The 56,695-nt window shown below is 45.7% G+C and carries 63 protein-coding genes and 1 pseudogene (1 of these 64 cut by a window edge); 13 read left to right on the top strand and 51 right to left on the bottom strand.

Going from position 1 to position 56,695, the window contains the following annotated elements; all coding sequences use genetic code 11:
• On the bottom strand, positions 1-508 hold the 5' portion of the coding sequence (locus tag I579_RS05235; RefSeq protein WP_010754645.1) for a MurR/RpiR family transcriptional regulator. It extends 230 nt beyond the left edge of the window; 508 of the gene's 738 nt are visible here — the first part of the coding sequence; its start codon is at positions 506-508; its stop codon lies off the left edge, out of view.
• Between the two features lie 290 nt (positions 509-798).
• Between I579_RS05235 and I579_RS05230 the strand changes: the two genes are divergently transcribed.
• Positions 799-1,449 carry a FusB/FusC family EF-G-binding protein gene (locus I579_RS05230; RefSeq protein WP_010754646.1) on the top strand — a complete coding sequence of 217 codons (651 nt, stop codon included), beginning with the start codon at positions 799-801 and terminating at the stop codon, positions 1,447-1,449.
• 305 nt (positions 1,450-1,754) lie between these two features.
• Positions 1,755-2,912 (top strand): CapA family protein, encoded by a 1,158-nt coding sequence (locus I579_RS05225; RefSeq protein WP_371168781.1) that lies wholly within the window; start codon positions 1,755-1,757, stop codon positions 2,910-2,912.
• A gap of 98 nt (positions 2,913-3,010) precedes the next feature.
• Here I579_RS05225 and I579_RS05220 read toward each other — a convergent pair whose 3' ends face one another.
• From I579_RS05220 to I579_RS05105, 24 genes and pseudogenes are all read right to left on the bottom strand, one after another.
• Positions 3,011-4,336 carry a dihydrolipoyl dehydrogenase family protein gene (locus I579_RS05220; protein ID WP_010754649.1) on the bottom strand — a complete coding sequence of 442 codons (1,326 nt, stop codon included), beginning with the start codon at positions 4,334-4,336 and terminating at the stop codon, positions 3,011-3,013.
• A 2-nt stretch (positions 4,337-4,338) separates the two neighbouring features.
• On the bottom strand, positions 4,339-5,289 hold the full coding sequence (locus I579_RS05215; RefSeq protein ID WP_010754650.1) for an ABC transporter ATP-binding protein: 951 nt from the start codon (positions 5,287-5,289) through the stop codon (positions 4,339-4,341).
• Positions 5,290-6,780: an ABC transporter permease/substrate-binding protein gene (locus I579_RS05210; protein WP_010754651.1), complete on the bottom strand. Its 1,491-nt coding sequence runs from the start codon at positions 6,778-6,780 to the stop codon at positions 5,290-5,292.
• Between the two features lie 206 nt (positions 6,781-6,986).
• Positions 6,987-7,724 (bottom strand): annotated as a pseudogene (locus I579_RS05205) (class I SAM-dependent methyltransferase).
• Positions 7,725-7,940: 216 nt separating this feature from the next.
• Positions 7,941-9,146, bottom strand: coding sequence for an acetate/propionate family kinase (locus I579_RS05200; protein WP_010754655.1), 1,206 nt, complete (start codon positions 9,144-9,146; stop codon positions 7,941-7,943).
• 39 nt (positions 9,147-9,185) lie between these two features.
• Positions 9,186-10,190, bottom strand: coding sequence for a class I SAM-dependent methyltransferase (locus I579_RS05195; protein WP_010754656.1), 1,005 nt, complete (start codon positions 10,188-10,190; stop codon positions 9,186-9,188).
• A 206-nt stretch (positions 10,191-10,396) separates the two neighbouring features.
• Positions 10,397-10,768, bottom strand: coding sequence for a competence type IV pilus minor pilin ComGG (gene comGG / locus I579_RS05190; RefSeq protein WP_010754657.1), 372 nt, complete (start codon positions 10,766-10,768; stop codon positions 10,397-10,399).
• Positions 10,740-11,171 (bottom strand): competence type IV pilus minor pilin ComGF, encoded by a 432-nt coding sequence (comGF, locus tag I579_RS05185; RefSeq protein WP_010754658.1) that lies wholly within the window; start codon positions 11,169-11,171, stop codon positions 10,740-10,742. Before comGF ends, comGG begins: the two co-directional genes overlap by 29 nt.
• Positions 11,128-11,460, bottom strand: coding sequence for a hypothetical protein (locus I579_RS12790; RefSeq protein WP_010754659.1), 333 nt, complete (start codon positions 11,458-11,460; stop codon positions 11,128-11,130). The genes comGF and I579_RS12790 overlap by 44 nt, the downstream gene beginning before the upstream one ends.
• Entirely contained in the window at positions 11,447-11,929 is a 483-nt protein-coding gene (gene comGD / locus I579_RS05175; RefSeq protein ID WP_010754660.1) for a competence type IV pilus minor pilin ComGD, read from the bottom strand. Before comGD ends, I579_RS12790 begins: the two co-directional genes overlap by 14 nt.
• Positions 11,910-12,212: a competence type IV pilus major pilin ComGC gene (gene comGC, locus I579_RS05170; RefSeq protein ID WP_010754661.1), complete on the bottom strand. Its 303-nt coding sequence runs from the start codon at positions 12,210-12,212 to the stop codon at positions 11,910-11,912. The genes comGD and comGC overlap by 20 nt, the downstream gene beginning before the upstream one ends.
• Before the next feature lie 12 nt (positions 12,213-12,224).
• Positions 12,225-13,298 carry a competence type IV pilus assembly protein ComGB gene (gene comGB / locus I579_RS05165; protein ID WP_051091757.1) on the bottom strand — a complete coding sequence of 358 codons (1,074 nt, stop codon included), beginning with the start codon at positions 13,296-13,298 and terminating at the stop codon, positions 12,225-12,227.
• Positions 13,219-14,160 carry a competence type IV pilus ATPase ComGA gene (comGA, locus tag I579_RS05160; RefSeq protein WP_010754663.1) on the bottom strand — a complete coding sequence of 314 codons (942 nt, stop codon included), beginning with the start codon at positions 14,158-14,160 and terminating at the stop codon, positions 13,219-13,221. The genes comGB and comGA overlap by 80 nt, the downstream gene beginning before the upstream one ends.
• 181 nt (positions 14,161-14,341) lie before the next feature.
• Complete coding sequence (locus I579_RS05155; protein WP_010754664.1) at positions 14,342-14,722, bottom strand: hypothetical protein; 381 nt, start codon at positions 14,720-14,722, stop codon at positions 14,342-14,344.
• Between the two features lie 93 nt (positions 14,723-14,815).
• Entirely contained in the window at positions 14,816-15,277 is a 462-nt protein-coding gene (locus I579_RS05150; protein ID WP_010754665.1) for a low molecular weight protein-tyrosine-phosphatase, read from the bottom strand.
• On the bottom strand, positions 15,274-15,852 hold the full coding sequence (locus I579_RS05145; RefSeq protein WP_010754666.1) for a TetR/AcrR family transcriptional regulator C-terminal domain-containing protein: 579 nt from the start codon (positions 15,850-15,852) through the stop codon (positions 15,274-15,276). Before I579_RS05145 ends, I579_RS05150 begins: the two co-directional genes overlap by 4 nt.
• A gap of 33 nt (positions 15,853-15,885) precedes the next feature.
• Complete coding sequence (gene ruvB, locus I579_RS05140; RefSeq protein ID WP_010754667.1) at positions 15,886-16,890, bottom strand: Holliday junction branch migration DNA helicase RuvB; 1,005 nt, start codon at positions 16,888-16,890, stop codon at positions 15,886-15,888.
• A gap of 30 nt (positions 16,891-16,920) precedes the next feature.
• On the bottom strand, positions 16,921-17,520 hold the full coding sequence (gene ruvA, locus I579_RS05135) for a Holliday junction branch migration protein RuvA (protein ID WP_010754668.1): 600 nt from the start codon (positions 17,518-17,520) through the stop codon (positions 16,921-16,923).
• Between the two features lie 191 nt (positions 17,521-17,711).
• On the bottom strand, positions 17,712-18,143 hold the full coding sequence (gene msrB, locus I579_RS05130; protein ID WP_010754669.1) for a peptide-methionine (R)-S-oxide reductase MsrB: 432 nt from the start codon (positions 18,141-18,143) through the stop codon (positions 17,712-17,714).
• Positions 18,144-18,222: 79 nt separating this feature from the next.
• Positions 18,223-18,777 carry a Maf family protein gene (locus I579_RS05125; RefSeq protein ID WP_010754670.1) on the bottom strand — a complete coding sequence of 185 codons (555 nt, stop codon included), beginning with the start codon at positions 18,775-18,777 and terminating at the stop codon, positions 18,223-18,225.
• On the bottom strand, positions 18,777-20,852 hold the full coding sequence (gene mutL, locus I579_RS05120) for a DNA mismatch repair endonuclease MutL (protein ID WP_010754671.1): 2,076 nt from the start codon (positions 20,850-20,852) through the stop codon (positions 18,777-18,779). The genes I579_RS05125 and mutL overlap by 1 nt, the downstream gene beginning before the upstream one ends.
• A gap of 33 nt (positions 20,853-20,885) precedes the next feature.
• Complete coding sequence (gene mutS / locus I579_RS05115) at positions 20,886-23,447, bottom strand: DNA mismatch repair protein MutS (protein ID WP_010754672.1); 2,562 nt, start codon at positions 23,445-23,447, stop codon at positions 20,886-20,888.
• A gap of 20 nt (positions 23,448-23,467) precedes the next feature.
• The gene (locus I579_RS05110) at positions 23,468-23,827 is read right to left on the bottom strand and encodes a YlbF family regulator (protein WP_010754673.1); all 360 of its coding nucleotides are present in this window, start codon (positions 23,825-23,827) and stop codon (positions 23,468-23,470) included.
• Between the two features lie 4 nt (positions 23,828-23,831).
• The gene (locus tag I579_RS05105; protein WP_010754674.1) at positions 23,832-24,629 is read right to left on the bottom strand and encodes a TIGR00282 family metallophosphoesterase; all 798 of its coding nucleotides are present in this window, start codon (positions 24,627-24,629) and stop codon (positions 23,832-23,834) included.
• A 197-nt stretch (positions 24,630-24,826) separates the two neighbouring features.
• Here I579_RS05105 and I579_RS05100 point away from each other — a divergent pair, with 197 nt between their 5' ends.
• Positions 24,827-25,522 (top strand): hypothetical protein, encoded by a 696-nt coding sequence (locus I579_RS05100; protein ID WP_010754675.1) that lies wholly within the window; start codon positions 24,827-24,829, stop codon positions 25,520-25,522.
• Between the two features lie 21 nt (positions 25,523-25,543).
• Positions 25,544-26,023, top strand: coding sequence for a hypothetical protein (locus I579_RS05095; protein ID WP_010754676.1), 480 nt, complete (start codon positions 25,544-25,546; stop codon positions 26,021-26,023).
• Positions 26,024-26,067: 44 nt separating this feature from the next.
• Here the strand turns inward: I579_RS05095 and mgsA are convergent, their stop codons facing one another.
• From mgsA to I579_RS05075, 4 genes are all read right to left on the bottom strand, one after another.
• Positions 26,068-26,490 carry a methylglyoxal synthase gene (gene mgsA, locus I579_RS05090; RefSeq protein ID WP_010754677.1) on the bottom strand — a complete coding sequence of 141 codons (423 nt, stop codon included), beginning with the start codon at positions 26,488-26,490 and terminating at the stop codon, positions 26,068-26,070.
• A gap of 119 nt (positions 26,491-26,609) precedes the next feature.
• Positions 26,610-27,386 (bottom strand): HAD family hydrolase, encoded by a 777-nt coding sequence (locus I579_RS05085; RefSeq protein WP_010754678.1) that lies wholly within the window; start codon positions 27,384-27,386, stop codon positions 26,610-26,612.
• Between the two features lie 89 nt (positions 27,387-27,475).
• The gene (locus I579_RS05080) at positions 27,476-28,132 is read right to left on the bottom strand and encodes a DNA alkylation repair protein (RefSeq protein WP_010754679.1); all 657 of its coding nucleotides are present in this window, start codon (positions 28,130-28,132) and stop codon (positions 27,476-27,478) included.
• A gap of 75 nt (positions 28,133-28,207) precedes the next feature.
• Positions 28,208-29,005, bottom strand: a complete 798-nt coding sequence (locus tag I579_RS05075) for a formate/nitrite transporter family protein (protein ID WP_010754680.1) — start codon at positions 29,003-29,005, stop codon at positions 28,208-28,210.
• A 216-nt stretch (positions 29,006-29,221) separates the two neighbouring features.
• Here I579_RS05075 and I579_RS05070 point away from each other — a divergent pair, with 216 nt between their 5' ends.
• Both I579_RS05070 and rpsD read left to right on the top strand, forming a co-directional pair.
• Positions 29,222-29,719, top strand: coding sequence for an NB-ARC domain-containing protein (locus I579_RS05070; protein ID WP_010754681.1), 498 nt, complete (start codon positions 29,222-29,224; stop codon positions 29,717-29,719).
• Between the two features lie 259 nt (positions 29,720-29,978).
• Positions 29,979-30,590, top strand: coding sequence for a 30S ribosomal protein S4 (rpsD, locus tag I579_RS05065; RefSeq protein ID WP_010754682.1), 612 nt, complete (start codon positions 29,979-29,981; stop codon positions 30,588-30,590).
• Positions 30,591-30,733: 143 nt separating this feature from the next.
• On the opposite strand, the gene trxA is transcribed toward rpsD, so the two are convergent.
• Both trxA and I579_RS05055 read right to left on the bottom strand, forming a co-directional pair.
• Positions 30,734-31,045 (bottom strand): thioredoxin, encoded by a 312-nt coding sequence (trxA, locus tag I579_RS05060; RefSeq protein ID WP_010754683.1) that lies wholly within the window; start codon positions 31,043-31,045, stop codon positions 30,734-30,736.
• 23 nt (positions 31,046-31,068) lie between these two features.
• A complete protein-coding gene (locus tag I579_RS05055; protein WP_010754684.1) occupies positions 31,069-31,329 on the bottom strand; it encodes a metal-sensitive transcriptional regulator in 261 nt (86 codons plus the stop codon).
• Positions 31,330-31,681: 352 nt separating this feature from the next.
• Between I579_RS05055 and I579_RS05050 the strand changes: the two genes are divergently transcribed.
• A complete protein-coding gene (locus tag I579_RS05050) occupies positions 31,682-34,147 on the top strand; it encodes an FAD-dependent oxidoreductase (RefSeq protein ID WP_010754685.1) in 2,466 nt (821 codons plus the stop codon).
• Positions 34,148-34,377: 230 nt separating this feature from the next.
• Entirely contained in the window at positions 34,378-34,707 is a 330-nt protein-coding gene (locus I579_RS05045; RefSeq protein ID WP_010754686.1) for an SdpI family protein, read from the top strand.
• Between the two features lie 71 nt (positions 34,708-34,778).
• On the opposite strand, the gene I579_RS05040 is transcribed toward I579_RS05045, so the two are convergent.
• The 3 genes from I579_RS05040 to I579_RS05030 all read right to left on the bottom strand — a co-directional run bounded on the left by I579_RS05040 (position 34,779) and on the right by I579_RS05030 (position 36,521).
• Positions 34,779-35,078: a DUF1648 domain-containing protein gene (locus I579_RS05040; RefSeq protein ID WP_010754687.1), complete on the bottom strand. Its 300-nt coding sequence runs from the start codon at positions 35,076-35,078 to the stop codon at positions 34,779-34,781.
• A 73-nt stretch (positions 35,079-35,151) separates the two neighbouring features.
• Positions 35,152-35,988 carry a PH domain-containing protein gene (locus tag I579_RS12495; RefSeq protein ID WP_010754688.1) on the bottom strand — a complete coding sequence of 279 codons (837 nt, stop codon included), beginning with the start codon at positions 35,986-35,988 and terminating at the stop codon, positions 35,152-35,154.
• Positions 35,985-36,521, bottom strand: coding sequence for a sigma-70 family RNA polymerase sigma factor (locus tag I579_RS05030; protein WP_010754689.1), 537 nt, complete (start codon positions 36,519-36,521; stop codon positions 35,985-35,987). Before I579_RS05030 ends, I579_RS12495 begins: the two co-directional genes overlap by 4 nt.
• A gap of 117 nt (positions 36,522-36,638) precedes the next feature.
• Between I579_RS05030 and I579_RS05025 the strand changes: the two genes are divergently transcribed.
• Positions 36,639-36,830, top strand: coding sequence for a hypothetical protein (locus tag I579_RS05025; RefSeq protein ID WP_010754690.1), 192 nt, complete (start codon positions 36,639-36,641; stop codon positions 36,828-36,830).
• Between the two features lie 19 nt (positions 36,831-36,849).
• On the opposite strand, the gene I579_RS05020 is transcribed toward I579_RS05025, so the two are convergent.
• Together I579_RS05020 and I579_RS05015 are read right to left on the bottom strand one after the other, a co-directional pair.
• On the bottom strand, positions 36,850-37,323 hold the full coding sequence (locus I579_RS05020) for a glutathione peroxidase (RefSeq protein ID WP_010754691.1): 474 nt from the start codon (positions 37,321-37,323) through the stop codon (positions 36,850-36,852).
• A 120-nt stretch (positions 37,324-37,443) separates the two neighbouring features.
• Positions 37,444-38,817 (bottom strand): citrate/2-methylcitrate synthase, encoded by a 1,374-nt coding sequence (locus I579_RS05015; RefSeq protein ID WP_371168783.1) that lies wholly within the window; start codon positions 38,815-38,817, stop codon positions 37,444-37,446.
• 199 nt (positions 38,818-39,016) lie between these two features.
• On the opposite strand from I579_RS05015, the gene acnA reads away from it, so the two are divergent.
• Together acnA and icd are read left to right on the top strand one after the other, a co-directional pair.
• Positions 39,017-41,701, top strand: coding sequence for an aconitate hydratase AcnA (gene acnA / locus I579_RS05010; protein WP_010754693.1), 2,685 nt, complete (start codon positions 39,017-39,019; stop codon positions 41,699-41,701).
• A gap of 62 nt (positions 41,702-41,763) precedes the next feature.
• The gene (icd, locus tag I579_RS05005; protein ID WP_010754694.1) at positions 41,764-43,035 is read left to right on the top strand and encodes an NADP-dependent isocitrate dehydrogenase; all 1,272 of its coding nucleotides are present in this window, start codon (positions 41,764-41,766) and stop codon (positions 43,033-43,035) included.
• Positions 43,036-43,134: 99 nt separating this feature from the next.
• On the opposite strand, the gene I579_RS05000 is transcribed toward icd, so the two are convergent.
• Positions 43,135-43,557: a hypothetical protein gene (locus I579_RS05000; RefSeq protein ID WP_010754695.1), complete on the bottom strand. Its 423-nt coding sequence runs from the start codon at positions 43,555-43,557 to the stop codon at positions 43,135-43,137.
• A 240-nt stretch (positions 43,558-43,797) separates the two neighbouring features.
• Here I579_RS05000 and I579_RS04995 point away from each other — a divergent pair, with 240 nt between their 5' ends.
• Positions 43,798-44,349 carry a biotin transporter BioY gene (locus I579_RS04995; protein WP_010754696.1) on the top strand — a complete coding sequence of 184 codons (552 nt, stop codon included), beginning with the start codon at positions 43,798-43,800 and terminating at the stop codon, positions 44,347-44,349.
• 47 nt (positions 44,350-44,396) lie between these two features.
• On the opposite strand, the gene I579_RS04990 is transcribed toward I579_RS04995, so the two are convergent.
• The 14 genes from I579_RS04990 to I579_RS04925 form a co-directional block, all read right to left on the bottom strand.
• On the bottom strand, positions 44,397-45,401 hold the full coding sequence (locus I579_RS04990; protein WP_010754697.1) for a sugar kinase: 1,005 nt from the start codon (positions 45,399-45,401) through the stop codon (positions 44,397-44,399).
• An 11-nt stretch (positions 45,402-45,412) separates the two neighbouring features.
• Complete coding sequence (dagF, locus tag I579_RS04985; RefSeq protein WP_010754698.1) at positions 45,413-46,153, bottom strand: 2-dehydro-3-deoxy-phosphogluconate aldolase; 741 nt, start codon at positions 46,151-46,153, stop codon at positions 45,413-45,415.
• 37 nt (positions 46,154-46,190) lie between these two features.
• Complete coding sequence (locus tag I579_RS04980) at positions 46,191-47,285, bottom strand: DgaE family pyridoxal phosphate-dependent ammonia lyase (protein WP_010754699.1); 1,095 nt, start codon at positions 47,283-47,285, stop codon at positions 46,191-46,193.
• Positions 47,275-48,381 (bottom strand): amidohydrolase/deacetylase family metallohydrolase, encoded by a 1,107-nt coding sequence (locus I579_RS04975; RefSeq protein WP_010754700.1) that lies wholly within the window; start codon positions 48,379-48,381, stop codon positions 47,275-47,277. Before I579_RS04975 ends, I579_RS04980 begins: the two co-directional genes overlap by 11 nt.
• 22 nt (positions 48,382-48,403) lie before the next feature.
• Positions 48,404-49,495, bottom strand: a complete 1,092-nt coding sequence (locus I579_RS04970) for a DUF871 domain-containing protein (RefSeq protein ID WP_010754701.1) — start codon at positions 49,493-49,495, stop codon at positions 48,404-48,406.
• On the bottom strand, positions 49,492-49,752 hold the full coding sequence (locus I579_RS04965; RefSeq protein WP_010754702.1) for a hypothetical protein: 261 nt from the start codon (positions 49,750-49,752) through the stop codon (positions 49,492-49,494). The genes I579_RS04970 and I579_RS04965 overlap by 4 nt, the downstream gene beginning before the upstream one ends.
• A 66-nt stretch (positions 49,753-49,818) precedes the next feature.
• A complete protein-coding gene (locus I579_RS04960; protein WP_010754703.1) occupies positions 49,819-51,159 on the bottom strand; it encodes a PTS sugar transporter subunit IIC in 1,341 nt (446 codons plus the stop codon).
• A gap of 150 nt (positions 51,160-51,309) precedes the next feature.
• Positions 51,310-52,011 carry a GntR family transcriptional regulator gene (locus I579_RS04955; RefSeq protein WP_010754704.1) on the bottom strand — a complete coding sequence of 234 codons (702 nt, stop codon included), beginning with the start codon at positions 52,009-52,011 and terminating at the stop codon, positions 51,310-51,312.
• Between the two features lie 122 nt (positions 52,012-52,133).
• Positions 52,134-52,406 carry an HU family DNA-binding protein gene (locus I579_RS04950; protein WP_010754705.1) on the bottom strand — a complete coding sequence of 91 codons (273 nt, stop codon included), beginning with the start codon at positions 52,404-52,406 and terminating at the stop codon, positions 52,134-52,136.
• Between the two features lie 312 nt (positions 52,407-52,718).
• Positions 52,719-53,144 (bottom strand): DUF4809 family protein, encoded by a 426-nt coding sequence (locus tag I579_RS04945; RefSeq protein WP_010754706.1) that lies wholly within the window; start codon positions 53,142-53,144, stop codon positions 52,719-52,721.
• 132 nt (positions 53,145-53,276) lie between these two features.
• Entirely contained in the window at positions 53,277-53,840 is a 564-nt protein-coding gene (locus I579_RS04940) for a nucleotidyltransferase family protein (RefSeq protein ID WP_010754707.1), read from the bottom strand.
• A gap of 121 nt (positions 53,841-53,961) precedes the next feature.
• On the bottom strand, positions 53,962-54,864 hold the full coding sequence (locus I579_RS04935) for a metallophosphoesterase (RefSeq protein WP_010754708.1): 903 nt from the start codon (positions 54,862-54,864) through the stop codon (positions 53,962-53,964).
• Positions 54,861-55,241, bottom strand: a complete 381-nt coding sequence (locus tag I579_RS04930; protein WP_010754709.1) for an iron-sulfur cluster biosynthesis family protein — start codon at positions 55,239-55,241, stop codon at positions 54,861-54,863. Before I579_RS04930 ends, I579_RS04935 begins: the two co-directional genes overlap by 4 nt.
• 17 nt (positions 55,242-55,258) lie before the next feature.
• Positions 55,259-55,828, bottom strand: a complete 570-nt coding sequence (locus tag I579_RS04925; RefSeq protein ID WP_010754710.1) for a GNAT family N-acetyltransferase — start codon at positions 55,826-55,828, stop codon at positions 55,259-55,261.
• Between the two features lie 382 nt (positions 55,829-56,210).
• On the opposite strand from I579_RS04925, the gene I579_RS04920 reads away from it, so the two are divergent.
• Positions 56,211-56,663, top strand: coding sequence for a YueI family protein (locus I579_RS04920; protein ID WP_010754711.1), 453 nt, complete (start codon positions 56,211-56,213; stop codon positions 56,661-56,663).
• Positions 56,664-56,695 lie beyond the last annotated feature (32 nt).

The raw sequence follows: 56,695 nt of genomic DNA, 5'->3' as shown, positions 1-56,695 counted from the left end.
CCCCGGAGACCGAAAGCAAAATCACCAGCGTATTTTCCAAGCCTCGAGGCGGAATCGGTGCAAAAGGATCCGACAAGGAATAAGCATTTAATTCCAGATTGGTAAAATAACGACTCCCGTAAGCACCTAACATGCCACTTGTGCCGATTCCCGTAAAAAGGATATGCCGACTGTTTAAAATCATCTCCACAGCCGGGGCCAAAAGAGTTTGGTAACTCTCGTCATTGAGCTTCTTTAAAAACAGATTGACCTGAACTGTGGCGTCGTAAAAGTAATCGATGGACTGCTGTTTTCGCAGACGTTCTTCTTTGAGAAAGTACTTAAAATCCGAAAAACCATCGAAGCCCAGCTTACTTAGAGTGCGCAAGATAGTCGAGGTGGAAACATGGGCGGCTTCCGCCAGTTCACGAATGGTTAGGTGGCCTAAAGTTTCAAAGTGCTCAATAATATAGCGATAGACAACCATTTCCAACTCGTTTAACGACTGAACCTTTTCTACATCAAACATCTCTGCCTCACTCCTTCACCTTAAAGCATACCTTCTTCTGTAAAAGAATACCAGTCGAAATTTTCTGATTCGATAGGATAAAAAAACAAAATCAATCTTGAAAAAAATTGTAAATTTTCAAAACGAGGCCTGAACTTCTTGCATCCCCTGTCAAACGTGATATGATACCTACAGAATATAAGGAGGTGATTGAAGGTGAACTACCTATCTTCTAAAGCGGTGGCTGTTGTCTGTTAGTCTGATACGGATTCTTCTTCGTATCAGTGGTTTGAAGAAAGGAATCCAACAACATGCTAAAACCAACGATCCACCCAGATCAATACATGGCCTTGCGCCAAATCGTCCATGATTTGATCAATACCTATCAATCCGTTAACGATAAAACGACGGTCCAAACAATGCAGGCTCTGGCCACCGATAAAATCCGCAGTACCGTCCCCATTGACGATCCTGCCATGGATGACTTACTGGACTTCGCCATGGACGTGCGATTGACACGGGCCAAAGCAGAAAGCTACTTTGAATCCTTTAAGGACTTTGTCATCCCTTTTGAAAAGCCTAGTACCAAACAAGTGGAAAAGGCCTTTCGCAAGGTGAAGAAGCTCAAACAACCGAATTTCGACGAGCTTGATCTCCGGGAACACACCTACATCGGCTGGAATGATCCCGGTAGCCAGAAGAAATACCTTTTGTTTTACAGTGAAGGGCGCTTGACTGGTCTTTCCGGCAATATCCCTAGTGAAGTTAAGAAAAACATCTGCACGATTTGTCATAAAGAAGACAACGTGGCGCTCTTCATGGCCACCACGAAAACCGGCAGTGAAGGAACTTACACAAAACGGGGTAATTACATCTGCATCGATAGTGACAAGTGCAATCGGCAACTAACCGATCGCCAAAACTTGGATCAGTTTGTGGACCATTTGCGTCCCACGAAATAACGCAAAAAGACAAAGCTCGGAGCGAACCGGGCTTTGTCTTTTTTTCCGCTCTGGCCTAAGTGTGCCAAGTTATAGAGAACGATTTTCAACGCGCTCCTTTGAAAAAATGTGAAATTCCCTATCTTTTCTAAGTCATTTGCCCTAGAATAAGAAAAACGCTTACTACAGCATAACAGTTATTCGGGGGAATAAAATGAATCGCAAAGAACGCAGTCTAAAAAAACGCAGTCTCACTTTTTTTGCCATGGTCGTACTCGTCCCAACCTTTTTCGCATTGGTCTGTTGTGGGGCCTTTTATCTACGGTCTGGAGGCCATTCGAAAGCTAGCACCACGGCTACTACCAGTCAAGCAAAAAAAAACAAAGTCCGAAAAAAAGCAGTCTAAAAAAACACCCACAAAAGAACAGAAAGCCACCATTACCGCCAGTGGCGATATGCTGTATCATTACGTGGTTTACGGCAGTGCCTTTGATGGGAAAAAGTATGATTTAGCCAATGACTTTGCCCAGATAAAACCACTTTTGGACAAGGCAGACCTTTCCTTAGGCGACTTTGAAGGCACGATTAATCCCAACCGGGCTTTAAGCGGATATCCTTCCTTCAACGCTCCTCCTGCTGTGGTAGACAGTATCAAAGATGCCGGCTTTGACGTGATTGACCTAGCCCATAACCATATTTTGGACACGGGCATTGAAGGGCTTTGCTCCACAGCCAAAACGTTTCATGATCAAGGCTTAGATACGATTGGGGTCAATACCCCAGATCAAAAGGATCAAGGCATCCTGATTAAAGAAGTCAATGGAATCAAAATCGCCCTTTTGGCCTATGCCTATGGCTTCAACGGTTTGGAAAACACCATTAGCCAAGCCGATTACGATACGTATTTGAAAGACTTAAACATGGACAAAGTCGCCGCTGAGATCCAAGCGGCAGAAGAAATAGCGGACATTACCGTGGTTATGCCTCAAGACGGGGTGGAGTACGCCTTGGAGCCGACAGAACAGCAACAGGCCAACTACCGGAAAATGATCGATCTAGGAGCGGACATCATCTTCGGCGGACACCCCCACGTGGCGGAACCTACGGAAATCATCGAAAAAGATGGCCAAAAGAAATTCATCCTTTACTCCATGGGCAATCTCTTGTCCAACCAGCGTTATGAAACCCTGGAAAACTACTGGACCGAGCGAGGCGTCATCATGGAAGTCGAAGTGACGAAAAAAGGAGACACTACCAGTATCTCCAATATCCAACCTCACCCTACTTGGGTTTCTCGGGAACCCATTGAAGGTGCCACCTACACCAGAGACGGCATCCAAAACCAAGCCTATGACTATCAAGTCTTCTTAGCCGAAGATTACTGTGCCGGTGGGCAATACGCAGAAAAAGTTCCGCAAGAAAAACAACAACGCATCGAAACCGCCTATCACGAGATGATGGAGCTATTGGATTTGAAGTGGTAACTAAAAACGGCGTACCAAGGCTGACTTGGTATGCCGTTTTTTTAGTTTGATTTTTTGTGAGCTTGCGCCAGTGTTCCTGTTAAAATAGCCAACACTTTTCACAACAAATAATTCAAGTCATTAGCCAATCCTGGATAAGCGAAGATGTAATCGCTAAGTTCAGCGGGGCTAATTTTTTTGTTTAAAACCAGCACGAAATAATTAATCAATTCATCGGCTAGGCTACTAAAACAAGTCACGGCTACTAAGTGGTCGGCTTCATCATAGACCAACTTGATTTTGGCCTTTTGATCTTGAATCCGAAAATAAGTGTACCAGTCATGCAAATCTAGCAGCTGACTGTGATACTTCGTGGGCTCAGCGGCCAGTTCTTTTTCGCTTACCCCGATACGAGCCAAGCGATAGTCCCCAAAAACCACCGTGGGCAAAAGAGGATAGGTTAAAGGCTGATGGGTAGCCTTCGTCATGGCGGTGACAGCATACTTCGCCTCATAGCTAGCCACCGGTGTTAGTTTCGGCGCCTCTTTTGCCAAGACATCCCCACAAGCATAAATATGGGGCTGTGTGGTTTGCAAGTACTCATTGACTAAGATGCCGTTTTTCCCATAGTCCACATGGGCTCGTTCCAAATGCAATGCCCCTAAATTTGGCGTCCGTCCAGTGGCACCGATCACTAAGTCCGTCTCTAATTCAAAGTCAGGAGCAACTAAGCGATAACCCACCCGCTCTTTTTGCACTTCACTTAAAGAGACATCGAAATGAAAGACGATGCCTGCTTCTTGTAAATGGGCGACCAGTTCTTGGACCAACTCTTCATCAAAGCCTTTTAGCGGTCGGTCATTGTGATGAATCACATGGACTTCCGCTCCCGCCGCTCGGGCAATCGTCGCCAGCTCAAAAGCGATGTAGCCGGCTCCCACAAAAGCCACGCGGGGAGGCAAATGGGGTAACGCCATAAAATCCGTGCTGTTTTTCAAGTATTCCTGACCGGGTATGTCTAACTGCCGTGCTTGTTGTCCTGTAGCAATCAAAAATTGATGGGCGGAAAGAATCTGTTCCCCTACTTGTAGCGCATGGGGTGAAACAAAACTGGCCGTACCAGCGTACGTGGCGATGTTTGCTTCTTCCAGACCACCTTTTTGTCTTGTGGGAATCTGGTCCGTATAGCTTTTCTTAAAGGCCAACAACGCCTCCCAATTAATGTGCGTCTCTCCGACCAAGCCTTTTTGCGCCAGCGCTTTGCCCCGGGCTTGGGCTTCCACTACGCTCATCAAGATTTTCTTGGGATCACAGCCATAGTTGGGGCAAGTGCCACCCCAGAGATAGGACTCCACTACCGCCACTTTTTGTCCGGCTTCCTTTAGTCCGTAAGCCGCCGCCATACCGGCAGGGCCGCTGCCTAATACAATCACATCGTAATCCATGTTCATTCCTCCCGACTTAAAAAGCGAAACACATCTGCTGAAGTGACCTTCCCGACTACTTTGCCTGCCTCATCTTCTAGGGCCACTTCGGCATGGGTCGTCATCAAAGCAAACAACTCCGGCAACCCTGCATTTAGCCTTACACGGGGCAGCTCTTCTGCCACCGCTTTTTGGAAAAAGCCCCCGGCATAGAGTTGTGCTACCGTTTGGGTTTCGTAACCTTCTTTGGCCTCGTCAAAAAAGGCTCGGACAAAGCTGTCTTTTGGTTGCGTTTGAATCACTTCCGGAGTATCACATTGCAAAATTCGCCCCTCTTGCATCACCGCAATGCGATCTCCTAGTTTAAGGGCTTCTTTCATATTATGGGTGACAAAAATGATGGTGTTGCCTAATTTTTCATGTAAGGTCAAGACCAAATCTTGCAGACTCGTCCGAGAAAGGGGGTCTAAAGCGCTAAAGGGTTCGTCCATTAGCATGATGTCCGGTTCTGCCGCCAGTGCCCGAACGATGCCGATGCGTTGCTGTTGCCCTCCGGAGAGTTCCCCTGGCATCCGATCCCGGTATTGCTCCGGATCCAAGTCTACCTCCCGTAACAGTTCATCCACCCGAGCTTCTCGGCGTTCTTTCTTCCACCCGAGCATCTCCGGAATCACTTCGATATTTTCCTTCACCGACATGGTGGGAAACAAGGCGATTTGCTGGAGCACATAGCCCATTTGCCAACGCAATTTTTGTAAATTGTAATCTTTAATCCGCTTGTCTTTGAAGTAGATATTGCCTTCCGTCGGCTCGATTAAGCCATTGATCATCTTCAGCGAAGTGGTCTTGCCACTGCCGGATGGACCCACAATGACGAAAATCTCCCCTTCTTCAATCCTGAGGTTTAACTCCTGTAAGACGGTTTGCGTCTCAAAGCGTTTGGTGACTTGCTTGAATTCAATAATTGCCGTCATTTAGTTTCCCTCCTGGATGATTTTTTCCTTGACCAAGAAATCATGAGCCACGTCTGCCGGTTGTTGTTTCTCCACATTGACCAAGTAATTCATCTCGATCATTTGCTCTTCGATGATTTTTCCCGCCAAAAGATTCAAAGCCTCCACAACCCGAGGATGCTCTTTAGCAAAGTCCCCTCGCAACAAAGGCGCTCCTTGATAAGGTGGGAAGAGCTGTCGGTCATCTTCCAACGTTACCAAGTCGTATTGTTTAATCTCACTGTCCGTGGAATACGCATCGATCACATCTACATCCCCGTTTTGAATCGCTTGGTAGCGCAGTGCCGGTTCCATACTTTGCACCGAGCCAAGCTTTAAGCCGTATTTTTTCTGCATCCCCTTGTAGCCATCTTCCCGGTCGATAAATTCCAAAGTGAAGCCCGCCCGTAACTCTCCTTGATGGGCCACTAAATCCGAAATCTTGGTAATGCCCTTTTCCTCGGCAACGCTGCGCTTCATGGCTACAGCGTACGTATTTTGATAACTCATCGGTTCCAAAAGTTCCATATCAAATTGTTCCCCTAGTAGTTCATTGGCCAGCTGATACGTCTTCTCCGGGGAGTGAATCTGATCTTCGGCTGCAGGCACCTTCACGAGGCTTTCCAAAACTGTCCCAGTAAATTCCGGATAGAGATCGATTTGCTGGCTCTTCAAAGCGCTAAACAAAAAGCTCGTCTTGCCGAAATTCGGTTTTAAAGTCACGGTCACTTGCTCGTCATTGGCCTCGATGACTTCCTTGCACATATTGATCAAAATATCCGGCTCCGATCCTAATTTCCCGGCAATCGTAATGGTTTCTTTGGTCAAAGTAGTCTGCTGGGCGGCATACACTCCGCCGATCCCCAGAAAAATGATTCCTAAAGCCGCCAGACTGACCTTCCAACTGCGCTTTTGCAAGAACCGAATCAAGCCACTGAAAATCAAGGCCAATAACGCCGAGCAAATCGCCCCAATCAAAGTCAGGCTGGGGTCATTGCGATCAATCCCCAGTAGGATAAAAGTCCCTAAGCCCCCGGCCCCAATCAAAGCCGCCAAAGTCGCCGTACCGATGATTAAGACCAAAGCCGTGCGAATCCCTGAGACAATCATGGGCATAGCCATGGGCACTTCCACCTTCAAAAGCTTGCGCATGCGAGACATGCCAAAAGCCTCCGCCGCTTCTTCGATGGAGGGATCGATTTCCGATAAACCGATGTAGGTATTTTGAAAAATCGGCAAGAGGGCATAAATCACCAGAGCAATCAACGCCGGTGTAGTGCCGATTCCCACAAAAGGAATCAAGAGCCCTAGCAGCGCCAAGGACGGGATAGTCTGCAAAACACTGGTAAACTGCAAGACCACTTCTGCGATTTTCTGGCGTTTGCTCAACAAAATAGCACAAGGAACTGCAATCAAAATAGCAATCAATAAAGCACTTAATGAAATGGCCAAATGTTCAAATATCGCTTGCAATAAATCTGCTTTCCGCTCATTTAAAAGTCGCTACGATCTCTTTCATGGAATCCCCTCGATTTTCACTAGATAATACTTTTAGTATAGCGAAAGCCCAGAAACCCGGCAAATAATTGAGAAATCCCGACGTTTTCAGACACATTTTTGACAAAAAAGCCCAAGGAAAATTCCTTGGGCTTTGCATCTTTCATAACTATAAAACTCCGTTATACTGCTTTAACCGCCTTAACTAACAGCATCATCGGCCGGCGGAGTTCGTCAGCCATACCCGGCACTTCCGCTAAAAGCCGCGGTTCCGGCTGGGGCTCTACCACCGCTTCTAGCGTAAAGCCAACAGTCAATAACGTATTGAGATACGTGGTCAGAGTGCGATGATACTTGGTCACTTGTGACCCAAGGAAATTCGCCTGACGTTTCCCTTCCGTAAAATAATGATCCACCGGCCACAGCTCAGGTTTCCCCGCTTCGTCATAAAGCCAATCTTGGCGTCCTTCCGCCGTAAATACCGGATGCTCCACGGAAAAGACAAAACTTCCTTTGGCACTCAAACTTTTGAAAACCTGTTCGCAAACCTCTTGGAAATTCGGCGTGTAATGAAAGGCCAAAGAACTCAACACCACATCAAATGAATCTGGAGCAAAGTCCATATCCTCCATGGCCAACTGGCGATAGCTCACATTCTCAAAAGAAGTCTGTTCTTGCGCCACGGCCAGCATCTTTTTAGAAATGTCGATGCCTAAGACTTGTCGCGCCCCTTCTTCTGCGGCGTACCGGCAATGCTAGCCAAAGCCACAGCCGATATCCAAAACTCGCTTATCAGTAAAGTCCGGCAATAGTTTGCGCAATTCATGCCACTCCCCGGCCGCTTGCAAACCTGCCACCGACCGAGGAAACTGGCGGTATTTTTCAAAAAACTCTGTTTGATCGTATTGATTTTCTTTCATGGTTACTCCTTTTAGTCCCCTTTAGTTCCCCGTGCTTTTTTATTTTCGCCCCAAGCGTGATGTCCCTTACTAAAAGAGCCAGCCTCACACTTTCTCCCATTACTCTCGACAATCGTTCCTTGGCCTTATTGTAAAGCCCGGACTTGACGCTGTCCACTTCCTTAAGTAAAAAGAGAGTGAGGAACGGTTTTGTTCCCCACTCTCTAAGATTTTCTTTTAGTTCAATTTTTGGCCCAAACGTTGAACGTCCCGGGCAATAACCAATTCTTCATCAGTCGGAATAACGAAGACTTTCACTTTAGAATCTGGTGCTGTGATTTCGGCTTCTTCCCCATGAATCAAGTTGTTCACAGTTTTGTTCAATTTAATACCGAACCAAGACATTGGTTCCAAAACAGCTTCCCGGATGTAAGCCGCATTTTCCCCAACACCGGCAGTGAAGACGATGGCATCTACGCCGTTCATCACAGAGATGTATTGGGCGATGTATTTACGGATGCGGTCTGCATAAATTTGGATTGTCAACAAAGCATCCTCATTGTGGCTAGCCGCAGCTTTTTGGATGTCCCGCATGTCGCTAGAAATCCCAGTCAAACCAAGAATCCCAGATTTTTTGTTCAAGATGTCGATGAAATCATTCACATCTTCAATGCCTTCTTTACGCATTAAGTAAGGAATCAAAGAAGCATCGATATCCCCAGAACGAGTTCCCATGGTAACCCCAGCAAGTGGTGTGAAGCCCATGGAAGTATCAACGGATTGACCACCTTTGACCGCGGTAATAGAAGCACCATTCCCGATATGGCAAGTGATGATTTTTGTTTCTTCGGCTGGTTTGCCTAAGAATTCAATGGCCCGTTCCGAAACGAAACGATGGCTAGTACCGTGAGCGCCGTATTTCCGTGCCCCGTGTTTTTGATAGTATTCTTTTGGAATGCTGTACATGTAGTTTACCGCTGGCATCGTTGTGTGGAAGGAAGTATCAAAAACTGCCACAGAGATGATGTTTGGCAAAATGTGTTTGAACGCTTTAATCCCCATCGCATTTGCTGGGTTGTGAAGTGGTGCTAGTTCTGCTAGTTCTTCGATTTTTGCCAACACATCGTCGGTGATAATCGTGGAATCCTTGAAGTATTCCCCACCGGCTACAACCCGGTGCCCAACTCCTGTGATTTCATCGTAGCTTTGAATGATTTGCAATTCAATCAAATCGTCCAACAACATTTGAACAGCCACTTCATGATCTGGAATGTCGAGGATTTTTTCTTCTTTTTGGTCCACACCATATTTGATCGTAAAGATGGAATCAGCCAAACCGATTCGTTCCACGATTCCTTTAGCGATTACGGTTTCGGAGGGCATTTGGTATAATTGCCATTTTAAGCTAGAGCTTCCGGCGTTGATTGCGATTGTCTTACTCATGTTCAGTCTCCTTCAAAAATAGTTTGGGTAACAGTAGCATTAAAGGTTCGAAGCTTTCCAGTCTTCGAATTGGGTAAAGAATTCAGTGATTTTCACTGGATCTTTTAAGGTGGCCAGTTTAGCCACTAGGACTTCCGGTACTTGCTGGCTTTTTTCGCCATGATTTTGCACGAGGATGATGCTCTTTTGCGAAGCTTTGCTTAAGAATAGTTCATCGGGCAATTGGATAATTCCTTGTAAATACATTTTTTCGGTAAAGAGTTTTTTCAGCTGTGGGCCTTGTTCACTCTCCAAGAAATTAGCCGGTAAAAGAAAGAGGCCAAAGCCGTTTTCCTTCGTGTACTTCATTCCTTGTTCAATCAACAAGTGATGGGCGTAACTGTGCCCTTCTGCAACTCCAGTTAGGAAGTTTTGGGCTTGTTCATCTTGAGGATAATAGCCCACTGGCAAATCACTCAAAACGGCGTCCACGGGATCAAGCAATAAATCTTGCAATGCATCCTGATGGAACAAGGTCACGTCACTTTGCGTCCATTGGGTGTCCGCTGCCGCCACCGCCAAAAGGGTTTCGTCGATATCCACACCAAAGCCTTTGGCACTGCGTTTTGCCAGACGTAAATTCGTCAAGGCGGTCAAGAGCAAATTGCCCATGCCCACTGCAGGATCAAAAAGCGTCAATGCTTTATCAGCTGGAAAAAATTGTTCCAACAAGTATACAAACAAAAAGCCGATACCATCAGGGGTCAGCTGGTGATTGGGTTGTAACGGTTCGGACTTACTCCCTTTTAAAAGCAATAATTGGGATAATTTCCGAATCTCTTCCGGCGCTAAGGAAATCTCCTGAAGCGCTTCATACAAGCCCTCAATTCGTTTGGTGGTGACTTCGTCTGGTTGTCCATCCATCACTCGCACCTGATACTCATCCAAAACATTTTCCACGTTTTCAATATACGCTTCAATAAAAGAGGTCTTCAAGGCATTTTGTAGCAACTGAATCGCTTCCAGATGCAAACCAAACGCTTTCTCGATCTTTTCTGGGAACACGGTGCCACCTCGATTTCTATGATTGTAACAACTTACATACCTGTCTTATTCTAGCGGATTATCCTTGATTTATCAACGGATATCCCGGTTTTTCTTTGTGAATTAACGAACAGTCTTTCAGCGTTTTTGCGCCAAAAAAAGAGAGCACGATTTAAAATCATGCTCTTGCCAACTGTTCTAGTCCAATTTTTTCCCTGTTGCTTTTTTTAAGGAATTTCACCCTCGCTTTTTTCTTGGTGTTCCTCGGTAAAATTAGGATATTGATACAGGTACGCACGCTCTTCACAAAGCACCCGCACTTTAAAAGTCGACTCTTCCCAGAAAAAGGTTACCTGTCCTTGGTCAAAAGAAACCTCTCCGGATTCCGGTCGCACTTCTTTGGGTATTTGCAAGTAATTGTACCAAAACATTTCCCGCATCACTTTAACCCGGTGCAAGCGCTGGGTACGAGTGGCTAGGTTTGCCGTTAACTGGCGATTTTCCAACGCTTGGTAAAAAATCAAAGAAACGATCAGCAACAGTCCTAAAGCCGTCAGCATAATGCCGGCTTTAGGTGCTTGGCAGCTGGATTTTGCCACAGCGAACCCCCCCATCTAAAAAAGTAAAGGTCAAAAGAATGCTTGATTCCTGTTTTTCTACCACCATTTTTTTCACTTTCGTTAAAAGAGGATGGTAGCCGCTGTTCAGTCGTTTGATAAATGTCTGATTCACCACTTTAAACTCCGCTTTTCGACCAGTTTCATCGTAAAAAATCACCGTATTTCCCTGTACTTCTGCAAAGTCCAGCTCGGATAATTCATATTCCAACTGAATCAAAGCGACTTCTAGTTCTTGATCACCATATTGGGCTAGCTTGGTGGATAAAGTCTGGCTCGTCTCCATAATTGGAGAAATCAAAACCACGCTTAGAGCCAAAACGCCTAGGGCTACCAGACATTCAATCAAGGTGAAAGCTTTGGGACAGCCAGTTGATGGCCACATTATAGTCGGCGCCACTGACTTGCACTTGGCGCAAATCTTGCGTAAAAGCCACATGGTAACGCTCCTCTCCATAGGCTAATTGCCGCTCTAAATCACCCCCGTGGAGCCGATATTCCCGGACTTCCTCGTACAAAACCCGAGTGCCTCGAAGCTTTTCGTATTGTTGGTGTTCTTGTTGCAACAAGTCGATGGTTGCCTTTTGATAGATTAACAAGCACAAGGTCAACATCCCCAAGGCTACCAAGGCTACCAAGCTTTCCAACACCAAAGAAGCTCTATTCTTTTTCAAACCGCCCACCTCCTAATTGAAACTGATAGGTATAGGTGATTCCCCGCTTTGGCCAGCCAAATCTTATCGTGGTCAAGCGGCTGGGGTGCCCCGACTCCGCCAAAAATTTAATCTCCTTGATGGAGTTACCCCCGGTTAATACTCCCGGAATCACCAAAGCCTCAAACCTATCTTCTGGATAGGGTTGCGGTCGATTATTGGCAACACTTCCCGTATAAAACAGAAACATCCGCTCTGGCTGAGCAACATTTTTGATTGAGGTATTTCTACCCTCTACTACGGCGATTTGTTGGCAGACAAAAACCATCTTCTCAAAGCGATTCAAAAATCGGCGCACCGTAAGTTCTTCTTGCCATGCGGCCACCATTAAAACGGGCAACAGACAAAAAGATCCCATGACAAATAAAACCGCTATGCTTTCCACTAAAGTGAAGCCAGTAAAAGGTCGTCTAAGGAAGAGTTGCTTCATAGCGCGTCCTCTGTTCTTTTGTGATATACCCTAATGTTTCCATCTGCGACAGTTTCAGGGTAACGGCACTCCCTTTTTCCTCGGGAAATTCCAGTTCATAGATTTTGATTTGATTCTCCACCAAAGTTGTCAATGCCTCATTACTTTTTTTATCCGCTAATTCCTTTTGTTTTCCCACATTTGGAACAAATAAAATTACTAAAACACAAATGATAACTAAAACTACGAGAACCTCCACAAGTGTAAAAGCTGGATATTTCTTTTTCTTTGCTTGCTTTTTCATGGACTTCACCCCTTACATCAATTCCCCCATACTGTCATACAAAGGTAAAAACATCGCCGCATACAAACTGACAATCAAGCCCGCAATCAACAAAAATACGACCGGCTGAATCCAATTGAGCATTTTTTCCGTGCGCTGAAAGAAAGTCGAACGTGTTAACTGACTGTACATAACTAACTCTTCCCCCAAACGTCCCTTGCTTTCCCCTTGAAAAACAATCTGAGCAAACTCTCTAGTCAAGAAGGGATACTTACCTAACTGATTGTGTAATGTCTGTCCCTGAAGCAAGCCCTGGTGAAGTTCCTGAGCCAAAGCATACATCAAAGACCGGGAGTCCGTGATCAACATGGAGGTGATGATTTGTTGCAACTCCAATCCCTCTTTAAAAAGCTTGCCCCATTCCAAAGCAAAATAACTAGTCACAAATAAGCGATACAACGATCCTACTCCAGGTATTTTTCCCCAAAACTGCCCTCGACGTAACGCATCCCACTTTCCTAATTGCCAAAAACAAAACCCGAATAGCCCTGTAGTGACCACCATAAGGAATAATAAAATCAAGGGACCCTTTTGCAAGAAGCGCACTCCCCAGTGATCTGCGGCCATCATGCCGGAAGCTAATAGTTGGGGGACTAAAAACTGCCGCAACCCAATCAATAAGGACAAGACAAAAAAGATTAATAATAAGGGATACGCCAAATTCTTCCGTAGTTCTTGGCGCTGTTTGGCCACGAGTTTCAACTGTTGTGCGATGTGCTGTAACGTCGCCACTAAATCCCCGTGTTGTTGGGCCAATTGAACCGCCGAAAGCTCCTGGGCAGAAAGGTCAAAGCTAGTAAAACAAGCGGCCAATGACTGGCCATCACTGAGCTTTTGGTGAAACTCTTTTAAGCGTTCGCAATCAAAATGACCAGACCGATTCATGGCCTGAAGTGCCTCACTTAGGCGAAAACCATTGGCTAGCAAACTGGCCAAAGTCTCGATATGCAACTGCTTTTTCTTAACATCAAATTTCCCGAAGAAAACACTCTTCCGCGATTTCACCTTGATAAAAGAGCTTTTCCAAGTTGGTTTGCCAATTCCCATGAGCCACCTCCTTGCCGACAAATTCGTATGCCAATAACGCCCCTAACTGCGTTTTCGTCTGTAAGAGTCGCTGATAGACAATGCCCAATAAACTATCGGCCAATTCACTCTCACTACCCACCAGATCACGAATCCGGCCTCTGGTAGCGGCGATGCTACTGGCATGCACCGTGGCAAACACACGGCACCCGGTTAACGCTGCACGAATCGCCGCTTGAGCCGTTTCTCGATCCCGAATTTCCCCGATAATCAAGATATCCGGCCGATGACGCAGAGCTAGCTGAATCAAACGGTCATAGGTTTGACCAATAGTAGGATTCACTTGTAATTGGGTAAAGGAGGGTTCCTCGATTTCCACCGGATCCTCAATCGTTAAAACCCGTCCCACCTGTTCCTTAGCCAAGCGATACATCAGCGTCGTCTTTCCAGAGCCCGTCGCTCCCGCAAACAAATACAAACCTCGGCGCTGGATATTTTGCTTTAACAACGGATACTGTTCCTGAAGTAAAAAGCACTGTTCCTCTTGGGCAATCGGGTACAAAAAACGGATAACCATGCTTTCTTGCAAACGATAATCCCCTACTAAAGACAAGCGCAAGCGCCAGTGTCTCTCCGGTAACGGATAGCGAATCGCTCCCAGCTGTACCTTGCGCGTTTCCCCTACATCCATATCTCCTAGGTACTTAAACCGGGTCAACAGCTGGGTTGCCACGGCTTCCGTCAACTCCTGTTCTTTAATGATGGCATCTCCCTTGCGAAACTGAATCCGCCAATGCTCCCCAAATGACTCGATATACAGGTCTTGGATGCGCCGCTGACTCCCCCAGGAAATCAAATCATCCGAGTAAGCTTTAATGTCCATGAGCGTCCCCTCCATACAAGTAACTACGCCCTTTGCAATAGAAAGGTCGCCTTATACAGCAAAGTTTTATCCAGAAGATTTTCGTAAATCTGCCGTTAGTCCTCGTAATAAAAATTGGTTATTGCGCACACCCCTAAGGAAAATCCCCAAAAAAAAGGCAACAAAAAAACCTTGAGTCAACTCAAGGTCGGGTAACACTTTTCTTTGTGCCGTCTTTTGCTAAGACGCTGATTTTTTTGACTCGCTCCAAAGGTACCATCTGCAATGGTAGCAAATCATTCGGGAGCTTCACTGGAACTACAGGTCCAAATTCTTTCGCAGCGATCCAGCCCGTAATCGTCTCGTAACGACTGTGATCGTATTGCTTTTCCACCAGTAGAACCACGATACTCTTTTGGCTAGCAGCCAGTTGCAACTCTTGGGTCATTTCCGCCATCGCTTGATTTTGCAATGTCGAACGATCCGGTTCATTGAGCAAGCCTTCCCACAAAGCCGTGGAGGTATTAATCAAAAATTCCCCAAAAGGACCAAACTTTGATTTTTTCTCTGTTGGTTCACTCATGGCCACTACCCTCCTTCAAGAACGATCTTCTCTTTTTAATTTTATCGGAGTTACCTTCAAAAAACAAATTTGACTTGCCCATTTTGACAGCGGTTACTCTTGCTCATCACGGAACTTTGCTAACCAGTAGGGCAAGCCCGCTTGAAGCAAGTCTCGGGTTTCATTAAAATCTCCGGTATACCAAGGGTCCGGCACGTCTTGTGCTTCTTTTCCCGGTACGACACTTAAATACGTCGCTACTTTTGCCTTGTGACCTGCCGGGGCACTGGACTCTAAATCCGTCAGATTATCATGATCCATGGGGATGATGTAGTCATATTTTTGCCAGTCTTCAAGACGAATCTGGCGAGCTTGCATACCACTCATGTCAATGCCTGCTTGTCGCAAAATTTTGGCTGTTCCCGGATGTAGCGGATTGCCCACTTCCCAAGCGCTAGTCGCCGCAGAGTCCACTACTAGGGGCACTCCTTGTTCCTGGCTATACGCCCGCATCAAACCTTCTGCCATAGGCGAGCGACAAATATTTCCTAGACAAACAAATAAGACTCGCTTCATTTCAGCTCCTCCTGTTCCGTTTGATACAAACGAGAACTGAAAAACTCCACGTCTTTTGCCAACCGGAAAAGCTGAGCGGAAATGGCTAAAGGAGTCTCCTGAAACCCTTCCCGAATCCAGTCCATCATCACGCCACTGCACCCGTAGCTAAAAAAGCGCCCATAAAAAAGCTTGTCCGCTTCGGAAAGTAATCCCTCTTGATCCACGGTCTCAAAGAGTTTGTGAAACAGCTTGCTCGTAATCGTCACAAATTCCTGTACTAAAATATCCTGTTGATCCGCCACCGTTGCTTGGTAAAAGGCCCCATTGGCTTTCATCGCCACTAGCATTTTGCGCGCCTGCTCTTCCCAGTTTTCCAAGCTCAACTCATCCGTAGTTAAAAAACACAGCGAGTCTTGTAGATAAAACCAACGTAGCAACTCTTTTTTGTCATTAAAATGGTAATAAAAGGTCTGGCGATTAATGCCCGCCCCTTTTGCCAAATCCTGAACGGTAATTTTGCTAAAGGGCTTTTCCGCCACCAAGTGAAGGAGTACTTGGGCAATTTGCTTTTTCGTGCGATTTCCTTCTGCCAAAGTGAAGCCTCCTTTGATTGAATCATTGTTTCCTTAAGACTGATAGGGATACCCAAAATGCTCATAGGCCAAAGCAGTCGCAATCCGTCCGCGAGGTGTCCGTTTCAAAAAGCCCTTTTGGATTAAATAAGGCTCATACATATCTTCCACGGTCTCGGTTTCTTCGCTAATATTCGCCGAAAGAGTACTCAAGCCCACGGGCCCGCCTCCGTATAATTCGATCATCGTGCGAATCAGCTTCTGGTCCACATAGTCGAGTCCTGCATGATCGACTTGCAACAGCGCCAAAGCTTTGTCGGCGATTCGTTGATCGATTACGCCATCCGCCTGTACTTGGGCAAAATCCCGAACCCGTTTTAACAAGCGATTGGCAATTCTCGGGGTCCCCCGGGAACGACGGGCGATCTCTAACGCCCCTTCTGTCACGATATCCGTCTGAAAAATATCCGCCGAGCGCAACACGATTTCCTGTAAATCCTCTTCTCGATAATACTCCATATGGCTGATAATGCCAAACCGATCCCGCAGTGGTGCCGAGAGCATCCCCGCTCTAGTAGTTGCCCCTACCAAAGTAAATGGCGGCAAAGGAAAGTGTACCGGATGAGCAGTAGGCCCTTGCCCGATGATAATATCCACAAAAAAGTCTTCCATGGCCGAGTAAAGCATTTCTTCTGCTACTCGAGGCAGGCGGTGAATTTCGTCGATAAACAACACGGACCCCGGTTGCAATTCATTTAAAATCGCCACCAAGTCTCCTGGTTTTTCAATTGCCGGACCGCTAGTGGTGCGAATATCCACATCCATTTCATTGGCAATCACCATGGCCATGGTCGTCTTCCCTAATCCGGGAGGGCCATATAACAACACATGATCCAAGGCTTCTTCCCGATTTTTCGCCGCTTGGATGTAAATGGTCAACTCTTCTTTCACCTTATCTTGGCCGATATACTGGGCCAATGTTCGGGGGCGCAAAGAGCGTTCCAACACCGCTTCTTTATCATCTGTCATATCCGGAGACACAATCCGTTCTTCTGTCATCGCGATTCCTTTCTTTGCTTCCTTGAAATACTACTTCATCAACAACTTCAAGGCCGAGCGTAAATACTCGTCCGTGGACTGAGGCTCCAAGGCCTTCAGTGGTTTTTCTACCCGCTTGATCTCTTTAGCACTGTATCCCAAAGCTTCTAAAGCCGCCAGAGCTTCCGTTAGCGCCGTATCACTGTCAGAGGTTGCTTCCTCTTCTACCGGTGCAAATAAGTCGCCTTCCACAAAGACCCCTAATTTGCCTTGCAAATCCAAGACCATCTGCTGAGCGGTCTTTTTCCCCACGCCGGGAAACTTCACCAAGTAGTTAATATTTCCCGCTTCAATGGCAGTGACCATGCCACTGTGGTCTTCATTGGCCATAATCGCCAAGGCACTTTTCGGACCAATCCCAGAAACACTGATCAATTTCAAAAAGAGTTCTTTGTCCTGACGCTTTTCAAAACCGTACAAGAGATGGGCATCATCTCGAATCACTTGGTGGACGTAAACTTTGACCGTGCCTTCCTTACCACTGTAGCGATAAGGATTGCCCATGGCGATGGCGTAACCAATGCCTTGATTTTCCAAGACGATATAAGCTGGAGTAATATCGGTCACTTGACCGATGAGATATTCAAACATTTGGACTTCCCTTTCTGGACATACGTTCCCCTCATTGTATCACAATTTAGACAGGACAGCTAGGAGGGACATGAACCGTACAAAGAGGTTGCTTCTTCTTAGCAATCCATCCCTAATAAAAAGCTCTGCCGGAAGACTCATCTAAAAACAGGCCTTACAACAGAGCATTCTTATCAAAAAAGAGTTATCAACTACTCCACCAACCCCACATACTCACCATACCCTGCTGCTTCCATCTCTTCCACAGGGATAAAGCGCAAGGCAGCAGAATTAATACAATAGCGCAAGCCCCCTGCTGCTTGGGGACCATCGGAAAAGACGTGACCCAAATGCGAATCCGCCGTTTTACTGCGGACTTCTACCCGATGCATACCGTGGGAAAAATCGGCTTTTTCCTGGATGTGCTGCCGCTGAATCGGTTTGGTGAAGGACGGCCAGCCACAACCGGCATCGTATTTATCTTTCGAGGCAAAGAGTGGTTCCCCACTGACGATATCCACGTAAATCCCTTTTTGATAGAAATCATCATACTCTCCGGAAAAAGGTGCTTCCGTTCCTTGTTCTTGAGTGACTTGATAGGCCAAGGGTGACAACGTTTCTTTTAGCTTTTCTTGATCGTTCATCTACAGCCCTTCTTTCTGCTTTCATTATACAAAAAAAGCTTTCCAAAGCAGCGAATTGCCGCTTGGAAAGCTTTGGTTTTTAAAACTCTTTTAGCATCTGATTGACTGCTCCAACAGGAAAACCTACGATACTGTAGTAATCCCCTTGGACGGCTTTTACAAAGACACTGGCCCGGCCTTGAATGCCGTATGCTCCAGCCTTATCCGCGTATTCCCCACTATCTAAATAGCGGTTGATTTCCGCTTCTGTCAGTTCATAAAAACTTACGCTGGCTTCGGTTAAAGCAGTCCGGCGTTTTTCTCCTTGTTGCAAAGCGACCCCGGTATACACGTGATGGGTTTTGCCACTCATTTGTTGCAGCATTTTAAAAGCATCCTCACGATTTTGCGGTTTTCCCAAAATCTGCCCTTCGTGAATCACAATGGTGTCACTGGCAATCACCAGGGCTTCCCGATGATCCTTGGCGATTTTTTCACCTTTTTCCTGGGCCATGCGTAAGACATAAGTCGCCGGGTCTTCTCCTGCTAAGACACTTTCGTCAATATCCGCGGGCATAATCCGAAACTCTTCCACTAAATGGTGAAGCAGTTCCTTTCGCCGAGGGGATTGGGAAGCCAAAATCACGTTTTCCATTACATCGTCTCCTTTGTCCGGTGTGGATCTTGTATTCGTTTAAACATCTTTTCCATATCACTGTTCGTAAAATGAATCAAAACCGGCCGCCCATGAGGACAATTAAAAGGATTCTCGCATTTTGCTAAATCTTGTAGCAAGACGCGAGCCTGCATTTCATTTAAATGATGATTGGCCTTAATCGAGCGTTTGCAACTCATCATGATGGCTGTGGCTTCGCGAAATTTCTTCACCGAAACCGTCCCGGTGGTCAGCAACATGTCGATCATTTCCCGGATGATGCTTTCTTCTTCCCCAGGGGGATACCAGGTGGGATGATTCCGCACAATAAAACTATTAGGGCCAAAATCTTCCAGGTGAATCCCTACTTGGGCCAGATTTTCTGCCTGTTCCTTGAGTTTCAACGCGTCACTGTTAGGATATTCCAAGACAATTGGAACTAAAAGTTCTTGTAAATCATCGGTGACTTGACCGATTTTTTCCCGGAAGTACTCGTACTTAATCCGCTCTTGGGCCGCGTGTTGATCCACGATGTACAGACCTGCTTGACTTTGGGCAAAAAGATAGGTGCCGTGCATTTGACCGAAATATTCCAAATCCGGGAAGCGTTGTTGGCTTTCTTGCGCCTCTTCTGCCAAAGCTTGGGCCAGCATTTTTTCCCCAGCTTTATCCCCCAGATGAAAATCCGGATGATTCCGCTCGACTTCTTCCTCTTCTTGAATTTCTTGTGGATAAGTTTCCGAAGTGTCCTTTAGTGCTTCTTTCACAAATGGTTTATCCACAGAAATATCCTGTTGATAAGTTTCTTTTGGTGATTCCGCGACAGAAAAATCAGCCTTTTGTGAATCAATCGGAGAGTTATCCTCAGCCTTTTCCCCAAACTTGTCCACAGAATTATCCACATCTTGGGGATAACTTTCCCGAACATAAAACTGACCACTGGTGCGATCGTAAGCCAAATCACTTTTGTTTTGAGCGGGAGCCGACTCAGCTAAATCAATTTGCAACTGTTCCGGGCGCTCGGCGGGATCTTGTCGCGGTAGCCGCTTTTTAAAGGCCAAATTATCCGCCGCATTGGGAATCAAGTTTTCCTCTTGCAAGGCTTCTTTAATCGCTTCTGCCAATAAAGCAGTGAGCTCTTTTTCCTTGGAGAGGCGGACTTCTTGCTTAGTAGGGTGCACGTTAACATCCACCAACAACGGATCCATAGTAATTTCGATTACCGCAATCGGAAACCGACCAATCATCAATTTTGAGCCATAGCCTTGGACGATGGCTTTGTTTAAGGCGAAGTTTTTAATGTAGCGGCCGTTAATAATGGTGGATAAGTAATTACGGCTAGCTCGGGTGACTTCCGGCAATGAAACATAACCGGAAATCTTGAAGTCCAAGTCTTCAATCTCAATGGGGAGCATCTTTTTGGCAGTGGCTACTCCGAAAATCCCGGCAATGGTTTGTTTCAAATCGCCATTGCCCGCCGTACTGAGCATCTTATGTCCTTCATGAACCAAACGAAAAGCAATCTGTGGATGGCTTAGTGCCAAACGATTGACGATATCCCCAATGTTGGCCAATTCCGTCTGCAAAGTTTTCACGTATTTCAAGCGGGCGGGCGTATTGAAGAAGAGGTTTTCCACCGTTAACTTCGTCCCTTGACGTAAAGGGGCCGCTTCTTGCACTTCCACCTTGCCGCCGATTAGTTTTAAAAAGATGCCTTTGGTCTGGCCCGCCACCGCCGTCTCCAATGTCACGTGGGAAACAGACGCAATACTCGGCAAAGCCTCCCCGCGAAACCCCAACGTGCGAATGCGGAACAGGTCGTCACGATTGTGAATCTTACTGGTAGCGTGACGTTTAAAGGCATTGACCACGTCTTCTTCGGCGATGCCTTCACCATTGTCGATAACTTGAATCTTGCGCAAGCCGGCTTCTTCAATGGCAATGTCGATTTGCGTGGCACCGGCATCAATGGCGTTTTCCACCAGTTCCTTCACCACGCTAGCCGGACGTTCTACCACTTCTCCGGCGGCGATTTGGTTCGCCAGACGTTCGGATAGTTCTTGAATTTTGCCCATTAGCCCGCCTTCTTTCTCGATCTTTCCCTGTTGCTAAATGCGTTTTTGCAAATCATACAAAATATTCAAAGCTTCCCTTGGAGTGGTATCCAAAAGGTCGATCTTCTTCAATGCTTCGATTACCGAGAGTTCCTCCGTAGAAACTTCTGTAAATAAATTCATCTGTTGCGGTTCTTCCACTACCGGCGCCGTTTCTATGACCGATTTTTGGTCGGACTCGGACTCTAATTTTTGCAAAATAGTAGCCGCTCGTTCCAGTAAAGCCGTGGGCAAACCGGCGATTTTCGCCACGTGAATCCCATAGCTCTTGTCTGCGGGACCATCCATCATCTTGTGTAAAAAGACGACTTCCCCATCTTGTTCCACCGCGCCCACGTGAATATTGCGCACGCCGCTCAGTGCTTCGTCTAAGACCGTTAACTCATGATAGTGGGTGGAAAACAGCGTCTTCGCCTGCACGTTGGTTTGAATGTATTCAATAATTGATTGGGCCAAGGCCATCCCGTCATACGTCGCCGTGCCGCGACCTAGTTCGTCGAATAAAATCAGACTGTCCTTAGTAGCATGGCGCAATGCTTGATTGGCCTCCATCATTTCTACCATGAACGTGGACTGACCGGCAATCAAATCATCACTGGCACCAATCCGGGTAAAGATGCGGTCAAACACCGGCAAGTCTGCACTTTGCGCTGGCACGAAACAGCCCATTTGCGCCATGATCACGGTGAGGGCCAATTGCCGCATGTAGGTGCTCTTCCCGGACATATTCGGTCCCGTAATCAAGAGGATCAACGTCTTATCATCCATGGAAATTGTATTAGGAATGTATTCTTGATGGCCCAAGACTTTTTCCACCACCGGATGGCGCCCTTCTACGATATTCAAGTTGCGCTTGCGATTGAGCGTCGGCCGCACGTATTGGTAACGTTCGGACACCGCCGCAAAACTTTGCAATACATCTAAGGCACTCAAGGATTTGGCTAAAGTTTGCAGGCGCCCAATGGCTTTTTTGACTTCTTCCCGCACGCCTAAAAAGAGTTGGTACTCCAAGTCCACGGATTTTTCTTCCGCTTCTAAAATCTGTGTTTCCAATTTTTTCAATTCCGGTGTGATAAAGCGTTCCGCATTGGCCAAGGTTTGTTTGCGCTCGTAGCGGCCTTCTTCCAAGTTCCCCAAATTGGCTTTGGTGACTTCAATATAGTACCCAAAAACCCGGTTAAAGCCGACTTTCAGCGTTTTAATCCCCGTAGCTTGGCGCTCGGAGGCTTCCAATTCCGCCAACCACTGTTTGCCGTTTTTCATGGCAGAACGGTATTGATCCAATTGCTCATGGAAACCGTCTTTGATCACGTTCCCCTCGGTAATCGCTAAAGGAGCTTCTTCGTTAATCGCCGCCTCGATTAAGCTAACCAAGTCTTCCATAGGCTCGATGCCTAATAAAAGCTCGTTCCACTGGCCTTGATTGATGCCTTCCAATAACGTACGAATTTGTGGCACTTGCATCAAAGAAGTCTTCAGCTGAATCAAGTCGCGACCATTCACATTGCCAAAGGCCACGCGTCCGGCTAGACGTTCCAGGTCATATATTCTCGTGAGCTTGTCTTGCAAATCCACTCGCTCAAAGTAGCTATCTAGTAAAGATTGCACCATTTCTTGGCGAGCTAAAATCTTCTTGGCTTGAATCAAAGGGCGATCCAGCCATTGTTTTAACAAGCGGCCACCCATAGCAGTCTTCGTTTCATCCAAAAGCCACAACAAAGTTCCTTGCTTTTTCCCGGTGCGAATGGAGCGCGCCAATTCCAAATTAAACTTAGAATAGTGGTCCATCTTCAAAAAGTGGTCCGGCTGGTATTCTTCGGCTTTTTGCAAGTGTGCCAAGCCCCGCTTTTGGGTAATGGACAAATAGCTCAACAGTTTCCCGGCTACGTCTTTTTCCAGCGCATTTGTCAACTCCGCCGTCAAAAAGGACAGTTCGGCATTGGTGATTTCTTCGGTTTGATACGACAAAACTAAGCCCAGACGTTCTTTTAAGCTATTTTGGAATTCTTCTGGGAAATCACAAATAAAGACGATTTCCTTTGTTTGTAGACTGGAGCACTCATTAATCACCCCGTCTTCGTCTTCTAGTAACGCCACTTTGAATTCCCCAGTGCTTAGATCCACATAGGCAAAGCCGTATTGCTTGCCGTCAAAGCCTAGGGCCGTCAGGAAATTATTCTCCTTGGCTTCCAGTCCCTTACTGTCCATTACCGTTCCCGGAGTAATCAACTGAACGACTTCTCGTTTAACCATTCCTTTGGTGGTTTTCGGATCTTCCACTTGTTCACAAATAGCCACTTTATAGCCTTGCTCGATTAGCGTATCAATATAGCCTTGGGCCGCGTGATAGGGAATGCCGCACATGGGAATCGGGTCATCTGCATTACGATTGCGACTGGTTAAGGTCAACTCTAAAATCTGTGAGCCCTTAATCGCGTCTTCGTTAAACATTTCATAAAAATCTCCCAGACGGTAGAACAAAAAGGCATCTGGGTATTGGGCCTTGATGCCTAAGTATTGTTCCATCATGGGAGTCTGCTTCGTTTTTTGAGGCATGTTGCTCCTCCTTTTCTGCCTTACTCTAGTTCCTCTACCCCACGTTGAATGCGCTGGGTAACGTATTGAATCACATCATTGACTTCGATTAGTTGCGCCCGATAAGCGACGACCAAAGGATGCCGGTCATAAGCTTGGGTCAGTTCGTCGGCCTTTTTCAAAGCAGCCTTTTGAGCATTTTCCTTGCCGTAATGACCGAATTGCACTGCTGCTTGTTGCGCCTCTTTGATTTCATTTTCCAATTGAGCAATGGTTTGATTGTTCCGCACTTTTGCCGCTAGTGCTTGAAACTCTTGTACTTGAGGTAAATCGCAAAGCAGCCGGTCCAACTGCTCTACCGCCTGCTTGACTGCTGCTTCTGTGTCTAAAATTGACTTCATATTCTTACTCCATAAATGGACGATCATCGGAAATCTGAATCGTCGCAATTGATTTCGCTAAGCCGGTTTTTTCATCCAAATCGATAACACAACCAGAGAGAATGCTACGACCGGTTTCCACTACTTCAAAGCGCCGAGGTAAAGCGGTTTGGAATTTTTCCAAGACGGCTTCTTTCTTCATCCCCAAAACCCCATCATAGGGGCCCGTCATTCCGGCATCGGTCAGATAAGCGGTCCCTTGTGGCAAAATCCGAGCATCATTGGTCTGCACATGGGTATGAGTCCCCACAATGGCCGATACTCGTCCGTCCACGTGCCAGCCCATGGCTTGCTTTTCACTAGTCGTTTCCCCGTGAAAGTCCACGAAGATAAACGGCGTCTTTTTCCGTGCTTCTTCAATTAATTCATCGATTTTCGTAAATGGATCATCGAGAGCCGTCATAAACGTCCGGGCTTGTAAATTAATAACCGCCAGTTCCAAGGCATTGACCTTAACAAAAACCATACCTTGCCCTGGTGTCCCCTCAGGAAAGTTCGCTGGGCGAATCATCTTTTTCGCATCCCCGATAAACTCAAAGATGTCCCGGTTGTCCCAAGTGTGATTGCCCATAGTAACGACATCTACGCCATCTTGGAGAAATTTCTTGTAGATTTTTCCGGTGATGCCACGACCGCTAGCGGCGTTCTCGCCATTTAAAATCGTCACTTGTGGTCGGTATTTTTTCTTCAGCCGGGGCAGATAAGTGGCCACCGTCTCCCGGCCCAAAGAACCGACGACATCCCCAATAAACAATACTCGCACGTATTTTCCTCTTCTCTTCAAACTATCTTCCCTATTATAGACGTTTTTTTTAGAAAAAAAAAGCGCCAGTCCTGTTGCCCTCGCAAAAGAAAGCGGTGTCTATCTTAAAAGCCTATGCTATACTAAATGGTATAGGTATTACGCCAAACTTCGCGAATGCCGTCTTTTTTTACAAATTTTTTAAGGGGGAATGAAATGTGTTTTGGGGAATTGTTATTCTATTAGGAGTCGGGGCATTAGGTTACAGCCTGTATCGCCTCATCCGCTCCTTCATCAAAAAGGAAAGCAAAAAACCGGTACTAGCCATGGCCGTCGGGGGATTGGTCTTAATGGGTGCCGGTGGAAGTCAGGTACCGGCAGAGGCCAGCTATCTGAATGTCGGGCAAGAAACTTACGAAACGGATCAAGTCGGGAAAGTCACCATTAAAGGCGAGACCAATGAAGGCTCTGAGTTGACCATTGATGACAAAGCCTTGAATCACGACGGTACGTTCACTTATAAGGTACAACTTACCGACGAAGGCGAAAAAGAGCTCCACATTAAGAGCGTCCACAACGGCCAAGAAACCCTTAAAGTCTTGACCATTAAACCTTCCAAGGAGTACTTAGCTCATTTGGAAACACAGGCGGAAGAAAGTCGGCTGGAGCAAGCGGAAGTGGCCTTGAAGTTAGCGGAAAACTCCCCTACTCAAGCCCATTACGATGAGGCTTTCACCAAGATCCAAGCCTTAAGCCAAAGCTATCCAGAAATGGAGGAACGTCTCACTCAGGTGGATCAGCATTTGACCACTTTGGCCCTCGTCGAAAAACTGGAGACTTCTCTGGATAAAGGGCAAGTGGCCACGGTCAAAGAGCACATCGAACAAACCACTTTAGAACAAGACAGCTTATAGAAACGCCTCACCGCTTGTGAAGTGAAAATCGCGGAAAAAGAGCAAGTGGCCGCTGTCCTAGCATTAGTGGAAAAAGCCGAAGCCAGTAGCGCAGAAGGTGACTATCAAACAGCCACCACCGCTTTGGCAAAACTGCCAAACAAACAAGCGGATTTAGAAAAGCGTTTAGGTACGGTCAAAGATCAGATTGAAACGAAGAAACAAGAAGCTGCTGCCAAAAAAGCGGAAGAAGAAAAAGTAGCCGCTGAGAAGGCCGCCGCAGAAAAAGCTGCAGCAGAGCAAGCGGAAGCCGAACGGCAAGCTCAGGCACAAGCCCAGGCAGATGCGGCCGCTCAAGCCGAGCAAGCGGCTCCACCCGCAGCCGAAGTCGGCACCACGGTTTTGATTACCCGCACTGGGGAAAAATACCACAACCGAAAATGTGGTAACGGAAATTACTTCTCCGCAACTCTTGCCGAAGCCCAAAGTCGCGGACTCACACCTTGTAGTAAGTGCTTTTAAACACAAAACCTCGAGAATCTCTAGAATTCTCGAGGTTTTCTTCTTTAAAAAGACAAAGGTTTCTTTTCCATTTCGTGGACGATTTCCCGGAAGTCGGCAAAGCCCGCATCCAAGCCGCGGATCAAAATCTCCGCCGTCCCGATATTGGTAGCCAAAGGAATCTCGTACACATCACACAAACGAATCAACGCTGTCACGTCTGGCTCATGGGGCTGGGCCGCTAAAGGATCCCGCAAAAAGATCACCATGTCCAAATCGTCTTCGGAAATCATAGCGCCGATTTGCTGGTCGCCCCCTAAAGGACCGGACTTATACCGATGCACATCCAAGCCTGTAGCCTCCGCAATGCGCAAGCCCGTCGTCCCCGTAGCATAAAGCTGATGTTTTGCCAAAATATCTCGATAAGCCGTGGTCATCTTTACCATCAGCTCTTTCTTACGATCATGGGCAATCAATGCAATTTTCATAGTTCATCCTCCACTCGCGCTTTTTTGATACCTAGACCAATCAAAAAAGCCACTTTTTCTCCACGATAGCACTTCTCTTCAGGAAAGAAAAGGCTACAGGCGAAAAAGTGGCTTTTATATTAGACTAATTGCAAAGTTTTCAATGCTTTCCAAATCCCGTCCTCATCGTTTGTGGCGGTCACTAGGTCCCCGCAAGCTTGCACTTCTTCAGTGGCATTGCCCATGACTACTCCGACACCGGCCAACCGTAACATTTCCCGGTCGTTATTGCCGTCCCCAAAAGCGATGATGTCTTCTTGTTGGATGCCAAGACGTTGAGCCATGTACTGAATCGTGGCTGCTTTAGAGCCATTTTTCGGCACGACATCCACGCACTCTTCATGCCAGCGCACAAAATCAAAGGTAGGAAAACTACTTTCGAACTGGTGCTGGTAAGACTCATCAAAAAAGGCTAACGCTTGGTATACTTCCCGAGTTTCCGGAAACATGGTTTCGAGTTCCGGCAAAACAGAGCCAAAGGACATCATGGCCTGAGCCATCTTGCCTACATTAAAGGAAGTCATCCGCCGGGCTTGGTCCATTTCGATGAAGGCGGTATCGATGCCCATACCATCGGCCTCTGTGACTAGACGATCCAATTCTTTTTTATCCAAGAGATTTTTGAAGATTTGATTGTGATTCATAAAGGCAGCAGCACCGTTACATACGATGTAGTTCTCAAAGTCTAAATCTCGAATCACATCCCGGGCTAAATAACGGCTACGTCCCGTGGCAATCGTGACCAAGTGGCCGGCTTCTCGCAAGCGGCCCAAAGAATCAATGGTACTTTCCAAAGGGGCTTTCTGGCTGTTTAACAAAGTGCCGTCGATGTCAAATGCAATCAATTTTCGTCTCATGATGAAATCATAACTCGCTTTCTCTCAATATATTTAGGTCGAATCACTTTAGTGTTCGACTGATTCCCTATAGTAATGCTTTGTGTTGCCTATTTTGGTAGATATTTCCTGCCTTCTCGCAGCGCTAAAGGACTCAAAGGTGGCTGACTGGCACAAAAAGCTTGAACCCACTCAGGATTGGTCTTGCTGTATTCCCGCAAAGACCAGCCAATCGCTTTTTGAATGAAAAATTCCGGTGTTGTGCGATCCGCATCCAAAGCTTTTTGTAACAAGTCGGTATCGGTTTGCTCTTTAAATTTCAACTGCAAATTAATCCCCACTCGCCGTAGCCAAAAGTCTTCCTGACCATAAAACCACCCGAAGACTTCCGTAAGGTTTGCCGAATGCACATAGCACCAATCACTGTAGACTTTGCGCCATGCGTCGATACTATCCCACCAGGTCTTTTCCCCCACTAAAGGCAGCAGTTCGTGTAGTTGCTCTATGGTCAGTCGCTGATAATTCCTCTGGGCCAAATCAATGGCAAAATACTGGTACTCCCGCTCTGGCTGGTGAAAGTAAAACTGAATGGCAGAACATAACTTTGGCCACTCCCACTGTTTGCTTTCCTTCAACCAAGGCGCTTCTAATTTCTTTCGCTCTGGAGCCGACACCCCGAGAAATGGAAAATGATTTTTCATATAAGCCGCCATTTTATAGGCATTTTCCGGCTCAAAGGGAAAGAACCGGGGCCATTCTTCTGTCATGAACCTTCCTCATTTCCTTATAAACTTACCAAAGGACGCAAAACAAGCGACGATGAGCCACCGCCGCTTGCTTTTTTAATCTACATAAGATGATTTTGAATTGTTCAACCAAGCAAAGCCTAGTCCCATGACCAGACCACCGCCGATATAGTTCCCGATTAAGGCAAAGAACAAATTGTGCAAGACACTTGCTACGGTCATGCCTTCAATGGTGCCACCAGAAGCCACAAAGGCCATAGTGAAAGCCGGGAAGTTCGCGATAACGTGCTCATAACCTAAAAAGGCGAAAATGAAGATGATAAAGATGATGGCCGCCACTTTCCCAGCGTCATCTTTCATCCGCATGCTGACTAAGACCGCGGTATTCACCACGATATTGGCAAACATCCCTTCCACCAAAATCTGGATAGAAGACTTGTCCAACTTCGCCGCAATCGAGGTGAAGAAGAAATTGTCTGCTTCCAAGCCTTGGAAAGGTCCGGTGTGGGCAATCAAGAAACCAAACAAAACCCCACCAATCAGATTAAATAAGATACAACTAAATAAAATCTTCAATGCTAACGGTACGCCAATGCGCTTGCGGTAGACCCCTACCGTCATGTAGAGCATATTCGACGTGCCCAATTCAGCATTCATATATAAAATCATAACCAGCGACCAGCTGAACATAAAGGCGTACAGCATCTTGCCTAGCCCCGGGGCGATATGGTCGGCTTTCATACCGATGCCAAAAGCCACCGCTGTTCCCAGTCCTAAAAACATACAAGCAAAAATCGCCCGCAGTGCATACCGGGGGTAACTCTTTTCAATCAAATCAACCTTCTTCTCAATGGAAGTATCGATTTTCTCAAATAATGGTGATACCGGATTCATCTCTCTTCTCCTCTTCTATCGTGACACATGTGATTTACAAAATACCCATAATCCCTTACTATTGTAATGAGGAAAGCCCGTTTTGTAAAGCTATTTTTGAAAACAAATGAAAACACGCAAACAATCTTTCACATTTTCAAAACCAGCTACCCCCCGCGAAAAAATCCCGAAAAGCCTCCCCTTTAGCATACAACATTTTCAACAGAAAGGTCACTTATGAAAGACTATCAACGCATCCTAGTGCTAGGCTCTCCCGGTGCCGGCAAATCCACCTTGACACAAAAAATCGCTCGCAAAAAACAGCTACCGATTATTTCCCTGGATCAACTGTTTTGGATAGACAATGAGACGACCATCACCACCGAAGAGCTAAAGACTGCCCTACAGCCTTTACTAGCAGAAGAGCGCTGGATCATGGACGGTAACTTTGCTTCCACTTTACCCTTACGCTTAGAGCGGACAGATCTCATTCTCTATTTGAAAGTTTCTCGCTTAAAAGCCATGTATCGGGTCATCAAACGCTACTGGCGCTACCGGGGTAAGCCCAATCCCAGTGGCAATCCCGACCGTATCGATTGGGAGTTTCTTCAGTACATCTGGGAATTTCCCAAAACCCAAGAACCCTTAGTGAAAAAGTATCTGAAAGAAGCGTCTCGCGCCATTCCAGTCATCAGTGGCACTAGCGTAGAAATCTTGCAAAAGCTAGATGCTTAATCTGAAAAAAGCCGAGACTTTTCAGCGCCTCAGCTTGACAAAAGACCATTTTCTGGCGTACACTACTCTTTGTGTAGAATAATGCAGCAGGAAAATAATAGCTCGTCACCAGTCCATCGCCTCTATTTCTAGTCTCTAGAATCAGGGTTCAATTGCGTAACCGCGGCTGCAAAAGGTGAAGATTGAAGGATGAACTGTACGAATATGAATTTTTCAACGGATTATTTTACTCCAACTAAATTTATTGGAGGATTTCATTATGTCTCGTTATACTGGACCATCTTGGAAACAATCTCGTCGTTTAGGCGTATCCCTATCCGGCACTGGTAAAGAATTGGCACGTCGCCCTTTCCCACCAGGTCAACACGGACCTAACAGCCGTGGTAAAAAATCTGAATACGGTTTGCAATTAACCGAAAAACAAAAACTACGTCACATGTTCGGTTTGAACGAACGTCAATTCCGTAACTTGTTCGTAAAAGCTGCTTCTATTAAAGAAGGTAAACACGGTGTTAACTTCATGATCTTGTTGGAACAACGTTTGGACAACATGGTTTACCGTCTAGGTTTGGCTACTACTCGTCGTCAAGCTCGTCAATTAGTTAACCACGGTCATATCATGGTTGACGGCAAACGTGTGGACATCCCTTCATACCACGTAGAAGTTGGTCAAGTGATTTCCGTTCGCGAAAAATCTAAAAACATGGTTACGATCAAAGAAGCTGTTGAAGCGACTATCGGCCGCCCAGCATTCGTAAGCTTCGACGATGAAAAATTGGAAGGTTCATTGACACGTTTACCAGAACGTGACGAAATGACTCCAGATGTTGACGAATCATTCGTCGTAGAATTCTACAACAAATTAATGTAATCTCATTACATTTCACCGAAAGTCCTGTACATCAGGACTTTCGGTTTTTTGTTTATTTTTTAACCGCTGATAGCGCGTTTTCTCAATTATATTCAAACAAAAGGAGCCAACTCACAAATTGAGTTGGCTCCTTTTTAAAAATATTACAAGTAGGAATGCAATTCTTTTTTGAGATCCTCTTTCATCCGCACGCCTACTAAGCGGTCTACCACGCGACCATCACGAAAAATCAACATGGTCGGAATACTTTGAATGCCATATCTGACTGCTAAATCGGAATTTTCATCCACATTGACTTTGCTGATTTGTCCTTCATTTGGTCCTAATTCTCGGCTGAGTTCTTCTAAGATTGGCCCTTGCATTCGACATGGGCCGCACCATTCTGCCCAAAAGTCCACTAAATGTAGTCCTGAACTGATTTTACTATCAAAGGTTTGTGTTGTTAAGTTTTCCATATTTATGCGCTCCTTCATCTAAACTATTTTTTGATAATCATTTTAACGGCTTTTTCTATTTTTTCTTCCTGTTCTTCTTTGTTCATCTCAGGATGTTCCAAACAGTTTTTCAAATTCTCGGCAACGATGATTCCCATCACACGATCCACACTGGAACGTACAGCACTTAACTGTGTGATCACATCCGTGCATTCCGCTTCTTCTTCAATCATCTTTTGAATCCCCCGAAGTTGACCTTCCGCCCGCCTCAAGCGATTAATAATACTTTTATCACAGCCTGCCAACGCTGATCCCCCCTTTTCCTACTAGCTTCTTTGGTTGATACTATTGCCCAATTTTTTCTTAAAGGCAACTTTTTAAAAATCACTTTATGCCCCATGCGGTATTGAAACAGCGCATAATGATCGATTGCTAGCGAATTTCCGCTTATTTCACTTGTAACCACCGTTACCACACCAGAAAATAGAGCGAATAGAGTAATTCTCTTTTATACCTACAAGGGTATATTAAACACGAATAAAACAGTAATGTCAACTAGAAAGTTTCTTTAAAAATGAATTACAGCAAAAGACAGCAATCAAATTGACGAGACATACCCTGTTAGGGTATCATCCAATTATTGAAAGGAGCAATTACATGAAAAAGAAAATTGTCATTATCGGTGGCGTCGCTGGTGGCGCTACCGCTGCAACACGCTTAAGAAGGCTTAGTGAAAACGACGAAATCATCCTCTTTGAAAAAGGGGAATATATTTCCTTTGCCAATTGTGGTCTTCCTTATCACATTGGTGGAACGATTAAAAACAGAGACGACCTTTTATTGCAAACAGTGGATGGGATGTCTCAACAATACGGTCTAGACATTCGCAATTTTTCAGAAGTCACGGCCATCCATCCCCAGAAAAAAAGCGTTTCTGTCACCAATCACCAAACGAACGAAACTTATGAAGAAACTTTCGATCAGCTGATTATTTCCACCGGTGCTAAAGCGATCGTGCCCCCGATTGAAGGCTTAGATACAGCAGAAAATGTCTTCAGTTTGCGCAATATCCCGGATATGGATCACATTAAAGCCTACATTAAAGAACATCATGTGACACAAGCTTCCATCGTTGGCGGAGGATTTATTGGCTTAGAAATGATGGAAAACCTTGTGGAGTTGGGCCTTCAAGTTCATTTGATCGAAATGTCAGATCAAGTAATGCCAAATATCGATTTTGAATTGGCTCAAATTTTACATGCCCAAATCGACTTACATGGAGTGGATTTGATTCTTGGCGACGGGTTAAAGGCGATTCAGCAACAAGGACGGGAACTCCTTTTAACTAGCGGGAAAAAGATTCCCACCGATTTGACTATCCTCGCTATTGGTGTCACACCAGAAAGCACTTTGGCAAAAGAAGCCGGGATTGAACTAGGTTTGCGAGGCGCGATCAAAGTCGATCAAAAACTAAGGACTAACTTCCCTGATATTTATGCCATCGGTGATGTTATCGAAGTCACTGATTTTGTAAACGGTACCCCGACTTTGATTCCTCTTGCTTGGCCAGCCAATCGCCAAGGTCGCCTCGTGGCTGATATCATCAATGGCATCGATGCATGCTATACCGCGACCCAAGGAACTTCCGTGGCCAAAATTTTTGAATTAACGGCTGCCTCTACTGGGAACTCTGAAAAAACGCTGAAGCGCCTGGAAATTCCTTATCACAGCATCCATATCCATCCCAATTCCCACGCAGGCTACTATCCCGGTGCCAGTCCGATTGCTTTGAAACTCCTCTTTAGCCCGGACGGAAAAATCTTAGGCGCTCAAGGTGTGGGCACTGATGGCGTAGAAAAACGGATTGATGTCATCTCCACCGCCATGAAGTTTGGCGCAACCGCAGATGAACTTGCCGGGATTGAATTGGCCTATGCACCGCCTTACTCTAGTGCTAAAGATCCCGTCAACATGCTGGGTTATACCGCAGACAACCTTTTGACTAAGCGCATCGAAACCGTTTCTTGGCAAGAAGTCGATGAGTTGATTGAAAAAGAAGCTTACCTATTAGATATTCGGGAAGAGTTTGAACAAGCCACTGGCAAATTGCCAAATAGTCATTCGATTCCTTTATCACAACTAAGAGCACGGTTCGCTGAGCTACCAAAAGACCAAACAATCTATGTGTACTGTCAAGTAGGTTTGCGGGGATACAATGCAGCTCGAATCTTGATGCAACAGGGCTTCCCAGTCAAAAATATCGACGGGGGTTACAAAACATATAAACAAGCCCACTATCAAGTCAAGCAAAGAGCCAATACCACGCCGCCGATAACACCACTGACTACGCCTGCTGAATCTTCCAATGAAGCAACGAGCAAGACAATTCAAGTGGATGCCTGCGGATTGCAGTGCCCTGGGCCAATCTTAAAAGTCAAAGAATCCATCGACCAAATGGAAGACGGACAACAACTAGAGGTCCAAGCTAGCGATTTTGGCTTTGTTGCCGATATCGAAGCCTGGTGCAAAAATACCGGGAACACCTTATTAGAAAACCAAATTCAAGGCAACAAAGTTACTGCTCGAATCGCGAAGGGCACTTCTGGAACACCAGCAGCCCCCCCTTCAGCACTGCCCAAAGAAGGTGTCCTTCACGAAACAAAAGACGGGGCCACCATGGTCGTTTTCAGTGGAAATTTAGATAAAGCCTTAGCTTCCATGATTATTGCTAGTGGCGCTGCTGCCATGGGTAAAAAAGTCACGATTTTCTTCACCTTCTGGGGCTTGAACATTTTGAAAAAACAAAAAATCCAAAAACGCGGACTAGCCAAACTCTTTGACCTGATGCTACCAAGTAGCGCAAATAAACTGCCCCTTTCAAACATGAATATGGGCGGAATGGGCTCGAAAATGATCCAAGCGGTCATGAAGCAAAAAAATGTCGAGCCACTACCAGTGATGATCGAAAAAGCCAGCGACCTTGGGGTGAAATTCGTTGCTTGTACCATGAGTATGGATATTATGGGTATCGAGCGTTCCGAATTGTTTGATTTTGTTGAATACGGCGGGGTTGCCACTTATCTAGGCGACACCACAAACGCTGATTTAAACCTCTTTATCTAATCAAAAAAAAGCGCAGTGATACCCCCACACTTTATTCCCATTTCAGCTAAAAAAAGCCGTCCTTTTCGGATTTGAAAAGGACGGCTTTTTGATTCATGTACAAAAACGACATTCTACAAAAATACACCTCCGCATCCGATTAACAAACACAAGCACATCCTTGCAGTATTCCTTCAATCCTAGGTATACTAAATAACAACTACTAGCAGTTGTTCAAGGGAGAGTTCCAGATGGTTTCGTTTTTTAACGCACTGACTTTTTTATGGATTGCAAAAACACCTCCGGAAAAAACTATCAATACACAATTCGGGTTTCAGACGAAAAAGGCCAAGAAAAACCAAAAAAATTGGGCCATTGCGCAAAAAGAAATGATTGCTTATGCCGAAAAAGTCATCTTGCCTTCTTGTATCATTGGATTTTGCTTTCTCATCGTCGAAGTCTTTCTCTTCTTTCACTGGTCAGAAAACAAATTCGCCGCAGTTTTACTTATTGAAACCTTGGTCCCAATCATCTCTTACCTCAAGCTATATTTTCATGTTTCCAAAAAGTTACCGGACTAAAAACAACAACTTCCAAATCGACAAAAAAACATCGAGGCCGGTTTTATTCGGAACTCGATGTTTCTTCATATTCAATACATCACACTGATAAAAGTGAAAATACCACTTATCCCTACTAAACACAACAAGCCCCAGCCAAGATTGGCCAAGTCTGCCCGCCGCCAACCGCGGAAAGTCCAGTACACACTGAGCGCCGGCAGTAATAAAACTGCTACTTGCTTCGGAAAAGTGTAATTTACGTTGCCATCCATCCCCCACTGCATGGGGACATTTGCCGGTAGCAAGCCTAAAAACAAGACTGCCAACAAAAGGCTAATGACCAGCAAGACTACGTAGGCTTGTTTTGGATTCAATCGCTCTAAGAATTTCATAGGTTCACTTCCTCCACATCACATCATTTCATTTCTTCAGTATGAGTATGTGCTTCTTGCTCAAATGAAGCAATCAGAAAATGCTCCCACCTTGCAGTCCGTGCACCACCATGCCAGAAAGCCCGCACCAGCAAACGCTTGCGAACAAATCCTTTTGTGGCCCCCAACCTAAAGCGCCTAAAACTAACAAGATAACATACAAAACTAAAAACAACACTACCAAAATACTCAAGCCGTAAAGAAGCTTCAGCTGCAAGCTGGCATTGCTGAAAATCAGATCAAATTTACGCTCCCGCTGAACTTTTTCACCCAATAAAATTCCTTGTAACGCGGGAATCGTCTCCAATTGTCGCTGAAAAATTACGCCATCGTCTTCTGCCAGCATTTCCGTAAAGATGTGATTCCCTGCTTGAAAGTCCAAGGTGTAATAATGAGTCTGTTTCCGAATGGCGCCGATTGTCGCGGCACTCCAATCAAAATAGCCAATTTTATGTTTTTTAAACAAGATGCTCTGAATGGAATCATAAGGATAGGAATAAAACAGGCGCTCTTCCAAAAATTCCACAATGACGACAAATAACATCCGCTGATTCGTGAAGACCAACAAGCGATTGCCTCGGACATCGTGGAAATTTTCTACATAGGCTCTGGCTTCTGGTTCTCTGGCATAGGCCATCCCCATGATACCCCCGGTTGCCACGGCGGTATTTTCTTGATTGGTCATGGGTAAGTACGCTTGAATGACCTCCCCTTCTTCCAGATAAGGGGTCAATTTTTTCAAGAAGTCTTGCAAGAAGATATACATTTTTGTCTGTTCAAACAAACGCTTCTTATCCTGAGTCGACAAATCCTGCTTGCCAGCCAATTCGTCATTGAGTTGCCAAAAGGATTTCTTAAAAGGATTTCTCATGCTTTTCCACGCTCCTTTTCTAAGACATTGCGCAATTTTTCCTTACCACGAGCCAGGCGATTGGACACAAGAGCAGCACTCAACCCCAAATCGGCGGCGATGTCTTTCGGTTTATCTTGAAAGAAAAAATACTTCAAAAAAATCAACTGATCTTCCGGCGCTAAAACCGCCACCAACTCTAAAAACTGCTCCGTACCCAAGTGTTCATCCCACGCCAAAGTCTCCGGAAGTATTTCACTGGGCACATAGCGTAAATCCCGAATCACTTGGCGTTTTTTATCCAAGGCTTGATTGCGGGCAATGGTCACACACCACGTTTTGAAACTAGCCTTTCGAGGATCAAAGTCCCCAATTTTCTCCCAAATTTTGTAAAAGACCTCGTTTTCCACTTCTTTGCGATAGCTGGCTTCCGCGGGATGATTCAAGATGCCCCAGACAGCTTGGCAAATGGCAAAGCCGTAGTCATCGATCAAGGCTTCCAGACCACGAAAGTCTTTTTCCCGCAACGCTTGAATAAGCTGCTTTTCTTCCATCCCCCTAACCTCCTCTTCACCTTATTATACGTTAGCCAAACTAGGAATCTATCCGCCGTGAGCAAAGAATTTGGCTTTCCCACTTGTGCCCCGTAAACTAGACAGGAGGTGAATCCCATGCGCAATACTTGGCTCGAAGAACAATTGACTAGCATTCAAGACCCAGCTTATCAAGCGATAATCCAGGCAACCAAAGAGTATATCGAGGAGTTAGAAGACGACAACGAGAGCTTGCAAATCTCCTTGGAAGGCTCAATTTGGAGCCCGAATCGCTGGAACGAACAAAAAAAGGAACCCTCCGACATTTAAGCCGGATGGTTCCTCTTTTTTATAAAACCGCCACGAGTTCTTTTTCTAACTGCTCCGGCGTAGTCGCTGAGGCAAAGCGTTTTAGCACATTACCTTCTCGATTGACTAAAAACTTCGTAAAGTTCCACTTAATAGCCGAGCCTGCGATACCGCCTTTTTCCTTTTTCAAGAATTTGTATAAGGGACTGGCGTCATCCCCATTAACCTCAACCTTGCCAAAGGTCTTAAAAGTCGTCTGGTAATTCAACTGGCAAAACTCTTGAATTTCTTCATTGGTACCTGGAGCTTGATGGCCAAACTGGTTGCAAGGGAAATCCAAAATCTCAAATCCAGCGTCACGATGTTTTTTATACAATTTTTCCAAACCTTCGTATTGAGGAGTGAACCCACAACCGGTCGCCGTGTTTACGATTAGCAAGGCTTTTCCTGCATAATCGGACAAAGACACATCCTGCCCTTGGGAATCTTTGACTGTATATTCATAAATACTCATGATTGATACCGCCTTTCTTTTCCTTATTCTAGCGAAGGACCACTCCTTTCACAACTAATCGGCTTCGCCTTAGGACCACAAAAAAAGCCCCTTGTAGCAAGGGGCTTTTCAGTAGTCACTTTACATTAATTCTTCTACCGGTTCGTTTGTACAAGTACGATTTGCCAAGGGAATGTACGCTCGATCCGCCGAGACTTCCATATAAGCCGGGCGAATGATCTTTTGTGCATTGATCAACTCTTCCATGCGATGAGCAGACCAGCCGACAATGCGGGCCACGGCAAACATCGGCGTGTAAAGCTCCCGGGGGAGGCCGAGCATGGCATACACAAAACCGCTGAAGAAATCGATATTGGCGCTGACTCCTTTAAACATCTTACGCTTTTCACCGATGATTTCCGGCGCCAAGCGTTCCACTAAGGTGTACAGTTCAAACTCCGCTTGTTCTTCTGGGCCTTTTTCTTCTGCCAATTTAGAGACATAGGCTTTGAAAATCGCCGCCCGAGGGTCATTGTCGCTGTATACCGCGTGACCCATGCCGTAAATCAACCCTTTGCCATCAAAGGCTTTCTTATCCAAAATAGCTTCTAAATACTGGCGCACTTGGGCTTCATCCGTCGTATCCGCCACGGTAGCTTTTAAGTCTTCCATCATCTGGGTCACTTTGATATTGGCGCCCCCGTGCTTCGGCCCTTTTAAGGAACCTAAGGCCGCACTAATCGTGGAATACGTATCCGTGCCACTGGAAGTCACTACTCGGGTGGTAAAAGTAGAGTTATTCCCGCCCCCATGCTCCATATGTAAGACGAGAGACATATCCAAAGTCTGAGCTTCTTGCTTGGTATAGCTCTTATCCGGGCGCAACATGGTTAAAATGGTCTCCGCCGTACTCAAATTCGGATCCGGCCGGTGAATGTACATGCTCTCCGATTTTTCATAGTGATTGTACGCATGATACGCATACACCGCTAACATAGGAAAAACACTGATCAGCATCAAGGACTGCTCCAAGACATTTTCAATACTAACATCGTCTCGCTTGTCATCATAGCAAGCCAAGGTCAACAAACTCCGGGATAAGTTGTTCATAATATCCGCAGAAGGCGCCTTCATAATCACGTCCCGAACGAAATTCGTCGGTAAAGTCTGCTTCTCCGCCAACAACAAGCGAAACTCCTGCAGTTCATCCGGACTAGGCAACTCCCCGAACAAGAGCAAAAACGCTACTTCTTCAAAACCGAAGCGACCCTCTCCCACAAAACCTTGGACGATTTCTTCAATGTCGATTCCTCGATAGCGCAACTCACCAGTTCCCGGAATCGGTACGCCATTCACAATTTTTTGCGGATAAATCGTCGAAATCGTCGTGAGTCCGGCTAAGACGCCTTTCCCATTTGTGTCTCGCAATCCTCGTTTGACGTTATATTTTGAATAATTATTCACATCGATCAAATCGACTCCTTGACAGCGCAATGCCAGACTCGGATAATCCAACAAGTTTTTCTCATTTACGTTCACGAATAACACCCCTTTACCAAGAAATACTCGAAATTCTACAAGATTGTATTAGTGAATATTATATCACCGATTTTTCGAAAAAGAAATAATTTTTTGACCATTTACTTTTATTCATAACAAACGTATAATTATTCTTATATCGACACTTTTTTAGGGAAAAGGGGGAATCACCTTCATGAAATGGCAAAATACCTTAGAAAATCAAGGGTTGACTTATTGCGATTTGCATCAGGTCACAGCGGAATTCGGTGCAGACTTAGCGACACTGCCCTATTCCATTCGCGTCTTATTAGAGTCTGTCGCCCGTAACCGGGATGAGGAAATCACAGACGACATCATCCGCACATTAGCCCATTGGCAAGCTCAGGCTCCTGTGGGGGTAGTACCGTTCAAACCAGCTCGGGTAGTCTTGCAAGACTTTACCGGTGTGCCGGCGGTGGTGGACTTGGCAGCCATGCGAGATGCTACCGTGAAGCTCGGTGGAGATGCCCAAGCCATTAATCCAGAAATTCCCGTAACCTTGGTGGTGGACCACTCCGTCCAAGTTGATTACGCGGGAAGCCCCCAAGCATTGGCCTTTAATACCAAACGGGAATTCGAGCGGAACCACGAACGCTACCAGTTTCTGAAATGGGCACAGCAATCCTTTAAGGACTTTGAAGTCGTGCCTCCAGAAACCGGGATTATCCACCAAGTCAATATTGAAAAACTATCCGATGTTATTTTGAAAAAAGAAGTTAAGGGGGAAGTGCAAGTCTTTCCAGATACTTTACAAGGTACGGATTCCCATACCACGATGATCAATGGCCTTGGGGTCTTAGGCTGGGGTGTCGGGGGCATTGAAGCCGAAGCAGCCATCTTAGGAGAAGCTTCTTATTTTCCTATGCCGGAAGTCATTGGAGTTGAATTTACCGGTGCTTTGCCGAAAGGAACCACTGCAACGGATTTAGCTTTGGCCGTCACCGAACTTTTGCGTAAAGAAAATGTTGTGGGCAAGTTTGTCGAGTACTTCGGGACAGGCTATCAAAAACTAAGTCTGGCAGACCGGGCGACGATTGCCAATATGGCGCCGGAATACGGAGCAACTTGTGGTTTTTGTCCCATTGATGAAGAGACGCTAAATTATCTGCGTATTACCGGCCGTTCACCGGAGTTGATCCAACTCGTAGCCGATTACACGAAAACCAACGGCCTGTTTTATGATCCAAATACGATTCCGACCTATACTAAAGTCATTCAGCTTGACTTGAACACGATCCAGCCTTCTTTGGCCGGGCCAAAACGCCCCCAAGACCGAATTACGTTAGCCAATGTGGCAGAGGATTTCACCAATTCCGTGACCGCTCCCGTGGGACCAAAGGGCTTTGGCTTACCCGTGGCAGAATTAACGAAGACCGCCCCTTTACACTGGCCAGAAGACACCACGCCAAAAGCAAGCCCAGAAACTATGAAAACCGGCGATCTAGTACTGGCAGCCATTACCAGCTGTACCAATACGAGCAATCCCTTTGTTATGATTTCGGCGGGACTTTTGGCGAAAAAGGCCGTGGAAAAAGGTTTGCAAGTACCTCCTTATGTGAAGACTTCTTTGTCACCAGGTTCTCGCATCGTGACTACCTATCTGGAAGACAGCGGCCTTTTGCCTTATTTAGAGCAACTTGGCTTCTATAATGTCGGCTACGGTTGCACTACCTGTATCGGAAATTCTGGTCCTTTGTCCGACACCGTTTCAGAAGCCATCGAAAGCGAAAATCTGTTGGTTTCCTCGGTTCTTTCCGGAAATCGGAATTTCGAAGGCCGGATTCATCCTTTGATTAAAGCCAATTACTTGGCATCGCCACCTTTAGTCGTGGCTTATGCTTTAGCGGGCACGGTAACAAAAGATTTGACCCAAGAGCCCCTGGGCACCGATGCCCAAGGAAAGCCCGTGTACTTGGCGGACTTACAGCCTAGCGTAGAAGAAGTTCAAAAAGTAATCGACCAATACGTAGGCCCGGAAGCTTATCAAGAAACTTATGCCCATATTTTTGATGCCAACAAACGCTGGAATGAAATTGAAACTAGCGCCGATGATTGCTTTGCTTGGGACGAATCTTCCACCTATATCGCCAATCCGCCATTTTTCACCGAGTTAACCAAAGATTTGCCAAAACCGGAACCTTTGCGGAATTTGACCGTTTTGGCCAAACTAGCGGATTCGGTAACGACAGACCACATCTCACCGGCGGGCAATATCGCCATAGATTCGCCAGCCGGTCGCTTCTTAAAAGAACGCCAAGTGGCGCCTAAAGACTTTAATTCTTATGGTTCGCGACGGGGCAATCACGATATTATGATGCGAGGGACCTTTGCCAACATCCGACTGCAAAATCAACTGGTTCCGGGAAGTTCCGGTGGCGTCACCAAATATCAGCCCACAGGCGAAACCATATCCATTTTCGATGCGGCGATGCAGTACCAAAATGACGGCACGGGCACCATCGTTTTAGCCGGGAAGGATTACGGTATGGGGTCTTCTCGAGATTGGGCGGCCAAAGGAACTCAGCTTTTAGGCGTAAAAGTCGTCTTGGCGGAAAGCTTCGAGCGGATTCACCGTTCTAATTTAGCCATGATGGGGATTATTCCATTGCAGTATCTACCAGGAGAAAACGCAGAAACCTTGGGCTTAACCGGGGAAGAATACTTCGACGTGGCCCTACCGGAAAATCCGGAAGTCGGTCAGCTCGTCACAGTGACCGCTACAAAAGACGGCCAAAGCCAAACTTTCCAAACCAGATTGCGCTTTGATGCCCCGGCAGATATCCGCTACTGGCGGCACCAAGGGATCTTGCCCATGGTGATTCGCAAGAAATTCAACTAATACGTACTAGCGGACTTGCCTGAAACGGTAAGCCCGCTTTTTCCCACAAAGGAGGAACACCCGTGAGCTATATTACAATCGAAAATGAAACCCGCATCGTCCCTGATCAACCGATCATTCCCTTTATTCCTGGGGATGGGATTGGCCCAGAAATCTGGCAAGCCACCCGACAAGTCCTCGATGCAGCAGTCGCCAAATCCTACCAAGGGCAAAAAGCGATTCAATGGACCGAAGTCTTAGCCGGAGAAAAAGCTTTTAACGAAACCGGTGAATGGCTGCCAAATGAAACCCTTGATGCGATTAAAGCGGCCAAAGTTGCCATTAAAGGCCCTTTAACCACGCCAATCGGAGGCGGCATTCGTTCCTTAAACGTGGCCTTGCGCCAAGATTTGGATCTTTTTGCCTGTGTGCGTCCGGTACGCTATTTCACCGGGGTCCCTTCTCCTTTGAAGGAACCGGAAAAAACCGACATGGTCATCTTCCGGGAAAATACCGAAGACGTCTATGCCGGCATCGAATTTGCCAAAGATACACCTGAAGTCAAGCGGCTAATTGAAATCTTGCAACAGGACTTTGCCGTGAAGAAGATTCGCTTTCCCGAAACGAGCGCCATCGGTATCAAACCGATTTCCCAAGAAGGGAGCCAGCGTCTGATTGCCGCAGCTATCGATTACGCCCTAGCCAATGGTCGAAAATCCGTAACCTTGGTCCACAAAGGCAATATCATGAAATTCACTGAGGGGGGCTTCAAAAACTGGGGCTACGCACTGGCGGAAACAACTTATGCCGCGCAAACCTTTACCATGAATCAATATGCCACACTGGCAAAAGAACAAGGTCCAGTGGTTGCTGAAAAAGCCTACCAAGACGCGCTAGCCAGTGGCAAACTAATCATCAATGACGTAATCGCCGACAATATGCTCCAACAAATCCTACTCTATCCGGAGAAATACGACGTAATCGCCACTTGTAATCTCAACGGAGACTACTTGTCCGACGCACTAGCGGCTCAAGTCGGGGGTATCGGTATCGCTCCAGGAGGCAATATTAATTACCAAACCGGCCATGCGATTTTCGAAGCCACCCATGGTACAGCGCCAGATATCGCCGGTTTAGGCAAAGCCAATCCTTGCTCCATGCTCTTATCCGGTAGCATGTTGCTGGACTATCTTGGTTGGCAAGAGGCGGCGAGCTTAGTAGAAGAAGCGATTGAAGCGGCCCTCCCAGCAAAAAAAGTCACCGCCGATTTCGCTCACTCCATGACAGGTGCAAAAGAAGTCACCACAGAAGCATTTGGCCAGCTCTTAGTAGACTGGATTGAAAAACAAGACTAATCCTAAAAAAGGCGGAACTAGTTCGTAAAGCCAGCCGTCGCTAAACTTGGCATGATAAAAAAAGATGAAGCCCGTCTGACCCCACCGGTCAAACGGGTTTCATCTTTTTGATTTTTTCTTCATCGGGGCATCCCCTGTAGGTAAACGGCGACCAAAGGCGATTTGCAAGCGAAAATCATTTTTTATCAACATGGCACACAGCAAGACCTCGGCGATAAACCAGTAAATCTGGTGACTTTTCTGGGTCGCTAAGGTAGCGATATCGTCTCCATGAAGGATGATTTCCAAGGAGATAAAACAAATCAAGCTGTAAACCACCGCAAATAAAAAGCGGCTTGTGAGGATGTGGTTTCGCTTTGCATTATAAATCAATAGACCGTTGAACAAAACCAACAAGACAAGGTGCACATAGTAGGCCCAAGGATAAAAGCCAAAATAATAGGACTGAGCTTCTCCAAAGGTAAAACCGGTACTAATAATCAAATTGACGACCAGAATCGAGCGATACGCAGCTAACAACATCTCCTCACCTCTTTTTCTAACTCAACTTTTATTGAATTATAACAAATATGGTAACAGATTTCGAAGCATTCACCCAAATATGCAAATTCCTATCATTCTCATAAGAAATTAGGTCTAGACGAATTGTTTTTTCTTCCAAGTCAAAAAAACTTCTTTACCTTTCGTTAACCATAAAATATAATCTAGTTAACCAATCGTTAACCGCTATTATAAATCTAGTTTACGAAAAGAGGAGATTCCATGCGCATTAGTTTACGAGAGCAAGTTACTGCGGCGATTTTTGCCGCCATCATCGCCATTTTATCCCAATTCACCTTAACTTTACCGATAACGGTGGTGCCTTTTACGTTACAGACCTTTATCATCGGCCTCACCGTGACCATCTTAGGCATGCGGGCAGGCACCTGGGCTATCGCTATTTATCTGCTTTTAGGCTTGATTGGTATGCCTGTCTTTGCCGGAGGGGCCAGCGAACTCCAAGCACTGCTAGGTCCTACCGGGGGCTTTTTACTAGGCTTTTTGTTCAACGGCCTAGCTACCGGTTGGCTACTAGAAAAACTTGGTCGCAACTATCCCGGCGCAATCAGCGCCAATCTGGTCGGTGCTGCCATTGTCTTGCTTTTCGGTGCCTTGTGGTTGCAAATCAGTACCGGCATTTCCTCTAGTGCCGCTTTGCAATCCGCTGTGATTCCCTTTTTAGTGCCCGGAGTCATTAAAGCCGTGGCCGCTGCTATTATCGGCCTATTGATTACCAAGCGGTTACCGGAAAAATTTTTAACTCCCGCAAAATAATCGAATCGACCAAAAAGCAGAACGCCCATTGCGGACGTTCTGCTTTTTTAACGAAGTAAATCAACATCTGGGTGTTGTAAGTAGTGCTCTACCATTTTGCGGCTAGTCAAAGGAACATCCCCTTGAATCGTGTGAGCCAAAACTGCATTCCCCGTGGCAAATTCACAGGTGCGTTGCAAGTCCCAGCCTGCTCCATAGCCCAGTAAAATTCCTGCTGCATAGGCATCACCGGCTCCGATACGATCTAATACACTTAGCTTGTGCCAAGCAGACTTAATTTCATGCTCCGGTGTGTAGAGTTTACCGATTACTCCTGGTTCATCCCGCCGTTCCCGCTTAGTGCCGGCAAACCATTGTAGTCCATACTCTTTCATAAAGTCTTGAATCAACGCCGTTCCCGCCACCTCATCTGCCGGGGCCTCGCCGAAATGCAATAGTTCCACCAGGTCCCGCACGGAGCCAAAGACTAGGTCACAGTAAGGCAAGATTGCTTCATACCGTTGCTTCATCTCGGCTTTTTGCCCCGGCTCATCGTTTAAGCTCGGACGAAAATTAAAGTCAAAGCAGACTTTTTTTCCTGCCCCATGAGCCATCTCAGCCAAGGTCAAAGCAGTGGCTACCGTTTGCTCCGTCAAACTCAAGGAAATCCCACAAATGTGAATCAAATCCATCTGAGCCACAAAGTCCGCCAACAAGTAGTCCTTTGTAGCCGCAATACTAAAAGCAGAGTTCCGGCGATTTTGATAGGTTACTTGTGTGGGCCGCGTGCCATAACCAATCTCGGCAAAAAAGCTCCCCAAGTGATCTCCGGCTTGCCCGATAAAATCCGGCGCAATGCCTAAGCGGCGTAAGTTAGCCAGAGCAGCTTCTCCCAGACGATTGTCTGGCACCATGGTTAACAGCGCCGTTTCTTGCCCAAAATGACTGAGGTTACTCAAAAGATTGACCCCAGTTCCGGTAAACTCCATGCGCAGTTGATTGCTTTGTTCCAATAACAAGTATTCCGGTGGTGTCAGCCGTAGCATGACCTCACCAAATGCACCGATTTTCATAAGCAAATCCCCTATTTCAAGCTGGCTTTCATTAAGGTCAACAGTGTTTTAACATCTGCAACCTTCGTATCACCAGTCGTTTTGTCGATAATTGAGCTGTACACGTGAGGGATGATTTTCTTCACGCCGGCATCTACGGCAATTTGCAGAATTTCAGCAAAATTGTCTAAATCGATTCCTCCAGTGGGTTCCAAATAAAAGTCATTGGCCGCACAAGCTTCGGCAACCACTTTGTACTCCTCCAAATGAGCCAAGCCTTTCATATTAAAGAACTTAATGGAGCTGCCCCCCATATCTTTCAACAGCGCAATCGCTGTTTCAATCGGCACAACCCCTGGTGCGACTTGAGAACTCAAAGGCCCAGTGGCGATATTCACCATTCCTGGTGTTCCTGTGGGGGAAACCAAGCCGTTGATGACTGTTTCATTTTGTCCTAAAAGCGCCCGGGATGTGCCCACACCAGTAAAGACTTGGTTCACGTGTTGGGGTTGTAAAACTTGGGACAAGCGAGAAACCATTTGACTTTGATTCGGGTCCCCTGCGCCTAAACCCACCGACAAAGCATTGTTCGTTGCTACTTGGTAACGTTTCATGTCTTCAATGGCCGCTTCATCTGTAGCATAGTTTTTCGACAACACGCCTAAAACCACGTGACCTTCCGCCGCTTCGTAACATTCCTTCGCATTTTCTACCGAGTTAGCTAAGACATTTAAACAAATACGATCTTCTAAATAATTGGGAATTCGTGACATTTTTTTCTGCTCCTTTACTTGTTGACCTGCTATTTTTTTAGTTCATGATTTCCGTTAAACGCCGAACAATTTTTGCCAACTCTTCAGTGTTAACCGAGCGAATATCAAATTCAATGATGCCGTTGTTGGCTTGGTATTCCCGAGTGTAGATCGCCGGATTCTCCGCTTTTAACTCAGCAATGACTTCTTTGGCGCTCTTTTTCCCGGCAACCTTCACACTGGCCCGGTAAATATCCCGGCCGGCCCCATCTTGAACCACAGCAGCGGTTAAATTCGGAATCTGATTGACCTGCTGGATAAACGGTGCCAAGCGAGCTTTCATGGAATTGCCGTCCTCACTGCCGTTTTTCAAGTAATCTTCCACCGCTTGGGTAAAGCCTAAAATATTGTCTTTGCCGATTTTCATGGCCCGACCGATTCCTTTACCTTGCAGACGTACCCATTCAATATAGGTTTTCTTCCCGATTACTAAGCCGGCGCTAGGCCCTTCGATGGCTTTTGCCCCAGAGTAGATCACCAGATCCGCCCCGGCTGCCACGTATTTAAAGAGATCCTCCTCTGCCGCCGCGTCCACAATCAATGGCAAATTATGCTCCGCCGCTACTTGGGCCGCTTCTGCCACACTCAGCATACTCTTTTGTACCGTGTGATGGCTCTTAATGTACAAAATCGCTGCGGTATTTTCCGTAATCATCATGGCCACGTGTTCCGGTGTACACATATTCGCATAGCCTGCTTCCACCACTTTGCCGCCACCTTGGGCCACCATGACTTCTACCGGTGTCCCGTAATCCACATTGTGCCCTTTTGGCAACAAGATTTCCCGCTTGGTGATTTTCTCCGTGTAAGGATGATAGGCGTGATAAAGATCTCCTTGGCCGATTAAAGCCGCCACAGACTGGGCAATCCCTGCCGAGGCAGACGAAACGATTTGCGCATCTTCCACTTGAAGCAAATCAGCCAAATACGCCCCGGTTTGCTTGCCTAGCTCACTCATTTCAAAAAAGTGCTCCCCACCAAAACGTTGGGCTGCTAGGACATTTTCCGAAACCTTTGAAACACCTAAAATCGTCATGCGCCCGGAAGCATTGATGACCTCTTTTAAGCCAAACTTCTCATAACTAATTGTCATAAATCACGCCTCCAATAATCGTCTTCACTGGTTGAATCACTTCCTGAGCGATCCGCTTGTGCCCATTGGAATCCACTAATTCTTGCTCCTCATTGCGGATTTCAAAAATTGTCAAATCCCCGTCAAAGCCTACTTTTAATTGTCCCTTGGTGGTCAAGTGGAAATTTTTAGCAGGTACTGTGGTAATTCGCTGAATGATTTCCGGCCAAGAATAGCCCACCAAATGCAATTTATCCAATGTGGTAGCCATATTGTAAACCGGCCCTTTTTCCCGATTGCGGATGTAGATATCCGTGCTGATTGAATCACACTTCATGCCTTCTTGCAACGCGACTTCCGACACGTGAAAGTTGAAACTATCCGTTCCGTGGCCGATGTCAAAGACGACGCCACGCTTGTACGCTTCCCAAACAAAATCTTTAATACGATCTGTTTGCTGATCCAAAATACCATTGGGCTTGCCATTGAAGCAGTGGGTCAAGACGTCCCCTTCATCCAACAGAGCCAAAATATCCACTAATTCCGGCGGGTTTGAACCGATATGCACCATTAATGGCAAATCACCATTTTCCTTTTGAATGACCTTCGCCATTTCCAAAGGTTTAATGCCATTTTCCCCGATAACGGTTTTGCTCATACGGGCTTTGATTCCTAAGATAAAGTCCGGATATTTCGCCAACGCCTCCGCAACTAACCGAGATTGTACCTTGGTTAGATCCGCCAGTTCGTCTTGTTCCACAATGCCAAACTTCGAGATATTCACCAAAGCATAGACATTGGTCTTAGCCGCTTGGGCCAATTCATAAAAGCGCCCAATGTTTTCCGCTCCGGTAGTCCCGGCGTCAATCACTGTGGTAACGCCTTTTTTGACACCAATCTCATCTGGGTAATCGTAGTACAGCGTCATTTCTTCAAAACAGTGCACGTGATCGTCAATCCAACCGGCGGAAAGATATTGATTTTCAGCGAGTGTTAGTTCTTTTTTGCCACTTTCAGGAATTTTTTCCCCAATCGCCGCGATTTTGCCATTTTGAATGGCGATTTCTATCCTAGTGCCTTCAATTGTCCGCGCATTCTTGATTACTAAATCATACATATGACTCATCCTTTATCCGATACTATTTTGCCACTTCAAAGCGGAACTTCGACCAAGGCTTGATAAATGGCAGTAAGATCAACTCTTCTTGGGCAATTGTTCCCACTTTATTCTTACGAGAATCCCGATGAGGCGTCAAAACGATTTGCAATTCATTTTTGTATTTCCCAAAAGCATCGTTGCCGACTACCACATCCCCAGGCTGAAATTCAATTTCATTGTCATGGGCGGGGTTATTTTCATTTTTATAGTCTTTCCGAACTTGCGTCGAGCGAATCACTTGATCGGTGATATCCCCTCTACGAAAATGTTGCGCACGTAAAACAATCTGGCGCTCCACTTCCGAAATGTCTGAAACAAATTCAATGGCAAATTGGGTTTGATAGCGATTCACACTACCCATGGCGGCCAACTCTGCCTCTGAGGCATAGGCATTGCCGATAATGACATCATCGATTAGCCCCGTAGCAAAGAGGTGTTTTGCAGCGGTAGCCGGTGCTAAATGACGATGTACCTCTAACGTAGGCAGGCCGTCATTAATATCCCAAGGACCGATTGTTCCAACTTGTGAAGTGACAAAAGCTGCCGTACGGATACCCTGACGTTTAAAACGCAGACTACATTTTTCAAAAAAGTCGTAAGGCAAAGCTGTCCCTTCTTGAGGGTAAAAATTGTGACAACCGTAAAGGAATGGTTGATTGGCTTCATAGGTCAAAATATTGTCCAAATAAGCCACATCATTGCTCATGTTTAATTCAATGGCTACTTCTTCTGGATTAAACGTCAGCATGGCTTCCTTATTGCCATCAAAGCCTACATCCAAACGAATCCCATCGGCTCCTAGTTCTTTGAAAAAGCCCATATCATCGTAGCTAATACCTAATTCATCAAAAATATTAGGCGCCACATCTAAAATTGTTTCATATCCTAATTCTTTTGCAAAGAAAATCAACTCTTTAAATTTAGCCGCTACCGCTTCTTTGCCGTCAGTTACTTCCAACATGCTCATAAAAATCCGTGAAAAACCATATTTTTGCGCTAGTTGGAGATATTTTCGATCCGTTTCAGGATTGCTGTGATCCGGGTATAAAGAAATGCCTAATTTTCGTTTCATATACTTTTTCCTCTTTCCATGTCTGAATACTTACTGCGAAATTTGTGTGCCAATACAACACTCGTCACCACCGTGGCCGCCGCTGTTAAAAAGCCCCCGATTCCCAAGAATGTTCCTACAAACATGCTTGTGGCAATCACCAAAAGGGTTAAGAGCAGTGCATAGCGAAATTTCATTGTTGCCAGTCGTTCTGGCAGACCGGCTTTTTCTAAATAAATCTGACAGCCAATCAATAAGGCTAATAAGGCAATAAACATTGTGAACCACCAAAAGGGTTAAGTGTCAGCCGTTTTTTGCGACTACACCCAACCCTCCACCTTTCGTTATTTTGCTTCCACAATCGTTGCAGCTGAAGCTTCAGCTGCCATTTCTTGTGCAATTTCTTCTGCTTCTTTTTGTAGTTGTTGTTTTTCAAAAACTTTGAAAAATGGGTAGTAAATCCCCAACGTCAATACAAAGTTAAAGATCACTAGAATCGCTGCCATGATACTCCAGTCAGTACTCATCCATGCAGCGATTGGCGCTGGCATTGCAAAACCGAGACGGGCTGCCATACGTGGCACCAAGCCAGAAATCGTCGCAAAGTAGGAAATCGTTGTGGTAATCAATGGTGCCCCGATAAAAGGAATCGCCAAGACAGGGTTCATTACGATTGGCGCCCCAAAAATCATTGGTTCATTAATATTGAAGAGCCCTGGCAAGAAGGACAATTGACCCAATTTCTTTAAATATTTGGATTTGGAGAACATGAAGAGTACGACTAAAGCGAAAGTTGTTCCCGCTCCACCAATCCAGATGAACCATTGTAAGAACTGTTCTGTAAAGATATTTGGCAAGTTTTGTGCACTAGTCCCTGCTTGGAAAGCTTCCATATTTTCAGCGATGGACATATCCCAGAAAGGACGAATGACTGGCCCCATGATTGCTGGTCCGTGAATCCCCAAAACCCAGAAGAAACAAATCAGAAAGACGGTTAGCAACCCACCGAAAAGACTGTTTCCAGCAAGAACGCCTTTTAGTGGCATTAATAAGTTACTCAAGAAACCATTTAAGTCAAAGCCTAACATGTGGCGAATAACCCAGAAGAAGACTAAAATTACGGCCCCAGGAATCAATGCAGTAAATGAATTGGAAACTTCTGGCGGCACGCCATCTGGCATCTTAATGGTAATCTTTTTCTCAATAAAGAAACGGTAAATTTCAACAGTTAAGATAGCTGTAACGATTGAACCGAATAATGAACCGGAGCCTAAGTTTGCGATATTCATATAGCGCCCGGCATCAATGACTCCTTCCACTCCTTCAAAGACTCGCAGTGGGGGTGCTGCAGTTACTAGAAAAGCCATGGTAGCAACAATACTTACCGTTAGCGTGTCCAACTTATACGAACGCGCCAAGGAAGTCGCAATCCCAAAGGTCGCATATAAAGCTAACAAGCCCACGGTATAGCGAAAAGGAACATCTAGCACTTCACGATATGGTTCAATAATTGCTGCAACTGATTCAATTGGGATGTTCAATAAAATCGTGAAAAATGAGCCGACGATGGTTAAGGGCATCGTCGCGATGATCCCTTTTCGAATCGCCACCATGTGACGTTGGTTACCGAGTTTGTTGGCAAACGGCATAATCTTCTGTTCGATGACTCCGACAAATCCATTCATTTTTAACCCTCCGTAATCGTTTATAACATTATAATGTTTACGGACATACTATAACATGGTCATTTAGAATTGTAAACGTTTTTCTATTCTTTTTTCAAAATTAGTAAATTCCCTTTCCCGCGCCTTGGGAAAAGGGAAAAATTTACGGTTCTAGGTTTCATATTCAATTTGATACGGGTGGCGGTTGGTATTGTAAATTGCCTCAGAATATTCCACCAATCGACCATCATCCCCTAATGACTTACGAATCCGTTGAATGCCGATCGTTTCTTTTGTTTCAAGAATATCTTGATGCTCCGGTGTCAGCTGAACTGCCAAAAAATCGTCCTCAAAAGAACGAATTTCATAGCCTTCTAAATTCAGCAGGCGATACAAAGACCCCGTCGCAAAATCAGCCAGAGTCAAATGAGCCAATTTCATCGGTAAATAGTGGCTAAAATAAATATAAGGCTGTCCTTCTAATAAATACAGACGCCGGTATTCCAAGACTTTCTCACCAAAGTTTTGATAAAGCCGGTGCTCTTTTTTGAGCTCTTTGATTTCCAAAGAGAGTGCTTTCGTACTAAGATGCAAGTCGGATTTCTGCAACACTTGGGAAAAACTGGCCGCTTTGGAGAGTTTGTTGTAGGGACGGTTGCTTAAAACCGTCGTACCTTTGCCGCTTTTCTTTTCCACGTATTCATCTGCGGCTAAGAGTTCAATCGCTTTGCGGACGGTGATTTTACTCACTTGAAATAATGCTTCTAATTCCGTTTCCGTAGGGAGTAAGCTGCCCACGGGATACTTTCCGCTAATGATGTCGTTTTTGATTTTATCGGCAATTTCTAAATAAAGGATCTTCGTGCGCTTCATAAGCGGCCTCCCTTCTAGTTTTCTTCCATCATAGCATATTCCGAAAAAATCCCAAGAAAAATCCTCATTCTTGACAAATAAAAAAACCTGTTGCCAAAGCAACAGGTCAAATTTTGATTCGCTTATTTCACAGCGTCTTTCAATTGTTTACCAGGTTTGAAAGCTGGTGTTTTAGAAGCTTTGATTTCGATTTCTTCCCCAGTTTGTGGGTTGCGACCTTTACGAGCAGCCCGGTCCCGAACTTCAAAAGTACCGAAGCCCATGATTTGTACACTGTCGCCATTCTTTAAAGAGGTTTCAACAGTGTCAATGATGGCAGTCAATACTGCGGTAGCATCTTTTTTAGTCAGGCCTGATTTTTCGGCAACTGCGGAGATCAATTCTGCTTTGTTCATGAATAATTCCTCCTAGGAATAAAATAATTGGGATTTTGCTTAATCCCTACGTATTATTCTAGCAAAATCCCCATGACTCCGCAACAGAAAACCCTTTCCGACTTTTGATAAAATAATACTTCCCTGGATTGGTTTGTATTTTTATCTTTTATCAAAAGTGCGAAAAAGGCTGATAAATCAAGGTTGGGCATTCTTTCGAAAAAAATCCAACTTTCCCTGTCCGTTACCGGAAGCGCTTCTTTTCTTTTTGCTATTAAACGGCTAAACGAGGCGCTTTACAGGCAATAGGGCCGGGGTCAAGCTGCTACTGTCCTAATCTTGGTACAAAGGTTGTGGTTCAATCAAGCGATACTCAAAGGTCACGCTTTCCATACCAAAAAGCGCCAAGACGTCATTGGTATGCGCATATAAGTCTTCTAGATCACAGAATTTTTTGTCGGTGGTGATTTTTTCACTGCCTTTTTGATAGCTGATTTTGTTGCTTGTTTCTTCATTGGTGATTTCCACGCCATCTTTACTGTAGACCATGGCTTCTTCCCCCATGCCAATCATGACGAATTTTTGTTTCCAACGGTCCTTTTGGGCAAAGGCCATCACTAAGGAAGGTACGTCCAAGTTTTCCAAGGATACTTCGCTACCGTCTTCAAAAGTTAGGCGGTACACGTGTAAGGAAAAGGATTCACAGGCGTTACAGCCGCCTTCTGCAATGCGTTTTTTACCACTAATAATTGCGTTCATTTTTTGGTTCCCCCTGTTCATTTGCCCTCATTATACTCTTTCTATCCATAAAAAAAAGGGCTAAAGGGAAGTTGTTCCCATTCCGTAAAAAAGCGACTATGAACGCCGCCACAGTCGCAATCAATACAATCCTTAGCCCTCGATTTTTAATGCTGGCCAGAGTGTGGCCCAATTTTTCTTTGCTACGCGCTGACGGTACACTTGCAAATAGCGTTCACTTTGAGCAAATTGAGGCGTCGGGCGCACTCGAAAATTCGCCAAATCTTGCAATCCCCAAAGGGCCACAAACTCTACTTTTTTCCCTTGCAGGCGACAAGCTAAGGCCGTACACGTCTCTGGGTACTTGCTGACCGCCTCCAGACTACTGGTATACGGTTCTTCATCGGCAAAATTGTGCTGGTGCATCCAAGCCTGATTTTTAATTTCCCAATTGATTTGCGGATACTGACTAGCTAAACTAGCACCCCAGGCCTCGCTGTCTGAGTAACTCAGTGTTGGATCAAAGAAAATCACGTCCACATCCCTCGCCTGATTTTCTTTTTGGCTGAGACGATTCCAAAGAAAAGTCCGCAGCGTTCCCGCCACCAACCAACAATCCGGTAAGTGCCAACTCTGGATGATTCGTAAAAGGCTCATCATCTGTTGGTCTTCTTCTAGCCACCTGCAGACTTGTTCTTCTGTTAATAGGTTGTTCATTGCCTTATCACGTCACCTTTTCAAAAATTCTTGCGCCGCTTTTAAGCTCGGTGTTTTTTTTGTTGCTTTTATTATCGGCTAGCAAAAAGCGACGGACCAGACCAGCTAGCATCGCTTTTTGCTAGTTTCTTTCAATAATCGTCATGGAGCGGCGAAATTCTTCTGCCAGATGTACTTTTTTATAGGCATCAAAGGCTGCTTGGTTCCGGCGAAGAATCCCTCGCAGTTTCATAGGGGCATACTCTGCCACCAGTTGATTGGCAAAGACGAAATCTTTGGTCAACTGCCATTCGAAATAATAACCAAAAGGCCGACAGCTATACACCGTCTTGCTCCGGGTCAAATCTGGAAAATGACGATGGGTATGGCCGAAGACACAATGACTGATATTGTCGTATTGATCCAAAAGTCGTCCTAAGCCCGCGGAACCCAAAAAAGCATTCAGCTCATTCCAACGGCGAAGTTTCGGAGCCGTTTGATAAATGATGAATTCTTTTTGGGGCACAAAGTGAGTGGCTAAAATCACATCTTTTCCTGCCTTTTGCAATTGATCCAAAACTTTGCGCAAATGACGCAAGAGTGCTGCATCCACTTCTGGGTCCGTGCCCGTGCGTTGGATCATTCGGTCATACCAGTACAGTTCCTTTAATTTGGGAATCTTCTCTGGTTCCACCTCTTGGGCAAAGGCATAATCATACCAACCATTGTAGCCTAAGAGCATCGATGATTCCGACAAAGGGAAAGTTTTGAAATTCAAAAAGCCCGGTGCCGGAAAGTCTTCAATCTGGGCTTCGGTTAAATCCGCCATTTCGTGATTGCCCCAATTAAATGTGGTCACAAAGCCTGCTTCCGTGAAATAAGCCACCACTTCCCGAGCCCGGTCCACTTTATTTGCCAAATCTCCGGCAAAATGAAGATGGGTAATCTTTTCTTCCTGGAGAATTTCCGCCAGCAGGCTAAACTCCGAGGCAAATAAGCCATTGATATCCACATGAAAATCCGAGATAATGGCTAACCGGGTCACTCTTTTACTCCCGCTTGTTCTTGGCTCATGCGAAGTAAGGGAATATTATCCGCTAAGATTCCGGAAGCCCCTTTTAGACGTAGCGCCATTTGGGGACTAAAGGTCAAAAAATTCTCCTCTTCAAAATAAGGCAGTGAACTTTCTTTAATATGGAAGACCCCTACACTGGTTTCCACCGGAATATTATAGACTTCTAAGCCTTTTTCGGGGTAATTTTTGCCAGTGATGATTAAGCGAAAGCTCAAATCCAAACGGCAACTGATCTCCGTGTTGGCAAACGGGCCAATGCCGTCCTCAAAATCCAAATACAAGCGATCTTGCGGCTGCAATTTTCCTTGCAACCAATCGGTCACTCGTTCATCCAATATAATTTTCATCTTGCTCCATCCTCTCCTTACAAAATATGTCGTTGCCAATCCTTACGGGAAATACTGTACAGCACCATATCCACAACTTTTCCTTTATTCATCCGCTCACTGGGAATCAGACCAATTTTGGTCATGCCGATTTTTTCCATCACTTTCCCCGAATTGGGATTGTCCACATCATGCACTGCTTGGATGCTGATCAAACCCAAGTGATCAAAGCCTAAAGACAAGATGGCCATGGCCGCTTCCGGCACAAAACCTTGCCCCCAATAAGCCTTGTTCAAGGCATAGCCCAGCTCACCTTTGCGCAGGGCCTCTTCCACTCGTAGATCAATGGTGCCAATCATTTTGCCACTTTGGTACTCTTCAATGGCAAACTTGCCTAAGGGTGCGCTCATAAAATACGTGGCAATGCCTTCTTTCGTATCTTGCAAGGACTGATGGGTGGGAAAGACATAGCGAGTCGTCTCATCGTCTCCTGCATACTCGTACATATCCTCGGCATCCGCTAAACGAACCGGCCGTAAAAGCAAACGCTCCGTTTCCAAGACTTGTTTTTCTGCCAGACCTAGCGTAAGTGAAGCTTCCTTCTCCATAAAATCCCCCCATTTCTTTGTTTAAATTATAGACGAAAACCGCGGGAAAGACAGTAATTTGATTGTCCAAGCCGCTTTTATTCTCCCTAGACAAAAAAACTCGCCGCTGGTCAGGCGGCGAGGGGAGGAGAAAATGAAAAAGTGTTAGGGTTGTTTGTTGGTATGGATATAGAATACCCGAGACTTTTGAAGAAAATGTGACGGAAAAAGGAAAAACTTCGAAGTAGTCCTCAGTCGGTGTTTTTAGCGGATTTCCCGTTGCTTTCGGGTTTTCTTTCGTATTCTTTTTTGAAAGTGCTATAATAAATTCATAGGTACTCATCCGTCATCGAGCGCCCCATCTATTGAGACACCTTTGATGATTATGAAAAGGAGCATCCTTATGCCAGACGATCAACTTCAAAAACATTTAGACGCAGGGCGCTATGGTACGCCTCAAGTCAATCCAGACGAACAACGAAAATACTTGGGTACTTTTCGCGAGCGTTGCTATTTGAGCATGACCATTGCCCAGATGAAAGACAAGGACAATCAAGGCAAGCTATTAACCGAATTAAAAAAGACGCCGGACAGTCACATCTTACTCAATGGCCAAATCGCTGAATCACTCCAAAGTGCGTATATCCAGCTGATTACTAAGACCAAGCATCCTTTCACCGTCGTCAATGCCTTTGCCGGAGATCAACCGGATAATATCGGCTTGTTAGTCGTTGCCCAAGAGGCCGTCAATCAGCCGGTTATCGATATCGACGAGAAATACCCGGACCAAAAAACACCGGAGCAAACAAGTGAGAAGCCCGGCTTTTTTGATCGCTTATTTCATCACGAGGAATAAAGCGCTAGTGACTACTAGCCAAAAAGGGGGAA

The organism is Enterococcus asini ATCC 700915 (assembly GCF_000407365.1).
GTDB classification, from domain to species: Bacteria; Bacillota; Bacilli; order Lactobacillales; family Enterococcaceae; genus Enterococcus_C; species Enterococcus_C asini.
This window is presented reverse-complemented; position numbering and strand designations above follow the sequence as displayed.

Excerpts from the sequence above, each read along its gene's own strand:
- I579_RS05230 (WP_010754646.1), top strand. The coding sequence starts at position 799 with ATGCTAAAACCAACGATCCACCCAGATCAATACATGGCCTTGCGCCAA.
- I579_RS05220 (WP_010754649.1), bottom strand. The coding sequence starts at position 4,336 with ATGGATTACGATGTGATTGTATTAGGCAGCGGCCCTGCCGGTATGGCG.
- I579_RS05215 (WP_010754650.1), bottom strand. The coding sequence starts at position 5,289 with ATGACGGCAATTATTGAATTCAAGCAAGTCACCAAACGCTTTGAGACG.
- I579_RS05200 (WP_010754655.1), bottom strand. The coding sequence starts at position 9,146 with ATGAGTAAGACAATCGCAATCAACGCCGGAAGCTCTAGCTTAAAATGG.
- comGF (WP_010754658.1), bottom strand. The coding sequence starts at position 11,171 with ATGTGGCCATCAACTGGCTGTCCCAAAGCTTTCACCTTGATTGAATGT.
- comGD (WP_010754660.1), bottom strand. The coding sequence starts at position 11,929 with ATGAAGCAACTCTTCCTTAGACGACCTTTTACTGGCTTCACTTTAGTG.
- comGC (WP_010754661.1), bottom strand. The coding sequence starts at position 12,212 with ATGAAAAAGCAAGCAAAGAAAAAGAAATATCCAGCTTTTACACTTGTG.
- comGB (WP_051091757.1), bottom strand. The coding sequence starts at position 13,298 with ATGGGAATTGGCAAACCAACTTGGAAAAGCTCTTTTATCAAGGTGAAA.
- comGA (WP_010754663.1), bottom strand. The coding sequence starts at position 14,160 with ATGGACATTAAAGCTTACTCGGATGATTTGATTTCCTGGGGGAGTCAG.
- I579_RS05155 (WP_010754664.1), bottom strand. The coding sequence starts at position 14,722 with ATGAGTGAACCAACAGAGAAAAAATCAAAGTTTGGTCCTTTTGGGGAA.
- I579_RS05150 (WP_010754665.1), bottom strand. The coding sequence starts at position 15,277 with ATGAAGCGAGTCTTATTTGTTTGTCTAGGAAATATTTGTCGCTCGCCT.
- ruvB (WP_010754667.1), bottom strand. The coding sequence starts at position 16,890 with ATGACAGAAGAACGGATTGTGTCTCCGGATATGACAGATGATAAAGAA.
- ruvA (WP_010754668.1), bottom strand. The coding sequence starts at position 17,520 with ATGTTTGAATATCTCATCGGTCAAGTGACCGATATTACTCCAGCTTAT.
- msrB (WP_010754669.1), bottom strand. The coding sequence starts at position 18,143 with ATGAACGATCAAGAAAAGCTAAAAGAAACGTTGTCACCCTTGGCCTAT.
- I579_RS05125 (WP_010754670.1), bottom strand. The coding sequence starts at position 18,777 with ATGGAAAACGTGATTTTGGCTTCCCAATCCCCTCGGCGAAAGGAACTG.
- mutL (WP_010754671.1), bottom strand. The coding sequence starts at position 20,852 with ATGGGCAAAATTCAAGAACTATCCGAACGTCTGGCGAACCAAATCGCC.
- mutS (WP_010754672.1), bottom strand. The coding sequence starts at position 23,447 with ATGCCTCAAAAAACGAAGCAGACTCCCATGATGGAACAATACTTAGGC.
- I579_RS05110 (WP_010754673.1), bottom strand. The coding sequence starts at position 23,827 with ATGAAGTCAATTTTAGACACAGAAGCAGCAGTCAAGCAGGCGGTAGAG.
- mgsA (WP_010754677.1), bottom strand. The coding sequence starts at position 26,490 with ATGAAAATTGCATTGATTGCCCATGATCGTAAGAAAGAGCTGATGGTA.
- I579_RS05085 (WP_010754678.1), bottom strand. The coding sequence starts at position 27,386 with ATGAGACGAAAATTGATTGCATTTGACATCGACGGCACTTTGTTAAAC.
- I579_RS05080 (WP_010754679.1), bottom strand. The coding sequence starts at position 28,132 with ATGACAGAAGAATGGCCCCGGTTCTTTCCCTTTGAGCCGGAAAATGCC.
- I579_RS05075 (WP_010754680.1), bottom strand. The coding sequence starts at position 29,005 with ATGAATCCGGTATCACCATTATTTGAGAAAATCGATACTTCCATTGAG.
- I579_RS05070 (WP_010754681.1), top strand. The coding sequence starts at position 29,222 with ATGAAAGACTATCAACGCATCCTAGTGCTAGGCTCTCCCGGTGCCGGC.
- rpsD (WP_010754682.1), top strand. The coding sequence starts at position 29,979 with ATGTCTCGTTATACTGGACCATCTTGGAAACAATCTCGTCGTTTAGGC.
- trxA (WP_010754683.1), bottom strand. The coding sequence starts at position 31,045 with ATGGAAAACTTAACAACACAAACCTTTGATAGTAAAATCAGTTCAGGA.
- I579_RS05050 (WP_010754685.1), top strand. The coding sequence starts at position 31,682 with ATGAAAAAGAAAATTGTCATTATCGGTGGCGTCGCTGGTGGCGCTACC.
- I579_RS05045 (WP_010754686.1), top strand. The coding sequence starts at position 34,378 with ATGGTTTCGTTTTTTAACGCACTGACTTTTTTATGGATTGCAAAAACA.
- I579_RS05040 (WP_010754687.1), bottom strand. The coding sequence starts at position 35,078 with ATGAAATTCTTAGAGCGATTGAATCCAAAACAAGCCTACGTAGTCTTG.
- I579_RS12495 (WP_010754688.1), bottom strand. The coding sequence starts at position 35,988 with ATGAGAAATCCTTTTAAGAAATCCTTTTGGCAACTCAATGACGAATTG.
- I579_RS05030 (WP_010754689.1), bottom strand. The coding sequence starts at position 36,521 with ATGGAAGAAAAGCAGCTTATTCAAGCGTTGCGGGAAAAAGACTTTCGT.
- I579_RS05025 (WP_010754690.1), top strand. The coding sequence starts at position 36,639 with ATGCGCAATACTTGGCTCGAAGAACAATTGACTAGCATTCAAGACCCA.
- I579_RS05020 (WP_010754691.1), bottom strand. The coding sequence starts at position 37,323 with ATGAGTATTTATGAATATACAGTCAAAGATTCCCAAGGGCAGGATGTG.
- acnA (WP_010754693.1), top strand. The coding sequence starts at position 39,017 with ATGAAATGGCAAAATACCTTAGAAAATCAAGGGTTGACTTATTGCGAT.
- I579_RS05000 (WP_010754695.1), bottom strand. The coding sequence starts at position 43,557 with ATGTTGTTAGCTGCGTATCGCTCGATTCTGGTCGTCAATTTGATTATT.
- I579_RS04995 (WP_010754696.1), top strand. The coding sequence starts at position 43,798 with ATGCGCATTAGTTTACGAGAGCAAGTTACTGCGGCGATTTTTGCCGCC.
- I579_RS04990 (WP_010754697.1), bottom strand. The coding sequence starts at position 45,401 with ATGAAAATCGGTGCATTTGGTGAGGTCATGCTACGGCTGACACCACCG.
- dagF (WP_010754698.1), bottom strand. The coding sequence starts at position 46,153 with ATGTCACGAATTCCCAATTATTTAGAAGATCGTATTTGTTTAAATGTC.
- I579_RS04980 (WP_010754699.1), bottom strand. The coding sequence starts at position 47,285 with ATGACAATTAGTTATGAGAAGTTTGGCTTAAAAGAGGTCATCAATGCT.
- I579_RS04975 (WP_010754700.1), bottom strand. The coding sequence starts at position 48,381 with ATGTATGATTTAGTAATCAAGAATGCGCGGACAATTGAAGGCACTAGG.
- I579_RS04970 (WP_010754701.1), bottom strand. The coding sequence starts at position 49,495 with ATGAAACGAAAATTAGGCATTTCTTTATACCCGGATCACAGCAATCCT.
- I579_RS04965 (WP_010754702.1), bottom strand. The coding sequence starts at position 49,752 with ATGTTTATTGCCTTATTAGCCTTATTGATTGGCTGTCAGATTTATTTA.
- I579_RS04960 (WP_010754703.1), bottom strand. The coding sequence starts at position 51,159 with ATGAATGGATTTGTCGGAGTCATCGAACAGAAGATTATGCCGTTTGCC.
- I579_RS04955 (WP_010754704.1), bottom strand. The coding sequence starts at position 52,011 with ATGAAGCGCACGAAGATCCTTTATTTAGAAATTGCCGATAAAATCAAA.
- I579_RS04950 (WP_010754705.1), bottom strand. The coding sequence starts at position 52,406 with ATGAACAAAGCAGAATTGATCTCCGCAGTTGCCGAAAAATCAGGCCTG.
- I579_RS04945 (WP_010754706.1), bottom strand. The coding sequence starts at position 53,144 with ATGAACGCAATTATTAGTGGTAAAAAACGCATTGCAGAAGGCGGCTGT.
- I579_RS04940 (WP_010754707.1), bottom strand. The coding sequence starts at position 53,840 with ATGAACAACCTATTAACAGAAGAACAAGTCTGCAGGTGGCTAGAAGAA.
- I579_RS04930 (WP_010754709.1), bottom strand. The coding sequence starts at position 55,241 with ATGAAAATTATATTGGATGAACGAGTGACCGATTGGTTGCAAGGAAAA.
- I579_RS04925 (WP_010754710.1), bottom strand. The coding sequence starts at position 55,828 with ATGGAGAAGGAAGCTTCACTTACGCTAGGTCTGGCAGAAAAACAAGTC.
- I579_RS04920 (WP_010754711.1), top strand. The coding sequence starts at position 56,211 with ATGCCAGACGATCAACTTCAAAAACATTTAGACGCAGGGCGCTATGGT.